Raw genomic sequence first — 56,811 nt, 5'->3', positions numbered from 1 at the left:
ACTCCTTAACTGGTTGATCAAGCAAACACACATGTTGGAATCCGTGTGCTCGGTGCTTCAATTGGCAAGCGCTGTGCCAGCCAGTCAGGAGCTTCAGCCGTTTTTTAGCGCGAACCCGATGGACCGGCTAACGCGTATCAAAACAGAGGCTTACAACGGCGTTTGAGGCTTGCAGGAGCGAACCACGACATCGGTCGATCGATCCGCCGGCTTCGCGCGGGAAACCCGATCCCGCTGCCTCGGGATCGAAAAAGTTCGAGCCGGCAGGAAATGACACTCCGTGTCACACGCTGGAGTAGCCGGGAATTCGCGTCTCGTCGACCTGATCGATCTGATCGGGGTCGAGGAACTGCTGCGCGTACTTCACGTAGACCTTGCTGCGAACGAAGATGTCGAACAGATCCGGGTCGATGTGGCCGTTCAGCTTGAACTTCCCGAGGATGTGCAACGCTTCCGAGAGAGTCTTGCCTTTCTTGTAGGGACGGTCCTTGGCCGTCAGCGCCTCGAAGATGTCGGCGATGCCCATGATGCGGGCCTGCACCGACATCTGTTCGCGCCTCAGGCCCCGCGGATAGCCCTTGCCGTCCATGCGCTCGTGATGCCCGCCTGCGTACTCCGGCACATTGCGCAGGTGGCGCGGCCACGGCAGCGATTCCAGCATCTTGATCGTCACTTCGATGTGGTGATTGATGATCTGGCGTTCCTCGGGAGTCAACGTCCCGGACCGGATCGAAAGGTTCTTGACTTCGTCCGCGGTCAGGAACTCCGCCTCGTTGCCGCTCACGTCGCGCCAGCGATAAGTCCGCGAGATCTGCCGCACTCTTTCCTGGTCCTCTTCGCGCATCGCCTCCGAACCGATGTTGGCGAAGCGCAGGAACTCGCGGTCCTCGTTGATCTGACGCAGCCGCACATGGAACTCCCGCTCGGCCCGCTGCCATTCGCCGTCTGGATTGCCGGGCGCCGCCAGCTTGGCCTTCAACATCGCGATCTCCGCGTCCCGCTTGATGACCTCGAACCGCGTATCGATCAGTGCGATGCGGTCGAATATGGTCTGCAGCTTGGTTGCCTTGTCCACCACGTGAACCGGCGTGGTGACTTTTCCGCAGTCATGCAGCAAACCCGCGATCTTCAGTTCGTAACGGTCATCGTCGCTCATCCGGAAATCGGCGAGCGGGCCCGCAGTGGTCTCGTTCACGGCCTCGGCAAGCATCATCGTGAGTACGGGGACGCGCTGACAATGGCCGCCGGTATAAGGAGACTTGTCGTCGATGGCTGCGTTGATCAGATTGATGAACGACTCGAACAGCTCTTCGAGCTGGTTGATGAGCTGCCGGTTGGTCAGCGCAACCGCGGCCTGGGAGGCGAGCGATTCGGCGAGATGCTGATCGGCCTTCGAAAACGGCACGATCGCGCCGCTGCTGCGATCCTTCGCGTTGATCAGCTGTAGAACACCGATGATCTCGTTCTCATGATTCTTCATCGGAACGGTCAGAAAGGACTTGGACCGGTAGCCGGTCTTCCTGTCGAATCGCTTCGTTCCGCTGAAATCGAATCCCTTCTCGGTGTAAGCATCGGCCACATTGACCGTCTCGTCGTGCAGCACCGAGTACGCCACGACCATGGAATTGTTGGGCTGGCCGTTTTCGTCGTACAGCCGCACCGGATCGAAGGGAATCTGCACTCCGGTGGTCCCGCCCATCGCGATGCCCAGCGAGTCGGTGCGCAGAATCTCGAAGTGCACGCGCTTGCCTTCGCTGTCGACCCGGTAAAGTGTCCCGCCGTCGGCATTGGTGATCTTCTTGGCGGCGACCAGGATCGCCTCGAGCAGGCGAGTGATGTTCTTTTCCCGGGACAGGGAAATCCCGATCCGGTTGAGTTCCTCCAGCCTGCGCAACGGGTCCGCGCTGCCTGGCGCGCCCGACGCAAGATGCTCTTCGCCGTTCACTTTCCCTGCAAGCCCGCTACTTGATACAGACCGCCCGAACCTGGTGAATGTCTGTGATTCCCATCAGTACCTTTTCCACGCCGTCCTGCTTCAAGGTACGCATGCCCTCCGACAGCGCCGTGGCAAGCACCTCGGCGACCCTCGAGTGCTCCTGGATGTGCTTCTTGACCGCATCGGTCCCGACCAGCAGTTCGTGCAGACCGACCCGTCCCTTGTACCCCGTTCCTCCGCAGACCTCGCAGCCCACCGGTGTATAGAGCGTGAACTGTCCCTTCTCGTCAGCAAATGATCTGACCCACTCGCGATAGAGGTTCTCGTAGGCTGCTTTGGGATCGCGTTTCCAGGCCTCCGTATTCTTCAGTTCGACGCAGTACTCTTCCAGCAGCATGCGCAGCTCGTCCTGGGTCGCGATGTGCGGCGTCTTGCACTTCACGCAGAGCCTCCTGGCGAGGCGTTGTGCCAACACGCCTAGCAAGGCGTCCGCGAAGTTGAACGGATCCATCCCCATGTCGAGCAGACGGACGATGGATTCCGGCGCGCTGTTGGTGTGCAGCGTCGCAAGCACGAGGTGACCGGTGAGCGAGGCTTCGATGCCGATGGCGGTGGTTTCCTTGTCGCGCATTTCGCCGACCATGATGATGTCCGGATCGGCCCGGAGGAATGCTCGCATGGCGGTGGCGAATGTCAGGCCGGCCTTTGGATTCATCTGGACCTGGCGCAAGCCCTTCTGCGTAATCTCGACGGGATCTTCGGCGGTCCAGATCTTCGTATCCGGCGTGTTCAGGTAGCCGAGGACCGAATGCAGCGTGGTCGTCTTGCCCGATCCGGTCGGTCCGCAGACGAAGAACAGTCCGTAAGGCTTCGACACCACTTCCTTGAGCGTCTTGAGATTGCGCTCCGAGAGCCCGAGTTTGTCCAGTGGAATCGGTTCGCCGGCGGAAAGAATCCGCATGACGATATCTTCAACGCCCCCGGCCGAAGGGATGGTAGCCACCCGCAGCTCGATGTCGAGAGGCCCGAATTTCTTGAACTTGATCTTTCCATCCTGCGGCTTGCGCTTCTCGGCGATGTCGAGATCGCACATGATCTTGAGCCGTGCGGCAAGTGCGTTGCGATAGCTGGCCGGCACCGAAATGTACGGCTGCAGCGCACCGTCCTTGCGGAACCGGACTTCGGTCTTCGCCTTGCCGGGGTATGGCTCGATGTGTATGTCCGAAGCGCCTTGATGATAAGCGTCGATGATGATCTTGTTGACGAGCTTTACCAGTTCGTTGTCCTGGGCCAGAGAGGCCTCATCGACTCCTCCCCCGCCGCCTTCTTCGTCGCCCTCCTCGTCCATGCTCTGCAAAAGCTCGCCGATGGACGAGGAATCCCCGGTTTCCGCACCGAAGAACTGGTCCAGCGTAGCCGCAAACTCCCGGCGCGTGCACACCTTGTAGACGATCCGGTGCTTGGGAAAGATGTTGTTGACCACCTTCGAGGCACGCACCCGTTCCGGATCGGTCGTCAGGACGATCAATCCTTCCTTGCTGTCCTCGACCGGGACCCAGTGGCTGCTTTCCACGAAGTCCCGCTTCAGATTCTTGAGCAGATCCATCGGCTTGATGCGGTCCGGCCTGAACGGCTCATAGGGCACCGCAAAGAACTTGGACAACGCGGCGCCGATTGCGGAAGGCTTGACCTGGAATTCATCGATCAAGACGTCCTCGATATCGATGTTCTTCCTTCGCGCCGACCGGGTGGCAAGCTCCATCTCCTCGCCCGAAAGCACCGCATCGGTGACCAGAGAATCGTACTTGCCCCGCAGCATCGCCGCCGCGCGGGAGCGCTGCTTGAGAGCAATTGCGAGCGTTTCGGTCAGGTGGGTAATGCCCTCCTCGGCGACATGCGAGAATGGCTGGCCGTTTCTGGTGTTGATGACCTGCACCACGCCGATCATGTCACCCACGCCCGGTTCCAGAACCGGCGCCACGAGCATCTGCTTGGTCCGGTATCCCGTGCGCCGGTCGACCTCTTTCAGGAAACGCAGCTGAGGATGGTGCGCTCTGAGCTCGTTCTCGTCGTACACGTCCCTGATGTTGACGACCTTTTTCGTCAGCGCGACGTAGCCCGCGATACTTTGCTCGTTGACCGGCAGCTTCAGGTCCTTGAAGGACGCAAGACCCGTCTTGACCTTGGAGACGATCGCCGTACGATCGTCCGAAACGACGTAGATCGTGAGGCGCTCGGCGTCGAAGAGGGAACAGATATCCTGCGACAGCTCGAGCATGATCTCGTCGAGATTGCTCGTCGCATGGATCTTGTTGGTTACAGACTGGAGTCTTTTCTGGAACTCCAGTCTGTGTGACATCTCGGCCAGGTTCTGGCCGACCTGTGGTTTGGCATCAAACAGTGTGCTCATCGCGTTTCCCTTCCGACTTCTCGGCGGCCAGCTTCACCGCACGCTTCGCAGCGATGTTGCTCCGCGGCCAGCCGCGCCGAAGCCTAGAAACGAAATACCTGTCCATTGGCCAGCATCCGCGGGTTGAGGTGCGCGAGATCCTCCTCCACCTCGGCCATGGTCTGCGTTCCCGCTCCCGGCTTGAGATGGGTGACAAAGATGCGCGCCGGCCTGCGCAGCTTGACGAGTTCCTCCTTGAGCAGGCTCGGACAAAGGTGCTTGGATTCGATCGCAAGTTCGCGCTCGGCGTTCGGGAATGCGGTCTCGATGATCAGGTAGCGCAGATTCTCGATGTCGTTGACCGCCGCCCACAGCGCGTCGTTCGTCGTCGTATCCCCGGTGAACACGAGGCTCGCCGCACCGCTATCGAGCCAGTATCCGACTGCAGGCACGACATGATTGGCCGGCAACGCCGTGAACCGACGCTGTCCGATCTCGACCGGCTCGCCCACCTCGAGGGGATCCCAGACGAGGTAAGGGTTCTCTTTGCTCGGAATCTGCGTGAAGTCGGGCCACACCTTCCAGTTGAAAATGTGATCGCGCAGGATGCCCATCGTCTCGCGCGTGCAGTGGACGGTGAACGGCTTCTTGCGCATCGGCCCGACGGTATCGACAATCAGGGGAAGCGCCGCGATATGGTCGAGATGCGAATGCGTGACGAACACGTGCTCGATACGCTCGAGCTCGGACAGCGTGAGGTCGGCGACCCCGGTTCCTGCGTCCACCAGCACGTCTTCATCGACCAGCATCGAGGTCGTCCGCAGATTGCCTCCGATTCCTCCGCTGCAACCCAGAATTCGCACTTGCATCGTCATTTGGTCTCGAAACGGTAGGCCCCGTCCCACTGTTCGCCCGGCGGATTCTTGCGAAACACTCCGATCCTGTCGAGAAACACCCGATAGAGCAGGCGCGAAGGATATTCCCTGATCAGGTTGAGGAGCTGCAATTCTGCCATGTCCCAGTTCTGGGAACGGTATAGACGCAAGGCTTGTGCCCACAGCTTCAGCTCGTCCAGAACGGTTGGGTCGAGGGCACCTTGCAGCCCCAGCGGCTCGTAGATCGTGACCGGTTCGTCCTTGCCTTTGACCACGACCCTGTCCAGCTCGCGGAATACGACATCCTGCACCTGAGCACGGGTATTTTCGCCGATGATCAATCCGACGCCGTACTGTTTCGTGATGCCCTCCAGGCGCGAAGCAAGGTTTACGGCATCGCCCATGACGGTGTAGGCAACGCGGAGTTCCGATCCCATGTTGCCTACGCTCATGCGGCCACTGTTGATGCCCACGCCGATCTGAATCTTTGGCCAGCCGCGCCGTTCGAACTCCGGAGCCAGCTCGGCAAGCACCTGGTGCATCTCGAGCCCAGCCAGCACTGCGTTGCGGGCATGCATCGCATCGTGCACCGGCGCGCCCCAGAAGGCCATGACGCAATCGCCCATGTACTTGTCTATCGTGCCCCGGTGTCGATGGATGACCCCCGTCAGAGGAGTCAGGAACTCGTTCATCAGTTTGGACAGCTGCCGTGGGTCGAGCCCCTCGGAAATCGAGGTGAACCCGCGCACGTCGGTGAACAGCACGGACATCTCCCGGCTCTCGCCTTCCATCGTAAAGGCGCCCGGGTTGCGCGACATTTCGTCTACCAGCTCCGGCGGGACATACTGACCGAAAAGCCCGGTGATCTGGCGCTTCGCCCGGGACTCCACGAAGAATCCGTAGGACATGTTCACCGCAAACAGCAGCGCGATCATCAGCATCCCCGAAGCGAGCGGCAGCACCAGATTGCCCTCCGTCCACACCAGCACGTTGGTCGCGAAGACGGCAGCCAGCGCGAAGACGGTGATTAGCGTGGCGCGCAGTGGATTCACCAACGGCAGCATGGCCGCCATCACGACCCCAGATAGCAGAAGCAGCGCCACCTCGGCACCCAGGACATAAGGGGGGCGCTGCTTGATCGTTCCGTCGAGCATGCCGGCAATGAGGTTGGCGTGGATTTCGACACCGGGATAGACCCGATCCACCGGGGTCGCCCGCAAGTCGAACAGGCCTGGTGCGGTCGTGCCGATCAACACGATCCTGTTCTTCAGCATTCCCGCGTCCGCCCTTGCGTGCAAAACGTCGGTGGCCGAGACGTACGGGAAGCTGCCCTTCTTGCCGCGATACGGCACAAGGGCCGTCACCATGTCATCGATCGGGATGCGCACGCTGCCAATGTCCAGCCATTCCAGACCAGGGTAGTTCTCGGTCCACAGCGTTTGTTCGGGAAAGCCCGGAACGATCTGCGGCGAGCCCAGCCCCAGGCGCACAATGGCGAGCGAGAGCGCCTCGTAATACGCGCCTTCATATTCCGCGAGCATCGGCACTCGCCTGGTAATTCCGTCTTCATCGGGCCAGGGATTGAAGTGCCCACCTGCCGCGGCTGCAGTCTGGAATTCGGGCAGGTTTGCTCCATATCCAGACCACCTCGTGAACCGCACCTTTCTGCCTTTGAACGTTCCGGGTGGCAGCACCGGTGGCGGAAGGGCTCCAGCCGTCCGCCCTTGGCCATCTTTCTGGACAACATCCGAGAAGTAGTAGCCAAGAACAACCGGCCGGTTCCTCAATTTCTCGGCAAACGCGCGGTCGTGCTCCAGACGAGGTTCGACCTGCTTGAGAACCGCCTGGTACTTCGGATCGTCCTTGAGTTCGTGTTGCGCCAGTTGCCTCAGCACGCTCAACCCGGAACTCTCGTCGCGTTCGGCAAAGACGATGTCGAATGCGACGAGTCGCGCGCCATAGTGTTCGAACAACCTGTCGAGCAAGGCCGCGAGTTTGTCGCGACGCCACGGCCAGTGTCCTTCAGCAGCCAAGCTCTTTTCGTCGATGTCCACGATGACGATGCGTTCATCGATGCCACCGGGCATGACCAGCCGCAGCCGCGCGTCATAGGCAATGAGCTCGATGCGGTCTATGAGCGGTATCTTGTAGTAGCCTGCCGCGTGACCGATGAAGATGGCGGTGATCAACAGGCCGAGGCCGACGCGCACCAGATGCTTCCTCATTGCGCCCGCCTTTCAGGGTGCTGGCGCATTCGCGCGCGATATGACGGCACGCGGTACGGAAGTAACCGCCCTATGAACGGCAAAGGAGAGGCGGGTCCCCGGCCCGCTCAAGGCTTGAAGAAGAATTCCATCTTTACGCCGGCCAGCTCTATCACGTCGTGATCATTGAGCAGATGGGCCTGCGCATCGAGCGCTTTCCCATTCACGACGGGGAAGGTCGCCCCCTCGACGTGAGTGATGAAAAAACCCTGCGGCCTCTTGGCGATGACCGCGACTTGAACGCCTGGTTTGCCCACGGTCGTGAGCGCTTTTGTCAGCGGCAACTCCTTGCCGGCGTTCGGACCCGAGAGGATCTGGATGGTGCCTTGCCCTGCGCTGGGTGCTGCCGCAGCGGAAGAAGCAGGGCCTGGTGCCGCAGCAGCGCCAGCCGCCATCGCGGGCTGCGCTGCCGGCGGCGCCGCAGGCGGCGCAGCGGGAATGTCTTCCGCACTCGGCGGCTGCAGATTGGTCTGAGTATCCGTCGCGCTCCTGGACTTTATCCCGGCCCCGCCCGAGGGAGTGCGCAGCACCATGGTCTTTTCGAACTCCTGCCGCGTCATCTTGGCTGGCTGATCGTTCACGTACTTGATCCGGTACTTGCCGATCTCGATGACGTCGTTGTTCTGCAAGAAATGCTTCTTGATGGGTTGCCCGTTGACCGCTGTACCGTTCGTGCTCCCGAGGTCCTCAAGAAAAGAATCGTTCAGGATCGTCATGATCATGGCGTGCTCGCCGCTCACGGCCAGGTTGTCGATCTGGATGTCGTTGTGCGGTTTGCGGCCGATGGTCATGCGTTCCTTGTTGATTTCGTGTTCTTTGAGCACTTGGCCATCGAGAGTCACGATCAACTTCGCCATAGCTACATCCTCGCGGTCGTTTATCTGAGCCAGGAGAGGATCTTCGAAAGCCAGCCGCCTTCGGCCGGGAATTCCCTCTTGACCTTGATCAGGATCACCGAGACATTATCGCGCCCGCCGGCATCGTTCGCCATCTGCACGAGCTGTTCCGCCGCCAGCACGAGATTGCCGCCCAACGCGTCGAGCGTGAGCGCAATGTCCTCGTCTTCCACCATGTCATTGAGCCCGTCCGAGCAGATCAGATAGATGTCCCCCGGTCGCACCTCGTAGGTATGAATCTCGGCCTCGACCTCGGGCTCGATACCCAGGGCGCGCGTAACCAAGTTCTTGTTTTGGGAGCGCCTGGCGGCTTCCTTGGTCAGCAATCCGCTGTCGATCTGTTCCTGCAGGAGTGAATGGTCCCGGGTGATCTGCTCGAGCCGACCGTCCCGAAATCGGTAACAGCGCGAGTCGCCGATGTGCGCAACGGTGATCTTGTTATCGCAGCACAGAGTGGCGACCAGAGTCGTGCCCATGCCCGCATACTGCGGCTGGCTGTTCGCCGACTGGTAGATCGACGCGTTGGCCTTCACGATCACATCCCGCAGCAGGGCCGCGGCTGCGACAGTACCCGTGCTCCGGTCGACTGTGTGCGGATCGACCCGCGTCAGCGCTTCCTTGGTCTCGTTGGAAATCAGCGCTGTGGCGATGCCGCTCGCCACCTCTCCGGCGTTGTAGCCACCCATTCCATCGGCCAGCACCGCCAGCCCGATGTCCGGTTCGACTGCAATACTGTCTTCGTTGTGCGAGCGCACCATCCCGGTATGCGTGGCCTTGGCGATCTCCAAGGCGGTGCTCAAACTGATCACGTGGCAGTCCTCACAGTGCGAGGTCCACACTCCCGAATGCTGCGCGCGCGCACTGACGGATCGCTTCAGCCATCTCTTCGCCCGTCCTGAATCGCGCGTTCGGGTCTTTTGCCAACGCCTTGTCGATGATCGCCACCAGCGACCGAGGGATCGCCGGATTGACCGAGACAATGTCCGTCGGCGGCTCATTGGCGATCTTGAACATCAACTGCGTCATTGTCTCCCCCTGGAAAGGCAGGATCCCGCAGACCAACTGATAGAGCGTCACGCCCAGCGAAAACAGATCCGACTGCCCGTCGAGTTTCTTGCCGGCCAATTGTTCCGGAGACATGTAGGACGGCGTGCCCAGGATGATGCCGGTCTTGGTTTTCGAGGAGTCTGTGATTCTCGCAATGCCGAAGTCGGTCACCTTCACCGCGTCCGTGTCGGGGTCCCACATGATGTTCGCGGGCTTGACGTCTCGGTGCACCACGTTCTGACGGTGAGCATAACCCAAGGCCTCGGCGACCCGCCCAACGATTGACAGCACCTTGGGCAGCGGCAGCAGGTTTTCAGACTTCGTGTAGGCGACGAGATCCCGGCCCTTGAGGAACTCCATCGCGATGTATGCAAGATCTTGTTCTTCGCCGGCATCGTAGATCGTCACGATGTTGGGATGATTGAGCCGGCCGGCGGTTTCTGCCTCGCGAAAGAAACGCCGTTTGACTTCTTCCAGCTCCTCGCCGTCGAATTCCTGGGACAGCGCGAGCGTCTTGATCGCCACGGTACGACCGATCTTCGGATCGCGCCCGAAATAAACAACGCCCATCGCGCCTTTGCCGAGTTCGCGTTCGACTTGATAGCGGCCAAGCATCGGCTTTTCGGTTCCGGGCGCCAGCGCCAGCGTGCCGCCAGGATGGCTCGGCGCCGCACCCAGAACTATCGTCTCGGACATCTGCTTGGCACGCGCGAGCTTTTGGCCGAGATCCTTGAATTTCGGATCGTACCCGGCCATGTGCTCGTACACCGCGTGCGCTTTGTTGAATTGTCGCTTGCGCTCGAAATCCAACGCCAGGTTGTAGAGGTTATCCATCAGCTGGTCATCCAGCGGCACTCTTCTGAACTTGTCGAATGCCAGATCCAGCTGGCCCTGTCCCTGGAAAGCCAGCCCCAGCATGCGGTTGGATTCGGCCGACTCCAGATCGGACTTCGCCTTGCCTCGTTCCGTGACGATGAAGCGCTTAGTCACCAGTGCGAGGTGCCCGATGACCAGCAGCGTCACCGCACTCATCGCTTGGAGCCACATCAGCGGCCCCGTCATCAGGGCGAAATGCGTGCCGACCAGCGCTACGAACAACGTCGCCGTGATCGCCGCCCCGGTGCCCGCCCCCAGTCTGGGCAAGAGCAACACGATGTAGAGTGCCACCAGCGCATACGCTCCAAGCTCTGCCCAGCGCGCCCAAGGTGGCCTCACTACAAAATCTTCCTGGAGGAGCGAGGAAACCGAGTGGGCCAAGCTCATGACCGGCGGCATCGCCGGGGAGACCGGCGTCACTTGGTAACTGCCGACTCCGGCTGCAGTGGCGCCGATCAGGACGATCTTGTCGCGATATTTCTCCGCCGGAATCTTGCCGCTCGCGACATCGTAGAACGAGTCGACCGGGAAGGCGCCGCGTCCCTCGACCCCTTTGTAGAAATAGGTGTACATCTGCAAGAAGGGGTCGGTCGCGATCGTCAGTCCGCCAAGTCGCACGCCCTCGCCCAGGCGAACCTCGATGTCCTGCGGTCCGAGGTTCAGGCTTTGCGCTGCCAGCATCGTGGAAAGCGAGGGGAAGTAGTGGTCGTAGTAGCGCACCACCAGCGGTTCGGTGCGCACGCTGCCGTCGATGTCGGGCGCAACGTTCAGATGCCCCAGAGCTGCCGCGCCGGCAGCAAGCTGCTCGAGCGGAACCGCGGCGGCGAGGGAGGGAATTGGATAGAGGTTGGCGCCGGTCGCTCCGACCCGATCCACGACCTTGCTCAACTGATTGTTGAGCACGAACTCGGGGAGCCCGCGGTCCGGATTGCCGCGCGGTTCACCGAACTGAAAGAGCATGGGCAGCACGACGTTGCGCGCCCGGCCGATCGCCAGCGCGAGCTTGCGATCGGTGTTGAGCGCGTCCTCTGCCTCCATCAGCAAGGAGCCGAAGTCGGCCAGCGCAGCCTGCGTGCTTGGCGGGAAGCCCTGATACAGGTCGATCAACCGGTTCAGGTAGCGCAGCCCGGGATCCTCCTGCGGCTCGAAGAAGAAGGAGGCGTAACCGATCACCTTCACCCCGGCGGCAGCCAGCCGCTCGATCATCCGCGCATGGACGTCGCGCGGCCAAGGCCAGCGGCCGATATTTGCAATGCTCTGGTCGTCGATGGCAATGACCGCGATCCGGTCGGAAGGCGTGCGCTCGGAAGCGCGCATGCCAAGGTCGTACGCGCTGCGTTCCAGGCTTTGCAGCAAATCGCTGCTCGATGCAAAGAGCACGAGGATGACAACGAGCAGTCCGAGAAACCAGTCCGCCTTCCAGAAGGCCCTTTTGCTCATTTCGCCCGCCGTGACCCGCCCTGAAGAGCAAATATTATTGCTTTTCTATGGATTTATCTTTAAGTAGAGATAAAGGCTTCGATAATTGCACTAAAAGTATATGATTTTTATGAAAGTGTTTGGGAAGCTGCTGCCAAGCGTCCACCTCGGCAAAAGCATGTTCCGGCCGGTCATCGCCGCCAGGCGCGCTGGCGCGTCAACCGAACAGCGTCAAGCTCCAGACCACCACGACATTGATCAGGGAAATCATCACGGCCGCGCTGCCGATGTCCTTGGCACGCTTCGCGAGGCGGTGATGATCGAGGGAAATGCGGTCCACCGCCGCCTCAATCGCGGAGTTCAACAGTTCGACGATCAGCACCAGCAGTACGCTGGCAATCATTGCTGCCTTCCCCGAGCCGCTCACCGGCACCCACAAGGCCGTCGGCACCAGAACCAGAGCGACCAGAACTTCCTGACGGAACGCGTGCTCGTGCCGGTAGGCTGCCTTCAAGCCGTCCAGCGAATAGAGAAAGGCATTCCACACGCGCCGCAGACCGGTCTTGCCTTTGTGCGGGTTTTCTAGCTCGCTGGAGTCCATCTCACGTCGAGTTCCCTGACCGCCTTGACATCGTCCAGACGACGAACCGGCGTCGTGTGCGGCGCGCTCTTCACCAGTTCAGGCCGCGTGCGCGCTTCCTCCAGGATCTCGACCATGGCGTCGACGAAAGCGTCCAGGGTCTGCTTGGACTCGGTCTCGGTCGGCTCGATCAACAGACATTCGGGAACGAGCAACGGGAAGTATGTCGTCGGGGCGTGAAAGCCCTTGTCCAGCAGACGCTTGGCAAAGTCCATCGCGCTCACCCCGGTCTGTTCCTTCAGGTCCTTGAGCGTGACGATGAATTCGTGGCTGGCGCGGCGCGAGGGATAGGCAACCTTGAACCCTGCCTTGCTCAGCCGTGCCATCAGGTAGTTCGCGTTCAGGGTGGCGAACTCCGCCACGCGCCGCATGCCACGGCGCCCCAGCATGCGCGCATAGACATAGGCCCGCAGCAAGACCCCGGAGTTGCCCGTGAATGCCGACAGCCGCCCGATCGACCGGGGGCGCTCGCGTTCCTCTAGGCGAACGTAGTGCTCGCCCTGTTTCACGATCAGCGGTACCGGCAGATAGGGAATGAGTCGATCCTGAACACCGACTGGCCCTGCGCCGGGGCCGCCACCGCCATGCGGTGTCGAGAAGGTCTTGTGCAGATTGATGTGGATCACATCGAAACCCATGTCGCCGGGCCGCACCTTGCCGAGAATGCCATTGAGGTTCGCGCCGTCGTAGTAGAGCAGCCCGCCTGCGCCGTGCACGATGTCGCGAATCGATTCAATCGTCCGCTCGAACACCCCGAGCGTGGAGGGATTGGTCAACATCAAGCCCGCCGTCTGCGGCCCCACCGCAGCGCGCAGCGCTTCGAGGTCAACGTTGCCTTCCTTGTCGGTCGGAACCTCGCGTACCGTGTAGCCGCACATCGTTGCCGTCGCCGGATTCGTGCCGTGCGCCGCGTCCGGGACGACGATCTCGGTGCGGGCGGCATCACCGCGCGCACGGTGGTAAGCACGAATCATCGCCACGCCGGCAAACTCGCCCTGAGCACCGGCCATCGGCGCCAGGCTCACTGCCGCCATACCCGTCACTTCCTTGAGCAGCTCCTGCAGCTCCCACAGGCAGGCGAGAAAGCCTTGCCCGGTCTGGTCGGGCGCCAGCGGGTGGCGCGAGAGGAACTCGGGAAGCATCGCCAGCTCGTTGCACGCCCGCGGGTTGTACTTCATCGTGCAGGAGCCGAGCGGGTAGAAGTGCGTTTCGATCGAGAAGTTGCGTTGCGACAGGCGCGTGTAGTGCCGCACCGCGTCCAGCTCGGACACCTCGGGCAATGCGGGGAAGTCGGTGCGCAGCAAATGCGCCGGCAGGTCGTGCGCGGCGGACGGCGCTTCCGGCGCTTGGGCCTGGGCTCTGCGGCCGGCGCGTGAAAGTTCGAAAATCAACATGCGCTGGCGGGATTGACCTTGTAGGTGGCGCTCGTCATGCCTCGGCTCTTCTCGATTGCGAATCGATCGACGGTTCAGGCCACCGCACGCAACGATTCATCGAGCGCCTCGGCATAGCGCTCGATGTCTTCGGCCGTCTTGGTTTCAGTCGCGCAGATGAGCAGCGCGTTTCCCAGCTCGGGATAGTCGCGTGCCAGATCATAGCCCCCGAGGATGCCCCTGGCCCGCAACCGTCCCAGGACCGATTCCGCGGCCACGGGCAGGGCGACCACCGCCTCGTGAAACACCGGCGAATCGAAGCGCCGGCTCACGCCAGGCACGCGAAGCAGACGATCCACCAGCGCCGTGGTGTTGGCGTGCGAGGCGGCCGCGACGCCGCGCAAGCCCGCCGGACCGAGCATTGCCAGATAGATCGTGGCAGCGGTCACGGCCAGGCCCTGGTTGGTGCAGATATTGGAAGTTGCCTTGGAGCGGCGGATATGTTGTTCGCGGGCTTGCAGCGTCAAGGCAAATCCGCGCCGTCCCTCCAGATCCACTGTGCGTCCGACGATTCGTCCGGGCATCTGGCGCACGTGCGCCAACTTGCAGCTCATGAATCCGAAGTAGGGCCCGCCACCTGAAAGCGGGACTCCGAGCGGTTGCCCTTCGCCCACGGCGATGTCGGCCCCGCTGCGACCCCACCGGCCGGGCGGCTTCAACAAGGCAAGAGAAGTGGGGTTGACACAGGCAATCGCAAGCGCACCCGCTGCCTTCGCCCGATCGGCCAAGCCATCCACGTCCTCCAGCACGCCGAAAAAATTCGGTTGCGGTATCACCAGCGCCGCGAATCCACCCTTACTTGCGCATTCGATCTCTTCTGGACGCGTCTGCCCGTACTGCGACGAATAGGGCAACTCGACCACCTCGATACCCTGATTGGCGACGATCGTTCGCACCACTGCGCGATAGGCCGGGTGCACCGTGCTCGGCAGCAGCACGCGGCGTGACTCCTTGTGCAGCCGCACCGCCATCAGCACCGCTTCGGCGAGGGCCGAAGCGCCGTCGTAGAGGCTCGCGTTGGTCACCTCCAGACCGGTGAGCGAACACATCATCGACTGATACTCGTAGAGCAGTTGCAGGGTGCCCTGGCTGGCCTCGGCCTGATAGGGCGTATAGGAAGAGTAGAACTCGCCACGGGTAGCGATCTGCCACACGGCCGAGGGGATGTGATGCTCGTAGGCGCCGGCTCCGATGAAATTGAGATACGCGCCGTCCTGACGCGCGCGTTCGCGCATGAGCCGACCCACGGCCATTTCGCTCAAACCCTCGGTGATTCCGCCGAGCTTGACGTCCTTGAGTCCGGCAGGTATCTCGTCGAACAGATCGTCGACGCGCGCCACGCCGATCTGCGCGAGCATCTCGCGCACGTCCTGTTCCGTATGCGGTATGAAGGGCATCTCAGTCTGTCGTGAAGTCCGGCGCTCGGGCGTTCATCGGCTGGCCGGCGGGAAAGGTCTCAATGTGCGGCCGATTCGACCAGCCTGCGATAAGCAGCCGCGTCGAGCAGCGAGGCGAGTTCCTGAGGGTCGGACAGTTTCAACTTGAACATCCAGGCATCGTAGGCGCCCTCGTTGATCTTTTGCGGCGCGCTCTCCAGCGCCGAGTTGACCGCGACGACTTCGCCGGATAGCGGAGCATAAATGTCGGAAGCCGCCTTCACCGACTCGACAACCCCGCATTCCTCGCCTTTCTTCACCTTGCGTCCCAGTTTGGGCATCTCCACGAACACCAGATCGCCCAGCAGATCCTGCGCGTGGTGCGTGATGCCCACCGCCACGGTACCGTCGGCTTCTTGACGCGCCCACTCGTGGGTATCGGTGTACTTCAGGTCGGCCGGAATGGTCATCGGATGTCCTTATGTTTCAGGCAACGGGCAGCTCCACAAGGGGCTTACCATGGCGCACGAACGGACATTTTACCGTCCGCGCCCTGAGCAACCGGTCGCGCGCCTCGACTTGTACCGTCTGGCCCGGACGCACGGCCACCGGCACTCGGGCCAACGCGATCGACACGTTCAGCGTGGGCGAAAAGCCGCCGCTGGTGACCCGACCTTCACCATGCTCGGTCACAACCCGCTGCGCGCTTCGCAAGACGCCGCGATCCATGCAGATCAACCCGATCAACTGCGCGCGTGGCTTCCTCGACTCCAGCGCCCGCCTGCCGATGAATTCCCGCGCCGACGCCAGGTCGACCGTCCAGGCCAGACCCGACTCCAGCGGTGTCACGGTCTCGTCCATGTCCTGTCCGTACAGATTCATGCCCGCCTCCAGACGCAGCGTGTCGCGGGCGCCCAGCCCCGCGGGTCCGATGCCGGCAGCTCTGAGTGACCGCCAGAAGCCGAGCGCCTGGTCCGCCGGAAGCATGACTTCGAATCCGTCTTCCCCGGTATACCCGGTGCGCGCGACCATCCATCCGTCGCATTGGGCGGCACAGAAGGGGGAAAGCGGCTCGCTGCAGGGTTTCAGTTCCGGGCGAGCGCGCCACAGCTTTTCCCGCGCGCTCGGGCCCTGGATCGCCACCATCGCCAGGTCGCGTCGAGGAACGATGCGCACATCGAGCGACAGTCGCTCGCGCTGCGTCTGCAGCCAGCGCAGGTCCTTGTCCGCCGTGGCGGCGTTGACCACCAGCCGGTACTGACGCTCGCTCAGCCAGTAGGCGATCAAGTCGTCAATGATTCCGCCGTCGTCGTTGAGCATGCAGGAATAGAGAGCGCTGCCCGGGCGCTCTAGCCGCTCGATGCTGTTGGCGAGCAGGCGAAGGAGGAAAGGCGCGGACGAGGCCCCGGTCACGTCGATCACGAGCATGTGCGACACGTCGAACATGCCGGCGTCGCGTCGCACCATGTGATGCTCCTCGAGCTGAGAGCCGTAGTGCAGCGGCATCTCCCAGCCCCCGAAGTCGACGAGCTTCGCGCCGAGCGCGCGGTGCTCATCGTTGAGCGGTGTCTTGAGCATCGGTTCTTACGGATAAAAGAAGTAGACCCGGTAACCGGCCGCGGCAATCTTACCCGTATCGAGGTAGAGCCTGATCGGCACTTCGGCTCCCGCTTCGAGGCCGGCTTGCCGGTCCTTCGCCGAGGACAGATACTCTCCGGGGAGAAAGACGCGCCGCGCGATCGCCTGATCCCGGGCATCGGTCAGCGTCAACTCGAAAGCCGGATACTGAACCGCTACCGCCGCGCGATTGCGCAGCAGCACGGTCAACTCCATCTGGTTCGGGCGCGATGGATCGACCACCTGGAGGCTCGTCGAGTCGACGTGCAGGTAATCTGACAGACGAGGCAGGCCGACCTCACAGCCGAACCAGTCGCAGGCCCGCTCATATGCGGGGCGCAGAAGCGGGAGCGAAGCCAGGAGTCGATCGCGAAAGGCGATCGACGCTTGAATGCCGGCAAGCGCCAGCAACAGGATGGAGGCCGACACCCAGAGCGCGGTGCGCCGACGCTGAGGGGGCAGACGGAATTCCCATTCGTACAGGCTGACGGCGGGGTCGGGACGCGCTACTCTCGGCGGGGACGAGGATGCCGCACGAGCCGCGCCCGCGGCCATCGACGCAGGCGCCGTCGCCTGCTCGTCGCCCACGGCTGAAGGGGACTGGACGGCGGTTTGGGCGGGCGCCGGCACGCTCTCCTTGGCGGGTTCCTGCGCGCTCAGGGTGGCGAATGCATCGAACACTTCCTGGCAGTGCCCGCAACGCACGCGTCCATTCGAGGCCTGCAGTTCACGCGTCGTGACGCGGAACACGGTCAGGCAGGCCGGGCAGCGCGTGTAGAGGTTCACTGCCGGAGTGCGGCAACGCCCGCGCGCATGATGCCGTCGAGTCGGACCCACCCTTCCTCGATTGCACCCACGCGCAGATCGAACCAAGGCCGGTAGATTCGGGTCAGGTTCTCAACTTGTGCGGGCAGAATCCCGGACAACACGAGGTGCCCGCCGCTACGGGTGAGCCGTGCCAGAAGCGGCGCCAGCGCAGCAAGCGGAGCCGAAAGGATATTGGCGATGGTCACGTCCGCCGGTGCCGGCGCAGGCGCATCGGCCGTAAGCCATTCGATGGCGACATCGTTGCGCTCGGCGTTGTATCGACTGGTTTGCAGCGCCTGAGGGTCGATGTCGATCCCGACAACGTGCGCCGCACCCAGCCTGGCTGCTGCGATCGCCAGAATGCCCGACCCGCACCCATAATCGATGACGCTTTGCCCCGGCTGCAGGTGCTGATCGAGCCATTGCAGACACAGGCGCGTCGTGGGATGGCTGCCCGTGCCGAAGGCGAGTCCAGGGTCGAGAACGACCGTCAGCGCCGCCGGGTCTGGAACCACGCCCCAACTCGGCGAGATCCACAACCGCTGCGAGATCCGGATCGGAGCGAACTGAGACTGTGTGAGCCTCACCCAGTCCTGCTCCTCCACTCGCCCGATGCCATAGGATGGCAAAGCCAGACCCGCTTCGCCCGCCGCCTCGGTCAGCGCGCGCTGCACGTCGGCGTGCTCGGGGAAGAGCGCAACCAGGCGATGTTCTTGCCACGCCGGGACTGCCTCCGCTCCCGGCTCCGCGAAGATCGGCTGTTCGCCCCCCCTGCCGGCGTGCGCATCGGCGATGTCGACCGATGCCGCGCCGCACCCGAGCAGCGCATCGGTCAGCGACGCGGCCTGCTCGGCATCGACGATCATTTCAACCGCAATCCAGGCGATGGCGAACCTCGAATCGGTGATCGGCGCCGGCGCGCGGCCGGCTACTCGATCTTGGTGTACTTGGCGAGCTTCTCTTCAAGATAGTGGATGCTCGTGCCGCCGCGGATGAACGCGGTATCGACCATCAGTTCCTGGTGCAGGGGCAGATTGGTTTGAATACCCTCCACCACCATTTCCGACAGTGCCACCCGCATGCGCGCCATTGCCTGCTCGCGGGTGTCTCCGTAGGCGATGACTTTGGCGATCAGCGAATCGTAATACGGGGGCACGAAATAGTTCTGATAGACGTGCGAATCGACGCGAATCCCCGGCCCGCCGGGGACATGCCACGCGGTGATGCGTCCGGGCGAGGGCGTGAACTTGTACGGATGCTCGGCGTTGATGCGACATTCGATGGCGTGGCCCCGGAATTGCACGTCCTTCTGGCGGAACGGAAGCCTTTGTCCCGCCGCGATCAGGATCTGGGTCTTGACGATGTCGATGCCGGTAATCATCTCGGTCACGGGATGCTCGACCTGCACCCGCGTATTCATCTCGATGAAGTAGAACTCGCCGTTCTCGTACAGAAACTCGAAAGTCCCGGCGCTGCGGTAGCCGATCTTGCGGCAGGCTTCCGCGCAGCGCTCGCCGATGCGGATGCGCTCCTTGGCCGCAATCAGAGGAGCCGCGGCCTCCTCGATGATCTTCTGGTGGCGGCGTTGCATGGAACAATCACGGTCGCCGAGGTAGACGGCGTTACGGTGCTCGTCGGCAAGTACCTGAATCTCTACGTGGCGCGGGTTTTCCAGGAACTTCTCCATGTATACCATCGGGTTGCCGAACGCGGTCTTGGCTTCCTGCCGCGTCATCGTGACCGCATTGATCAGGGCAGCCTCGGTGTGTACCACACGCATCCCGCGCCCGCCGCCTCCGCCGGCCGCCTTGATGATCACCGGATAGCCGATCTTGCGCGCCACCTTCACGATTTCATCGGGCGCCTCGGGCAGCGCGCCCTCGCTGCCCGGCACGACCGGCACCCCCGCCTTGATCATCGCGGCCTTCGCGCTAACCTTGTCGCCCATCAAGCGGATGGTCTCGGCTCGCGGCCCGATGAAAACGAAACCACTCTTCTCCACGCGCTCGGCGAAGTCGGCGTTCTCCGACAGGAAGCCATAGCCCGGGTGGATGGCCTCCGCGTCGGTGACTTCCGCGGCGCTGATGATGGCCGGGATGTTGAGATAAGAGTCGGCGGAACTCGGCGGGCCGATGCACACCGATTCGTCGGCGAGCCGCACATACTTGGCGTCGGCATCTGCCGTGGAATGAACCGCAACCGTCTTGATACCCAGTTCGCGGCACGCGCGCTGCACGCGCAGCGCAATCTCCCCCCTGTTCGCAATCAGGATCTTCTCGAACATGTGACGGGAACGCTCTAAAGCTTCTGAGCGCCCAATTCAGGCGATGATGAACAACGGCTGGCCATACTCGACCGGCTGGCCGTTCTCGACCAGGATTGCCTTGATGGTACCGCCGACGTCGGCCTCGATCTCGTTGAGCAGCTTCATGGCCTCGATGATGCAGAGGGTGTCCCCGGGGCTGACCGTCTGGCCGACCTCCGCCAACGGCTTGCCTCCCGGCGATGCCGCCCGATAGAACGTGCCCACCATGGGGGACTTCACCACGTGACCTTCGGGTTCGGCGGGCGCTGCAGCCTCGGCTGCGCCCGCGACCGCTGCCCCCGCCGGAACGACCGCCGGCGCGGTCTGCGGTACGGCCATTACGGCCGTCTGCACGCTGGCCCCAGTCCGGCTGATCCGCACCTTCTCTTCGCCTTCCGTGATCTCCAGTTCCGCGATCCCCGACTCCTGCACCAGATCGATCAGCTTCTTGAGCTTCCTCAGGTCCATGGATGAAGCTCCTCGTCAGTCCAGACGCTGCAACGCGAACTCGAGTGCGAAATCGTAGCCGCGCGACCCCAGACCGCAGATCACCCCGACTGCCAGGTCACTGAAATAGGAACGGTGGCGGAAGGGCTCGCGGGCATGCACATTGGAAAGATGCACTTCCACGAAGGGCAGGCCTACGGCCGCCAAGGCGTCTCGAAGGGCCACGCTCGTATGGGTGTAGGCTGCGGGGTTGATGATGATGAAGCCGACCGACCCGGTTCGCGCCTGCTGAATGCGCGAGACGAGCCGCCCTTCGTCGTTGCTTTGGAATGCCTCGAGGCGGACGCCGGAACGGGCGGCTCGCGCCACCAGCCGCCGGTTAATGGCGGCCAACGTCTCCGCCCCGTAGATCTGCGGCTCGCGCGTGCCCAGCAAGTTGAGATTTGGCCCATGCACGACAAGAATGCTGCGCTGTCGAGCCGGCATCCGGGCGGATTTTCGCCGCGATGGCGAGTTCATGGCCGGCGAGTTTGCCGCAGTTCGCGACATTTTGTCCAGATTTGCCGGCAATTTTAAGTAGGCCGCCTGTGCCACTGGGGCGCGCAGCCGAATCTGCAAGGTTCGCCCTCGCTCGACGCTCCAACTTGCCCGCAGTTTGCCGAACTTGGGCGTAGCTTGCGGCCGAAACGAGCCTAGAGATGGGTCAGCAGCAGCCTTTCCAGCTCGGTGGGCTGCACGGCACCGTGGAATCTGCCGAGAAGACGGCCCCTCTGGTCCAGCACCACCGTGTAGGGCAGGCCCCCTTGGAGGTTGCCCGCGGCGCGCGACAGTTCGATGGCGCCCGTTTGGCCTACGAGCAGGGGGTAGTTGATGCCTTTGGCGCGGGCGAACTCGCGCACGCTGGGCGCATCGTCCACCGCGATTCCGACAAATTGCAGCCCGCGGACCCCGAGGCGGGACTGCAGATCGATGAAGATCGGAATCTCTTCCAGGCAGGGCGGACACCAAGTTGCCCAGAAATTGACCACCAGCAGCTTCCCGCGCCAGTCCTGGAGCGTCCGAGGCGCGCCGCTTACGTCGGGAAGCGCCGCAGCCATCAGCGCGCTGGTGTCGACCTTGCCGGATTTCAACTGAGAACTGAGGAAGAAACCGGCCGTCGCCGCCGAGAGCGCCACCGCGAGCAACAAGACGTACTGTGCCGAACGGTTCACGGCTTCTGGCTTTGTTTGCCGCCCGGCCTCGCGGGAAACAGCAAGGCCCGCTGGGTCAGCGGGAGATAACACACTCCGACGTCCGCACAGCCCTGGGACACCGCGATCAAGGTAAAACGCCCCGCGGCCTGCCCGTCCAATGGGATCCGGATCGTCACTTCTCCGCGGTAGATTTCGCTCCTGCCGAAGAACTCGTCTTCGTGCCACTCGCCGGCGGGCAGTTGCGGTGCGCCGAGGCGCACCGCCGGATTGTCGGTGCTGAACGCCAGGCGCGCCTTGTAGAGATAGTAGCCCTCCGCCACGCGGTAACGCACTTCGATCGTCCTCGGGTCAGGCATGCCGGCGCTGAGCCGAAAGGCCTGTTCCGGATCGAGCAGATCGTGCTCCGGCCCGCCCGCAGCGCCGAGCGCGATGGCGCACCACAGAGCGCACGATGCCATGCCCCAGTGCCGCATCCGCTTATCAGCGTTCGGTTTGCGCCGCGATCCAGGCGAGGTACCCGGGCATTCCCGCGGTCACCGGCAGCGCGATGATCTCGGGCAGCTCATACGGGTGATGGTCACGGATGGCTGCCTGCAGATCCGCATAAAGCTCCTGGCGAGTCTTGATCATCACAGGAAATTCGCCTGCGACCTGTACCTCGGACTTCCACCGATACACCGACGTGCAGCCCTCCAGTACGTTCACGCACGCCGCCAGTCGCTGCTCGATCAGATGGGAGGCGAGCGCCAGCGCGCTGTCCCGATCGGGAAAGTTGGTAAACACGACGATTGCATCGGGGGCTTCAGCCATGGTCGAAAAGTGAAGGCGTCGGCGCGCTCAATGTGCCCTCGGCGCCTGTACCGCCGCCGCCACCGACGGGAAGCGCAGGCGGACCCTCAACTCTTTCTTCATTCTGCGGTTCGCCAGGCGACGGGATTCGCGCATGAACGACAGGACGGTCTCTGGAACCGTATTGCGCACCTCGTCCCAGGTGAGCCGCGGCGGCCGCGGAAGGCCGAAGCGGTCGGCGACCAGATCGAAGTACTCGCCCATCTTCAGCGACGAATCATCCGAAGCGTTGTAGGTGCGCCCCGCACGACCGCGCCCGAGCGCGCTGACGATGATGCGCGCCAGGTCCTCGGCGTGAATGTGGTTGGTGTAAGGATCCTGATCGGGCACGAGCGCCGGCGTTCCAGCCCTCAATCTTGCAACCGGGAGGCGTTCGGCGGCGTAGATTCCCGGCACGCGCAGGATGCTCACCTGGACGCCGCTGTGCGCTCCCCAGGCGCGCAGCTGACGCTCGGCGTCCAGCCGCCGTTGCGCGCGTTCGGTCGTCGGCTGTGCCGGCCGGCGCTCGTCGACCAGCCTTCCGCCGCAGTCCCCATACACGCCGCTGGTGCTGATGTAGACCAGTCGCTGTGGTAGACTGCCCGCCCTTGTCAACGCCCGAATCAGATTCGCGGTGCGTGTGTCGCGCGTGCCTGAACCCGGCGGCGGTGCAAGATGCACGATGTCGTGCGCGAGGGAGCCGACACGGTCGAGCGTCTCGACGCGGTCGAGATCCCCGATGATCGGAACGATCCCCCGCTTGCGCAGTTCTTCCGCCCGCTGCTCGGAACGGGCCAGCGCGAACGTGCGCCAGCGACCATTGACGAGCGTCGCCACCCGCTGGCCGATGTCGCCGCAACCGACGATGAGCAATCTACGCATGGCTTCATTCTACGGTAAGCGCCCGCGACCCGCGGGGGTGCGGCGGCACGAGCGAAGGTCCGACTGATGTCCTTTCGAATCACGATCCAGCCGAGCGGTCACGAGCTGACCGTCGAGGAAGGCGAGAGCATCCTGGCCGCCGCGCTTCGCCATGGCCGCACGCTGCCTTACGGATGTCGCAACGGCGCGTGCGGTGCCTGCAAGGGCAGGATCCTCGCAGGTTCGGTGGACTACGGCAACGCGCAACCTTATGTGCTCGCGGAGTTCGAGAAAAAAGCGGGATTGGCGCTGTTCTGCCAGGCCAGGCCGCTCACCGATCTCGTCATCGAGGCGCGGGAGATCAGCGCTGTAGGCGAGATTCCGATCCGCAAGCTGCCCTGCAGGGTCCAGGAAATGCGCCGGGTCGCGCCCGACGTGATGGTGCTGAAGCTGAAGCTTCCCGCCAACGAGCGCCTGCAGTTCCTGGCCGGCCAGTACATCGACATCCTGCTCAAGGAGGGCAAGCGCCGCAGCTATTCGATGGCCAACCCCCCGCACGACGATGAGTACATCGAATTGCACGTGCGCAACATGGCGCATGGCGCCTTCACCGAATACGTCTTCAACCGGATGAAGGAGAAAGACATCCTGCGCTTCGAAGGACCGCTCGGCACGTTCTTCCTGCGCGAGGAGTCGGACAAGCCCATCATCTTCGTGGCGAGCGGGACCGGTTTCGCTCCGATCAAGAGCATCATCGAGCACACTTTTCATGTCGGGAGCCAGCGGCCGATGACCTTGTATTGGGGGGGCAGGCGGCCCGTGGACATCTACCTGGCCGGACTGTGCGGGCAGTGGCAGCAAACCCACGACAACTTCAGCTTCATTCCCGTGATCTCGGATGCCTTGCCGGAGGACAACTGGCAAGGGCGCGGCGGGCTGGTACACCGCGCAGTCATGGAGGACTTTCCGGACATGTCGGCGTACCAGGTCTATGCCTGCGGCGCGCCGGTCATGGTCGAAGCGGCGCACAAGGACTTCACCTCGCTTTGCCAGCTGCCGGAGGAGGAGTTCTATTCCGACGCGTTCACGCCCTCGGTCGATCCCAAGCCCGTGACCTCCTGAGCACCGGCGCCGGTTCAAGCGCCGCCGGCTCTGCGTGCTCGACTCCTAGCCGCTGTTGCGCAGTCCGGCCGCGATACCGTTGATGGTGAGCAGGATCGCGCGCTTGAGCCGGTCGTGTCGTTCGCCCCCCCGGTAGCGGCGCAGCAACTCGACCTGCAGGTGATTGAGCGGGTCGATATACGGCGAGCGGTTGCGCAGGCTTCTCGCCAGCGCCGGATTGCGCTCCAGTAGCTCCTTCTGCCCAGAGATTTCCAGCAACCAGCGCACGGTCCGATGCCACTCATCGTGGATGCGCGAAAAGATCCGCTGCCGCAGCCCGGCGTCTTCCACCAGTTCGGCATAGCGCGATGCGATGCCGATGTCGCTCTTGGCGAGCAGCATGTCCATGTTGGACAGCAGCACCCGGAAGAACGGCCATGCGGCATGCATGTCCTTGAGCAACCGCAAGCCGCGGTCGCCGTGGGTGCCGATCCAGTCCTCGATCGCGGAGCCCACACCGTACCAGCCCGGCAGCATGATGCGCGCTAGCGACCAAGAGAACACCCAGGGGATGGCCCGCAGATCCTCGATGCGGTCCGATTGCCTGCGCGAGGCCGGGCGGCTGCCCACGTGCAGGTCCGCGATCTCCGCGATGGGCGTGGCGGCGCGGAAGAAGTCCACGAATCCCGGGGTCTCGTAGACCAGGGAGCGGTACTCGATACAGGCGCGGCTGCTGAGCCGCTCCATCGCCTCGTGGTATTCGGGTTGCTGCGCGCTGCGGTCTGCCGAGGGCAGGATGCTCGCCTCGAGCGTGGCGGCGACCAGCGTCTCCAGGTTGCGCCGCCCGATCTCCGGATCGGAGTACTTGCTGGCGATGACCTCCCCCTGCTCGGTGATCCGGATCTGCGCGGCCACACTGCCGGGCGGCTGCGCGAGGATCGCCTCGTAGCTCGGCCCGCCTCCCCGGCCCACCGTGCCGCCGCGCCCGTGGAACAACCGCAGCCGCACGTCGTAGCGCCGAAACACGTCGACCAGTGCGACCTCGGCCTTGTACAACTCCCAATTGGCGGTCAGGAAGCCGCCATCCTTGTTGCTGTCCGAATAGCCCAGCATCACTTCTTGCACGTCGTCCCGGCATTGCAGCAGTTGCCGGTAGAAAGGCAGCGAGAAGAGCGCCTCCATGACCGCCCCGCAGCCGCGCAGATCGGCGATGGTCTCGAAAAGGGGAACGATGTTCAGGTCCAGGCGCGGCCCAGTGCCTGGCTGCAGCATTCCCGATTCCTTGAGCAGCAAGGCGGCTTCCAGCAGGTCGCTCACACCGTCGGTCTTGGACACGATGTAGCTGGGCAGCGCGTGGCTGCCGAAGCGCCGCTGCAGTTGCGCAGCCGTGTCGAGGATCGCCAGTTCCGCGGCCGTGGCTTCGCTGTACTCGATATGGGGCGAGCGCAGCGGCCTGGGGATCGCCAGCTCGGCGAGCAGCCATTGCACGCGCTGCGCCTCCGGCAGCTCCTGGTAGCCCGGACGCTGCGCACCGCGGGCGAACAGTTCGCCGACCACTGTCTCGTGCACGCTGGAATGCTGGCGCATGTCCAACGGGGCCAGGTGAAAGCCGAACACCTCCAGCGCGCGCCGCAGATGGCGCAGTCTTCCTCGGGCGACGCGCGCCGCGCCGTTGCTTTCCAGGGACGCGGCGATCACATCGAGATCGCGCCTGAACTCCTCGGCCGATGCGTAGGGGCGCGCGGGACCGACCGGACGGCGGTCCGGCAGATGGTGATCGAGGTTCCTGGAAGTCTGCGCGAGGCGCGAATAGATGCCGATCAGCGCCCGCCGGTAGGGTTCGTCGCGCCGGTGCGCCGAGCTATCCGGGGACGCGGCTGCGAGCGCCTCCAGCTCCGCAGTGACGCCCACTAGGCGCAGCGACTGCGACAGCTCCGCACCGAGGCGATGCACTTCCTCGAAGTAGAAATCCATCGCCGTGGAGGATTGCCGCATCAAGGCGTGGCGCAGGACCTCGTGCGTGACGTAGGGGTTGCCGTCGCGGTCACCCCCGATCCAGCTGCCGATCCGCAGGAAGCTCGCGACTTTCACCGGACCACCGGCGAGCCCGCCGAGTGCATCCTCGATGTCGGCATAGAGCCTGGGCACCTCGCGAAAGAACGTGCAGCGGTAGTAGGAAAGACCGTTCTCGATCTCGTCGTTGACGGTCAGACGCAGTTCGCGCAGCACCCGGGTCTGCCACAAGGTGAGCACCGCGCGCCGCAGGTCGTCCTCGTTGCGCGCCTGCTCCTCGGGCGTCAAGCGCAGCCGGTCGCGCTCCGTGAGCGCCCGCGCGATGTCGGCCTGGCAGTCCAGAATGCTCTTGCGCTGTACTTCCGTGGGATGAGCGGTCAGCACCGGCGAAACCAGAGCCTGCCGGAAGAAATCCTCGATGGCCGCAGGCTCCAGCCCGGCGGCGCGCACCCGTGCAAGCGCAAAGGCGACCGACCCCTGCTGTGGCGGGGAGCCCGCGATCTGGTGGGCGCGGCGCCGGCGATTGTGATGCTGATCCTCGGCGATGTTCGCGAGCAGAGAAAAGAAACTGTAGGCGCGGACCACCGCGATGGCTCGCGCCACGTCAAGCTGGTCGAGCGTCGACTCGAGCGCCCGTCGGGCTTCCGGATCACGGTCGCGGCGGAAGCGGATCGCGTCCTGGCGCGTGCGCTCGATGAGCCCGAAGATTTCCTCGCCTTCCTGCTCCCGGATCGTGTCGCCGAGGATGCGACCGAGCAGCCGGATGTCCTCGCGCAGCGGAGCGTCCTTGTCGACGGGTGATTCGGGCAGCGGGCTGATCATCGGACGCTACAGGCCGCCAGCCGAGCGCCTTGGAGCCGGCAACGCGGCATCGGCTTTGGCGCGGCTAAAGGGCGGGGCGGCGACGGCCGCCGCCGAGCTGCTTCATCTGATCGAGCGTCAGCTCGAGCGCCTGCCGGTACTGGGCCGCCGCCGCTTCCGGCTTGCCGGTACGCTCGAACAACCGCGCCAGTTCCAGGTACGCCGAATGCGTCGGCTCGATCGAAAGACTGGCTTCGAGATAACTCTGGGCCTTGCCCCACAGTTGCTGACGCGCGCACAGCCGTCCCAACACCAGGAGCAGCACCGCGTCGCGCGGATGGGTTTTGAGCCAGCGCTCCGCGCGCTCCAGTTGCTGCGTCACTTCGGCGCCCGGACACTCGGAATAGAGCGCGAGCAGGCTGGAATCCCACTGCGCCTCGAGCGCCTCCTCGATGATGCGCTGCGCTTCGGCGCAGCCGCCCAGCGCAGCGAAGCACTGCGCGGCCGTCGCGGCGATCCGTGGCTCGCGTCTCTGCTCGGCCGGCATTCTGGCCCAGTAGTCGCGCAGCGACTGCGCATCGAGCGCCTTGCGCTTGAGGTTCTCGATATAGGCGTGGCGCCTGATCTGTTCCATGACCGGCGCGTCGAATACCTTGCGCTTCTCCAACTGTGGCAGCAGCTGCAACACCTGGTCCCAGTTCCGGGCCAGCTGCTGCGCGCGCAACTCAAGGCGCAGCGCCGCGGTGTGCTTGCGCGGCAACCGGCGCAGCACGTCCAGCGCATCGTGATACCGACGCTCTTCCAGCAGCATCTCGGCCTGCGCGACCAGGCGCACGTCCTCGCCGTCCGGATCGACTTCGGCGGCGCGGGCCAGATACTCGTCGCGCGCGGCGTAGTTGCGCAGCCCGTGTGCGGCGCGCGCCGCCAGGATGGCCGAGAGCACGGGCTGTTCGCCCAGTTCCAGCGCGGCACGCGCCGCCCGCTCCGCCTTGCCGAGGCGGCCCTCGAAATAGCTGCGCAGGGCTTCCGCGAAGGTCTCCCGTGCCCGCTTCTGCGCGCGGCGCCGCTGAAAGTCGCGCACGCGCGACGGCATGGTGAGCGTGATCGTCACCGCGTGCAGCAGGAAATAGCCGGCCACCACGATGAACGCCACCAGGAGCACCGCGATGTTGAGCGACAGATCGATGCGCCACGGGGGCACGACCAGCAGGACGTAACCCTCGCCCAGGCGCGCGGCGAGCGTCAGCCCCACGGCGGCCGCGGCGAGCAGCAGTAGCCAGATCAACCAGCGCACGGCGGAGTCTCAGCGCATGCTTCGTTCGCGCACGAAACGCAGGTTGCGCGCCGCCTCCAGGCTGGCGTTGATGCTCGGCGGCTCGGCCCCGATGTCGGTACGCGCCAACTGGTCGAGAGTTTCGAGCACCGCGCCGACCTGCCGGGATGCCGGATCGAAGTGGCGCCTGAGCCACCCGATCGCCGCCGAGATATCGGTCCTGAAGCTCGCGCCGTCGCGCGACAGCAGCGCCAAGCGCGCGGTGAGCAGGCGCAGCTTCAGGTTCTCGCGCAGGAAAAAGGCGTGCTCGGGGGAAAGCAGCAGCGTCTGCGGTGCCTCGATGCGCTGGATGCGCACCAGTCCCTTGATGTCTTCCTTCAACTCCGCCAGCAGCCGGCGCCACCTGCTCGCCGGAGCGCCCGCCGCTTCCTCCGCCGAGGCGGGCACCGCGCGTGCTTCGGCGGCGAGCGGCAGCGTATCGATCGCCCCCAGGACTCGTTCCAGCTTCAGGCCCATCCCGGTCACGTCCACGCTGGGCGCCGCCTTGAGGCGTTCGATGTCCGTGCCGATCACGCGGCGCAACTGGGTTAATTGCGGGCGGTCGGCGCGCGCCAGCCGTGCATCCGCCGTCTCCAGGGCGAGCAGCGCGGCCTTCACGTTGCCGGCAAGTTGCAGTTGCTGGCTCGCAAGCAGCAGGATCTGCTCGACTTCCGCCAATACCCATTCGTCTCTGGAACGGGACAGTTCCTGGTAGAGCACCTCCAGCGCGTGGCGCTGGCTCTGGCTCTCGATGAGGCGCGCCTCCATCTGGCCCAGGCGCGCCTCGATATCGCGCAGGCCGCCCCGCGCCTGCTCGGCCTGGGCGCGCGCGTCGCGCGCGGCCGCTTCGATCTCCGAGAGCCTCTTCGCCAGTTCCTGCTCCAGGGCGGCGCGCGTCGCCCGCGCCTCATGCCACTGCCACGCGGAGATCCCGGCGGCGGCCACTGCGATCAGAAGGGCGAGCGCGCCAAGGACGCCACGGCGCGGTGGCGACTCTGTTCGAGGCGTGCCGGCGGGTTCGGCGCCTTGGGAAGCCTGGGCAGGTATTCGTTCGCTCATCTGGCTCTTCAATTCCGATCGTCGCGCAGCCCGAGGCGCCAGGTCTTCAGCCCGGCCACCAGCCCGGCGTCTCCCGGTCCGGTCACGAAGATGCGCTGCACCCCGTGCGCGAAGGCTCGCGCCGCGATTCGCGCATGAGGAACGAATAATACTTTGCTGCGCAACAATGCAGAACCCGTCTCTCCGGCCACCGCAAACAGATTGTCGACGATCTCGCTGCTGGTCGCGGTCCACACCGCCTCGTCGCGATTCCACCGCGCCAGCGCGTCGGCGAACCGCCCCGAAGGTCGTACACGCCGATAGCACTGCGCCAGCACGACGCGCGCTCCGCGTTCGCGAAGCGTGTCGAGCAGATGCTCCCGGCCGCCCTCTCCGCGGAACACGACGATGCACTTGCCCGCGACCGCCTGCAACGCAGGGTGACGGGCGAGCGCTGCGCTGTCGTAACCCTCGTTCGGCATCAGCACCTGGGTCACGCCCTCATCGCTCAACGCCCGCGCAGTGCCCGGTCCCACGGCGGCCACAAGCGCGCGGCGCGGCAGCCCGCCGGCTGACCGGACCAGCGCCATGCCGATTCGGGCCGCGCTGGGGCTGACGAAGACGACCACCTCCGCCCGCTCGATCTCGCGCAGCGCGGACGCGAGCCGCGCGTCTTGCACCGGCTCGATCTCCATGCCCGGGAAGATCACCGGCCCGGCTCCCAGGTCATACAGCGTTTGCGCCAGCGCGTGCGCTTGCGGCAACGGGCGCGTCACCAGCACGGTGAGTCCGGACAGGGGAGGGTTCATTCCCTGGGCAGCGACGTCATCGCCAATACTTCGCGCGCCCCCTTCGCAATGAGTTTGCCGGCCAGCGCCTGGCCCAGCGCCTCGGGCGAGTCGTGTCCCGAGGCACTCGCTTCGTCATAGATCATTCGGCTGCCATCGGCAGCCGCCACGAAGCCGCGCAGCCGTACTTCGGTTCCTTCGAATCGGGCCAGCGCACCCAGCGGAACAGTGCAGCTTCCGGCCAGTGCGCGCGACAACGCCCGCTCGGCTTCCACGCACCAGCGCGACGGCGGGTGGTTCAGCGGTGCAAGCAGTTCGATCAGGTCGACGCGCTCCGCGCGGCATTCGACCCCCAAAGCGCCCTGACCGACCGCCGGCAGGCTCTCCACGGGCTCCAGCAGGCAACTGATCCGCGCTTGCAGGCCGAGCCGCTTCAGGCCCGCAGCCGCCAGCACCACCGCTTCGAACCGGCCTTCGTCGAGCTTGCGCAGGCGCGTGTGCACATTGCCGCGCAGGGGCAATACCTGCAGCCGGGCGTGGCGCGCGCGCAACTGGCTTTCGCGACGCAGGCTGGAAGTGCCGACGCGCGCGCCGGATGGCAGCTCGGAGAGTCGGCGAAACCCGTTCGATACCAGGGCATCGCGCGGGTCCTCGCGCTCGGTGATGGCGGCGATCGCAAATCCCGCGGGCAGATGCATCGGAACGTCCTTCATCGAATGCACCGCGATATCGGCGCGGCCTTCGCTCAGCGCCTGTTCCAGCTCTTTGACGAACAGGCCCTTGCCACCGAGCGTCGCGAGCGAGGTAGCGAGCCGGCGATCGCCCTCGGTCGTCATGCCCAGCAACACGGTCTCCATGCCAGGGTGCAGCATCCGCAGGCGTTCTGCGACATGCTTCGCCTGCCAGAGCGCCAGCGGGCTTTCGCGCGTGGCGATGACGATGCGGTGAGGAAACTTCAATGGGGAGAACGGCGGACGCAGAAGGCTGATAGTCTACCCGATGCGAGCGCTCGCCCGACTACAGATCGCGCATGCCTCCCGCACGCTGCCGTTCGCGTTCGCTCATGTAGACGTCGAAGGCTGCCGGCGCCATGACCGATAACGCGCTTTGCGTGACGCGTTCGTAATACTGTTCGAGCAGCGCGACGCGGCCCTCGAACCGCCAGGTCACCATCAGGTTCGGAAATACGCCGCCCATTCCCGCGCGCAGACGCTCCGTGGACCGGCCGCCCGGTCCCCATCTGGATTCGAGCGCGCTCAGCAGTTCCGCGAACCGCGCTTCATCCACGATCGTGGTCACGCGTTCCAGCCTTCCTCCGCGGTAGGCGAGAATACGTGCCCGCACCGGTACCCCCTCGATCCGCAACCGCGCGGCGTCGCTTACCTGGCACAGCAACAGCTCTTGCGCGGCGAAGCAGCGATGCGCCCCGCGGTCGAGCGCCTCCAGCGGGCTGCCGGGCGCCGGCATCGCTCGGTCCTGAGCCGCCGCGAGGGGCAGCGTCAGGCCGAGCACGACGCCGGGCAGCCTCACAGCCCGCGCCCGAATTCCTTGACGATGTACTGCTGGCGGCGGCTCACCGGCAGCCGCTCCTCCAATCCGCGCATCTTCACCACCCACCTGCCTTCGCCCTCCCCCGCCTCGCGCTCGAAGCCTTCCACATGCGCCCTCGCCACCAAGCAGTTGCGGTGAACGCGCACGAAGCGCTCGCCGAATTCCTGTTCCAGGCGCGCCAGCGATTCCTCGAGCAGGTGCTCGCGCGCGGCCGTGCGAACGGTCACGTACTTCAGCTCCGCGCGCAGAAAGAGAATCTCCTCCACCGGTATCAGAGTCACCTTTCCGCGCTCCTGCACCGAAAGATGCGTGCGCGGCTCCGGGCGGATGCTGTTCAGCACGTCGAGCGAGAGCCGCGTGATCGAGCGCGCGCGCGACAGGGCGTCGTGCAGCCGCCGCAGCCGGATCGGCTTGACCAGGTAGTCGATCGCGTGCAGCTCGAAGGCCTTGAGCGCGTAGTCGTCGTAGGCGGTGGTGAAGATCACGTAGGGCGGATCGTCCATGCGCATCAAGTGCTGTGCCGCCTCCATGCCGTCCATCCCCGGCATGCGAATGTCGAGCAGCACCACGTCGGCAGGCTTCTCGGCGAGCAGCTCGAGCAGCTCGCGTCCGTTCTGCGCTTCTCCGACGATCTCGAGCGGCAGGCTACCCGAGATATCCTCAAGCAGATCCTTCAGACGGCTTCTGGCGGGCGTCTCGTCATCGGTGATGGCCACGCGCAGCCGCTGGCCGGTCTGGTTCACGGCTTCTCCTTCACGTAGGGGAGTGAGATCTCGACTTCGAAGACGCCGTTGCCGGCGCGGGTGGCGAGGTTGGCCTCGGCGTCGAAGTGCAGTTGCAGCCGTTCCCGGATATTGGCGAGCGCCATGCGGTTGCCGCTCTGCTGGCGGCCCTCCCCGCGATAGGGATTGCACAGATTGATGCGCAGATGATCGCCCGAGCGCCGAATCGTGACGGTCACCGTGCCGGGGCCGGCCTCCGGCTCGATGCCGTGGTAGACGGCGTTCTCAAGCACCGGCTGCAGCATCAGCGGCGGCACCATGGCATCGCCGGGCACGCCTTCGGTTCGCCATTCCACGCGCAGGCGATCGCCCAGGCGCAGCTGCTCGATGCCCAGGTACTGCTCGCAGATCTCCAGCTCGCGGCGCAGCGGAATCAGGTCCCGGCCGTCGGTCATCAGCACGCGAAACAGCTCGGCGAGGTCGTGCAGCGCCTCCTCCGCGCGCCTGGGCTCGCTGCGCACCAGCGATAGCACCGCGTTGATGCTGTTGAAGAAGAAATGCGGACGGATGCGCGCCTGAAGCGCCTGCAGCCTCGCCTCGGTGACCGCCGGGGACAAGGCGCGACTGCGCAGGTCGAAGTAACCGAGCAGAACCAGCGTGGCGAGTCCGGCCAGGAACCACTGACGCACGAATCCGCCGCCGCCCGCGTCGAACAGCCCGGCGGCGAACTGCGTCACGAGGGTGGTGACGAGCAGCTCCAGGATCACGATCAGCGCCACGGCCAGCCGGTAATCCAGGACTCTGAGCCAGGGAGTCGCGACGCCGAGCACGACGAGCGAGCAAATGGCGATCGGAGCGACCAGGACCATCATCGTCATCCACGACTCCAGCCAGGACCGCAGCGAATGGGTGCCGAGCGCCGCGGCGGCCAGCGTCATCAGGCTCACGCCGAGCAGCGTGCGCAGGATCACGCCCAGGTTGCGAAAGTCCGGCAGGGCGTTGCGGCCGCGGTTCTGATTTATACTTGCCATCGGCTACGCCGGGCGTATGAAGCAGGCAATCGCGCGCCCATCCTCGTCTCCTTCTCGATCCATTTTGAGTGAGCGCACCGTCCGATGCAAGGAAAGCCGCCGCCCGCGGATGACGCCGGCAAGACCTGGTCGGGGCGCTTCCGCGAACCCGTCGCCGAGCTGGTCAAGCGTTACACCGCATCGGTCGACTTCGATCGGCGCCTCGCCGAGTTCGACATCCAGGCCTCGCTCGCGCACGCTCGCATGCTGCACGCGGTCGGCGTGCTGGGTCAAAAAGACCTCGCCGACATAGAGCGTGGCATGGCGCAGATTCTCGCGGAGATTCGCGCGGGACGCTTCCAGTGGTCGCTCGACCTGGAAGACGTGCATATGAACATCGAGAAACGGCTGACCGACCTCGCGGGCGACGCCGGCAAGCGCCTGCACACGGGGCGCTCGCGCAATGACCAGGTGGCGACCGCCGTGCGGCTGTATCTGCGCTGGGCCACCGACGAGATCCTCCGCGGCATCCGCGCCTTCCAGGAGAGCCTGCTCGATCTGGCGCAAGACCACGTTGAAACGCTCATGCCCGGTTTCACCCATTTGCAGGTCGCGCAACCGCTTTCCTTCGCACACCACCTGCTCGCCTACTACGAGATGACGCGGCGCGACGCGGAGCGCTTCGCGGACTGCCGCAAGCGCATCAACCGGCTCCCGCTCGGAGCTGCGGCGCTCGCGGGAACCACCTACCCGATCGACCGCGACCGGGTGGCAGCCGAACTCGGCTTCGAGGGGCTGTGCGAGAACTCGGTGGACGCCGTTTCCGACCGCGACTTCGCCATCGAGTTCTGCGCCTGCGCGGCGCTGCTGATGACGCACCTGTCGCGGCTGTCGGAGGAGATCATTTTGTGGATGAGCCCTGGCTTCGGCTTCATCCGCCTCGCCGACCGCTTCTGCACCGGTTCCTCGATCATGCCGCAGAAAAAGAATCCCGACGTTGCCGAACTGGTGCGCGGCAAGACCGGACGCATCAACGGGCACGTGGTGGCGCTGCTCACGCTGATGAAGGGCCAGCCGCTCGCCTACAACAAGGACAACCAGGAGGACAAGGAGCCGCTGTTCGATACCGTCGACACGCTGCTGTCCACGCTCGCGGTCTATGCCGACATGATGCGCGGCATCGAGGTCGACAAGCAGGCCATGCGCGCCGGGGCGGCGCGCGGGTTCGCTACTGCGACCGACCTGGCCGACTACCTGGCAAAAAAGGGCGTGCCGTTCCGCGAGGCGCACGAAGCAGTGGCGCGCGCGGTGCGCTACGCGGCGGACAAGGGCCTGGACCTCGCGCAGCTTTCGCTGCAGGAGCTGCAGCGCTTCTGCGTGCTGATCGGACCCGATGCCCTGCAAACGCTCACTCTCGAAGGGTCGATCGCTGCGCGCGACCACGTGGGCGGCACGGCCCCGCGCCAGGTCAGGCAGGCGATCGCGCGCGCGCGCCAGGCGCTCAAGAACGCTCCAAGCTGACGGGCGCGGACCCCGAGGGCCGACGGGAGCTGCTTTCCGCCGATGCCATCTGCCGAGCGCGCCGGACAGTTCTCATCCATCGCGGAGCAGATCTCACGCATCCTCGGCGTGTCCTTCGCGCTGACGCGCGCACAGCGCGCGGGTGGCGGGTGCATCAACGAGGCGTGGATACTGAGTGGGACGCAGGGGCGTTTCTTCGTCAAGATCAATGCGTCCGACCGGCGCGAGATGTTCGAGGCCGAGCTGGACGGCTTGCACGCACTGGCGCGTGCCGGCGCGGTGCGCGTTCCCCAGCCGGTGTGCGTGGGCAGCGACGGGCTAAGCAGTTGGCTGGTAGTCGAGTACATCGAGTTCGCCCGGCACCGTGACGCCGCCGACTGGCGGCGCCTGGGCACCCTACTCGCCGCCCAGCACCGGCGACTCGGAGAGCGATTTGGCTGGCGGCGCGACAACACCATCGGTTCGACACCGCAGCCCAACCGCTGGAACACCGACTGGGTCGAATTCCTGCGCGAGCAACGGCTCGGGCATCAGCTCGGGCTCGCCGCCCGCAACGGTTACGCCTCCGCGCTCGCCGAGCGCGGCGCGCGGCTTCTGGAATCGCTGCCCGCGTTCTTCGGCGGTCATCGTCCACAGCCCTCCCTGCTGCACGGGGATCTGTGGTCCGGCAACGTCGCTTTCACGCCGGCGGGAGAGCCCGTCGTGTTCGATCCGGCGGTGTACTACGGCGATCGCGAAGCGGATCTCGCGATGACCGAGCTCTTCGGGGGTTTCGCCGCGCCGTTCTACTCGGCCTACCGGGAGGCTTGGCCGCTCGACGCGGGATATGAGCTGCGCCGAAGGCTCTACAATCTGTATCACCTGCTCAATCATCTGAACCTGTTCGGACCGGCTTATCTCGACCAGTGTCGGGCCGGGATCGATTGGCTGCTGGCACAGGCTTGAGGTTGCGCCTGGGCGCGCGGGGTCGGTTGATGAACGCGGGAATGACTGTAAAATTCCCGACCATCCAAGCCCATCCAGCGCGCGGTGCGAAGCGCGCTGGATTATTTTTTGGAGCGCTCCCAGGAAACACGCGCGAAAGGAGAAAGAACATGAAGTCCGATCATAGGCTGCGCATTCTCGCGCTCGCGTTGAGCTGTGTGGCGGCTTTTCTGTTCGCGGTCGCGGCGCATGCGCAGGGCAAGCCCATTCGCATCGGCCTGGTGACCTTCCTGTCCGGCCCGGCAGCCGGACCCTTCGGCGTGCCGGCGAAGATCGCTGCCGAAGCCATCGTGGATTCGCTCAACGCCGGCAAGGCGCCCGCGCCTTACAACGTCGAGGGCTTCGGCGGCGCGCCGCTCGAACTCGTGATCGTCGACGAAGCCGGCGGCGCCACCAAGCAGGTCACCGAACTGCGCAACCTGGTCGAGCGCCAGAACGTGGACTTCGTGATCGGCTACATCTCGAGCGGGGACTGCCTGGCGGTCGCGCCGGTGGCCGAGGAGCTGAAGAAGATCACCGTGCTGTTCGATTGCGGCACGCCGCGCGTGTTCGAGGAAGCGAGCTACAAATATGTGTTTCGCACCCGCTCGCACGCCACCATGGATGCCGTGGCCGGCGCCTTGTACCTGCTGGAGATGCGTCCGAACGTGAAAAGCTATGGCGGCATCAACCAGAACTACGCCTGGGGCCAGGATTCGTGGGCGGATTTCACCGCGGTGATGGGCGTGCTCAAGCCGGACGCGGTGATCACGACCTCGCAGATGCCGAAGTTCGGGGCCGGACAGTACGGGCCCGAAATCACCGCTCTGCTGCAGAGCAATTCCGAAGTCATCCATTCCAGCCTGTGGGGCGGTGATCTCGAGGCCTTCATGCTGCAGGCGATGCCGCGCGGCCTGTTCGCCCGCAGCCAGCTGCTGCTGGTGGCGGGCGAACCCTATCTGCACCGGCTGGCGGGCAACATTCCCGACGGCACCATCGTAGGAGCGCGCGGGCCGAACGGCGTGTTCGCGCCGAAGAGCGCGTTGAACGACTGGTTGCGCGCGATCTACCGGGAGCGCGCCGGGGTGGAACCGAACTATCCCGCCTACAGCGCGGCGCTGGCCTTCCTCGGGCTGAAGGCCGCCTATGAGAAAGCGCGCATGACGGCCATCCAGGCCGCGGTCCCGATGGGCGCCGCGAAGGACGTGAAGGAGCAGATGGAAAAGGCCTACGGGCGCCCTTCGGACGAGGAAGTCATCAAGGCCTTTGAGTACCTGACCTTCGAGTCTCCTGCCGGCAAAGTGACGATGAAGCTGGGCAAGGGCCACCAGGCCGTCACCGGCACCGCGTACGGCACCACGCGCAGCCTCGGGGGACGAATCGCGATCGAGAACATCAAGTATTACCCACTGGAGCGCGTGCAGCCGCCTGAGGGCGTTAAGAGCATCGACTGGATCAAGAGCGGCATGAAGCCCGGCAAGTGGTGATCGGGTTCACGTCTTCATGAACCAGCTGCTCGCTGTTCTCATCGACGGGCTGAACTACTCCTCGTGGCTGTTCATCATCGCCGTGGGGCTCACCCTGATCTACGGCGTGATGAAGATCCTGAACATCGCGCACGGCAGTCTGTACGCGCTCGGCGCCTACAGCGCGGCTTCGCTGGCCGGCTCCTGGCTCAACCAGGGGTACGTGCCCGCGGGCTCCTACGCGATGATGCTTGCCGCGGCGCTGCTGGTGGGCCTGACCGCTGGCCCCCTGATCGAGCGCGGGCTGCTGCGTTTCATGTACGGCAAGCACGAGATCGTGCTGGTGCTCGTGACGTACGCCGTGTTCCTGATCCTGGAAGACTTCATCAAGCTCGTCTGGGGCGTGGATCCGTACCTTCTCTATCAGCCCTACGGGCTGCTCGGCAGCTTCGATGTCGGCAATCTCACCTATCCGGTCTACAACCTGGTGCTGCTCTTCGTGGCCATAGCGGTGGGAGTGGCACTCGCCTGGTTTCTGAACCGGACCCGCCACGGCAAGATGCTGATCGCGGTGATCCACGACCGCGAGATGGCGGCGGCGCAGGGCATCAACGTGACCCTGGTGTACTTCATCACCTTCACCGCCGGTGCCGTGCTCGGCGCGCTGGGCGGAGCGCTGACGGCGCCGATGATCTCGGTGCAGCCCGGGATTGGCGCCGAAACCATCGTGCTCGCCTTCGCCGTGGTCGTGATCGGCGGGCTGGGCAGCCTGCCCGGCGCGGCGCTGGCCGCGCTGCTGGTCGGACTGGTGCGCTCGGCGGCCGTGCACTACCGGCCCGAACTGGATCTGTTCAGCATCTACCTGGTGATGGCCGTCGTGCTGATCGCGCGTCCCAAAGGCCTGTTCAGCGCGCAGGAGGCGCGCAAGATTTGAAGCGCGACCGCACGCTGAGCGCGCTGCTGGCGGTGGCGGTGATGCTGCTGCTGACCGGGCCTTTCCTGCCGCGCTGGGCGATGTTCCTGACCACCGTCTCCTTGTGCTACGGCATCGTCGTGCTGGGCATGATGCTGCTCATGCGCACAGGGCTGGTGTCGTTCGGGCACGGGCTGTACTACTGCCTGGGCGCCTACGCAGCGGGCACCCTGGAACCGTTCTTCGGCGTGAGCGAGATCAGCTACATGCTGGGTGCCGCGGTGCTGGTGACCGCGGTCACCTCCGCGGTTCTCGCCCTGCTGCTGCGCAAGTATCGCGACATCTTTTTCGCCATGCTGTCGCTCGCCTTTTCGATGATCCTGTACGGCCTGCTGGTCAAGACCTCCGCGCTGGGCAGCTCCGACGGCTTCAACGTCTCGGCCCGGACTTTTCTCGGTGTCACCATCGCCGGCGCGCCGTACGAGCGCTACGTGATCTTCGCGCTCACGGTGACCTGCGCGCTCGTCGCGGCGGTGCTGATGCAGCTTTACCTGCGCTCGCACCGCGGACGCCTCGCGGAGGCCATCCGCGACAACGAGCTGCGCGTGGAGTACATGGGGGCGTCCGTGGCCAACACCATCCACGTCAACTACGTCGCCTCCGCGGTCCTCGCCGGACTGGGCGGCGCGCTGGCCGGTGTCAGCGTGGGCCACATCGACCCGGAGATGGCCTACTGGACCACTTCCGGCGAATTCGTGTTCGTCGCCATCCTTTCCGGGACCGGCAGCGTGGCGGCGCCGTTCATCGGCGCGGCGATCTTCGAGACCATCCGCAGCTTCGCCTACGAGTACTCTCCCAACACCTGGCAGATGGCGCTCGGCATCACGATGCTGCTCGTGATCATGTTCCTGCCCGGGGGGCTGTGGTCCCTGTTCGGAACCTTGCGCAGGACCTGACATGGCGCAGCTGCTCGAGGCCAAGGGTCTGAACAAGAGTTTCGGCGCCGTGACCGCCGCAGCCGACATCAATGTGTCGATCGAGCGCGATACGGTGGTGGGGCTGATCGGCAGCAACGGCGCCGGCAAGACGACCTTCCTCAACATGGTCACCGGTTACCTCAAGCCGAGCAGCGGCCAGATCTTGTTCGAGGGCCGGGACATCACCGCGCTCACCCCCCGGCGCATCACCCGGCTGGGGGTATGCCGCTCCTTCCAGATCCCGCAGCTGTTCGATTCGCTGTCGGTGCACGACAATCTGCTGATCGGCGTGGGCATCGTCGCCTCGGCCGGCAGTCAGTGGACGGAGGCCGCCGCGCATGCCGGCACGCCGGAGGAAGCTGTCGAAGCGAGCCTGCAGCGCTTCCGGCTCGGCGCCTATCGCGACAAGCTGGCGGGGCAGCTTCCGGAAGGCGTGCGCAAGCTCCTCGACATTGCGATGGCAATGGTGGTCAAGCCGAGGATGCTGCTGCTCGACGAACCCACCTCGGGCGTTTCGGCCGACGAGAAATTCGAGCTGATGGACATGGTGATGGAAGCCGTGCGCGCGCAGGGCGTCACGGTGCTGTTCGTCGAGCACGACATGGAGATCGTCAAGCGCTACACGCACCGGGTGCTCGCCTTCTACGAAGGGCGCATCATCGCCGATGGCGAGCCCGCCGTGGTCCTGGAGGATTCGGAAGTGCGCAAGTACGTGATCGGCGAACGCCTGCACATCGGAGCCGGCCGTGCTGCGCATTAGCCATCTCGATGTCGCGATCGAGTCGGTTGGAGTCCTGCGCGACGTCAGCCTCGAGGTGCCCACCGGCCGCTTCGTCGGGCTGATCGGGCGCAATGGCGCCGGCAAGACCACGCTGATCCGCTCGGTGATGGGGTTGCTCGCACCGCGCTCGGGCAGCATCGAGTACGACGGCAGGCCGCTGGAACGGATCCCGACCCACATCCGCGCGCGCAGCGGCATCGGCTACATGCCGGAGGACCGCAGGCTGGTGCCCGATCTGAGCGTCGAGGACAACATCCTCATTCCGGCATGGTCGTCCCGGATCGACGATCCCGATACGCGGCTGCTGGAGATCTATCGAATGATCCCCGAGGTCGAACAGTTCGCGCAGCGCAAGGCGCTGCTGCTCTCTGGCGGGCAGCAAAAACTGGTCGCGCTGGCGCGCGCGCTGATGTGCGGGTCCAGACTACTGCTGCTGGACGAACCCTTCGAGGGCGTGGCGCCGGTGCTGGCGCGGCGACTCGCCGAAGTCATCTCCGGCCTCAAGCAAAAGGGGTTATCGATGATCCTGGCCGAGTCGGATCTGTCGCATTCGGGCGAGATACTCGATCAGGTCTATACGATCGATCGCGGCGAAGTGGCCCTGGCCTGCTGAGCCCGCCTCGGAGAACTATCGTAGTGCTGCGGCGCGATGCGGAGAATTCCATGGTGACCGGCAGCGTGCTCGATCTGATCGGCAACACACCGCTGCTGGAATGCCGGCGCCTTGACACCGGCGCCTGCCGCCTGTACCTGAAACTGGAGAGCCACAATCCGGGCGGCTCGATCAAGGACCGCATCGGTCTGTCGATGATCAGCGCCGCCGAGCGCGATGGAAGGCTCAAGCCTGGCGGCACGCTGGTGGAAGCCACCGCGGGCAATACCGGCCTGGGGCTGGCGTTGGTCGCCTCGCAGAAAGGCTATCGCCTGATCCTCGTGGTGCCAGACAAGATGAGCCGGGAGAAGATCTTCCACCTCAAGGCGATGGGCGCCGAGGTGATCCTCACGCGCTCGGACGTGGGCAAGGGTCACCCGGACTACTATCAGGACATGGCGGAACGCATCGCGCGCGAGACTGGTGCACTCTATGTCAACCAGTTCGGCAATCCCGCGAATCCGCAGGCGCACGAGACGACCACCGGGCCGGAAATCTGGCGGCAGATGGAGCACCAGGTCGACGCCATCGTATGCGGCGTGGGTTCCGGCGGAACCATCACCGGGCTGACGCGCTACTTCGCGAAGGTTTCGCCGAGAACCGAAATGGTGCTGGCCGATCCGGAGGGCTCGGTGCTGGCCGACTACGTGCGAACCGGGAAGTACGGGCAGGCCGGCAGCTGGGTGGTGGAGGGCATCGGCGAGGACTTCATCCCGCCCATCGCAGACCTGTCGCGGGTCAAGCACGCCTATTCGATCAGCGACGAGGAGTCGTGCAACACGGCGCGCGAACTATTGGTGAAAGAGGGCGTGCTCGCCGGTTCGTCTTCCGGCACCCTGGTCGCCGCGGCGCTGCGCTACTGCCGGGAGCAGAAACAGGCCAAGCGGGTCGTGACTTTCGTCTGCGACAGCGGCAACAAGTACCTGTCGAAGGTCTTCAACGACTACTGGATGATGGACCAGGGGTTCGTGCGGCGCGAACGCTACGGCGACCTGCGCGATCTGATCTCGCGGCGGCACGAAGAGCGCGGCGTCGTGACGATCGCGCCGGAGGACAAGCTCATGACCGCCTATGCGCGCATGAAGCTCTACGACGTCTCCCAGCTTCCGGTGCTCGACGAGGAAGGACGGGTGGCGGGCATCATCGACGAGTGGGACCTGCTGACCGCAGTGCAGGACGATCCGGACCGGTTCCGCGAGCCCGTGAGTTCCGCGATGTCGCGCCGTGTGGAGACGGTGGACGTGAGTGCTCCGCTTGCCGCGCTCACCGCCACCTTCGACAAGGGCCACGTCGCGGTGGTCGTTCACGAGGGCCGATTCTACGGACTGATCACGCGCATCGACGTACTCAATTACCTGCGCAACAAAGTGCGCTGAGACGCCACGCTTACCGGTAAAGGCACGGAAGGCGATTAAGCCGCCAGGGCACCGAGGCACGACACGGTGAAAAGCGAATGAATGATCGGTTCTCTTGGTGCGGCGCCTTGGTGGTGAGCGTCAGGATCAAGGTAAGATTCGGCCATGGCTGACGAAAACCAGAAGCCGGGGTTCGCGACCCGCGCCATCCACGCCGGGCAGGAACCCGATCCGGCCACCGGCGCGGTGATGACGCCGATTTTCGCGACCTCCACGTTCAGACAGCGCTCCCCGGGCGTGCACACCGGCTACGAGTACGCGCGCACCCAGAACCCGACCCGGCACGCTTTCGAGCGCTGCATCGCCGACCTGGAAGGCGGTGGCCGTGCCTTCGCCTTTGCTTCCGGTTTGGCGGCGAGCGCGACCGTGCTGGAACTGCTGGAGGCCGGGAGCCACATCGTGGCGGTGGACGACATGTACGGCGGTTCGTGGCGTCTGTTCGAACGGGTGCGCAAGCGCTCGATGGGGTTGCGCGTGTCCTACGCCGATCCCAACGTTGCCAGCGCGATCGAAAAAGCGCTGGAGAAGAAAACGCGCCTCATCTGGGTGGAGAGTCCGACCAACCCGTTGCTCAAGGTGACCGACCTCGCACAGGTGGGCAAGCTGGGCCAGCAGCGCGGCATCATTACCGTGGTCGACAACACCTTCTGTTCGCCCTACGTGCAGCGGCCGCTGGAGCTGGGCTGCGATCTCGTCGTGCACTCGGTGACCAAGTACATCAACGGCCATTCCGACATGGTCGGCGGCATCGTCGTCGTGCGGCAGGGCCGCGAAGATCTCGCGGAGAAACTGGAGTTCATGCAGAACGCGATCGGCTCGATTCTCGATCCGTTCTCGAGTTTCCTGGCGCTGCGCGGCGTGAAGACGCTGCCGTTGCGCATGAAGCAGCACAACGGCAACGCGATGCATCTGGCGAGCTGGCTGCAATCGCACCCGAAGGTCGAGCGCGTCATCTATCCGGGGCTCGCCACCCACCCTCAGCACCTGCTCGCGGCCAAGCAGATGAACGGCTTCGGCGCGATGATCGGCGTCTATCTCAAGACGGACATGGCGGGCGTGCGCCGGGCGCTGGAAGCCTGCCGCGTCTTCACGCTGGCCGAGTCACTCGGCGGCGTGGAAAGCCTGATCGGGCATCCGGTCACGATGAGCCACGGCTCGCTTCCGCCCGAGCGGCGCGCCCAGCTTGGCATCACCGACAACCTGGTTCGGGTCTCGGTCGGGATCGAGGATGTGGCCGACCTTACCGCCGACCTGGATCAGGCACTGGCAAGGATCTGATGCCGCAGCCGCGCCTGATCTTCCTCGGCATCTTCGCCGTCTGCACCGGCCTGATTGCATTCGCGCTGTACCTGCAGCATGCGCAGGGCCTGGAGCCCTGCCCCATGTGCATCCTGCAGCGCTACGCTTTCATCCTGACCGGCGCGATCGCGCTCGCCGCCGCGATTCACGCTCCGCGGCGCACCGGGAGCTGGATCTACAGCCTGGCCATCCTGCTCAGCGCCGGCAGCGGCGCGGGCGTGGCCGCGCGGCACGCATGGCTGGAGCGCAATCCGCCGAGGATCTTCGATTGCGGCGCGGATCTCGGCTACATGATGGAGTCGCTCCCGCTCGCCGAGGTGCTGCCGATGATCTTCCGCGGCACCGGCGACTGCTCGAAAGTGCTGTGGCGCTTTGCAGGTCTGTCGATCGCCGAATGGGCGCTCGTCTGGTTCCTGATCTTCATCGCCGCCGCTCTGGCCGCCGCGTTGATTCGTCCCCGCGAGGCAGGGCGATAAATCGTCACCACAGGGATTCGCGCCCCCGCGACGGATCAACGCGCCGGCGCTTGCGCCAGTTCGCTCCATTGCCGCGGCAGAAGGCGCGCCACCAGCACGTAACCGCCTTTGCCGTCGGGACGATAGATCGCAGCCTCGCCCTGGGTGCCGAGATGGAAGCCTTCGGTGTCCCAGAGATTGAATCCGTGCGAAATCAGCACCGTGTTCCTGCCGGGCGCCGGCGACGTGGCGAGCATCTTGCCAAGCGCCGCGACCCCTTGCTGCCGTCTCGGCACGGCCTCCGCCGAGCGGCTCGCGCCGGTGAGCATCGGGTCGATCTCGAAGCCTCCGAAAGCGATCTGCGCGGTTTCCTTGCAGCGGCAGAACTCGCTCGAGCGCACCTGCCCGACCGGAATCCTCAGTTGTCTGAACGCCGCGCCGATCAGGCGCGCCTGTTCCCGGCCGTTGTCGTTCAGGTTGCGCTGGGTTTCGCAGCGCGCCAGATCGACGCCCTGCTCGCCGTAGGCGGGACCGGTATCGGCATGACGGAAATAGATGACATGGCCGCCTGCGCGCAGCGCATCGACGAGTGCCCGGCCCGCCAACGCGTGTTGCGGATCGGGCGTGCCCTGTGCAACCGCAGTGCCTGCAAACAGCAAGGACCAGAAGAGCGATTTGATCGGGTTCATCGTCATCGGGCGCAAGGCCAAAGCGCACGCGCGCAGGACGGGCGCTACGCCGCCTGCATCACGGCAGACAGTTCACGCCAGAACTCCAGCGCGGTCTGAATGCGCCACTCCACGTGCCGGCGCAAGGCTTTGGCAACCACCGGCGCGAATTTCGAGTCGTGGTTCTGCGCCAGCGCTTGCGGGATACCGCCGACGATCTCTTCCTTGGTGAAGAAGGGGATCTCCTTGAGCATCATGGCGAGCAGCAGCAGGCCGGTCTGGTAGATGTCGACGTGGCGTCCCACGGCCCCGAATTTGTCAGGATCGATGGCCTCGGGGGGCAGCATCCAGTCGGCGAGCAGGGTCTGGAAAACGCGGATATCGGACTCCAATCGGGTCAGGCCCAGGTCGCCGACCTTGAAGGACCACACCACCTGCTTGAGCTTGAAGAGGCTGGAAGGCTGGCGCAACTCGGTGACGAAGATGTTTCCCGGATGCAGGTCCTTGTGGACGTAGCCCTGGGAGTGGATGTAGTCGAGCGCCTGCAACACGTCGCGCGCGAGATAGGGAATCCAGCGGTCGGCCTCCATGCCGATGCTGGTGATGACCTTGAGCAGCGGGAAGGTGCAGCGTTCGATGATCAGGTAGAACGTGTCCTGGTACTCGAACGCGTCGTGCACGTAGGTGATGTTGGGATGGCGCAGTTCCAGCAGCTTCGCCGTCTCTTCCAGCCAGCTTTCGCGCACTTCGGAGTAGCGCCGCTCGTGCGGCAGCAGCACCTTCGCAACCAGGGCGTTGCCCCAGTCGTCGGCGCACTCGTAGACCACGCCGAAGCCCCCCTGGCCGAGGCGCTCGCCGATGTAGTAGCGGCGTTCGCGGTTCTGGATTACCTCGCCCTTCTCCGGCATTCGGAAACGCCGCGGCTGGCGGATCTGGACGTTGCGCAGCAGAACGGAGACGCTCTTCTGCAGGCGGGGGGTTCTCATGGCTGAATCTTCGGTTGCGGCATCCGGGGCGCCTGGCCGCGCTTATAGACCATGAACGTGCGCTTGAAGGTGATCACCACCGTGCCATCCTGGTTGTAGCCGGTGGTGCGCACCGTGACGATTCCGACATTGGATCGCGATTTCGATTCGCGCTTTTCCAGCACCTCGGACTGGGAATAGATCGTATCGCCCTCGAACACCGGGTTGGGCAACCGGATCTCGTCCCAACCGAGGTTGGCGAACACGTTCTGCGAAATATCGGTCACGCTCTGGCCGGTGACCAGTGCGACGGTAAACGTCGAATCGACCAGCGGGCGCTTGAATTCGGTTTGCGCGGCATAGTGCGCGTCGAAGTGAATCGGCGCGGTATTCTGGGTGAGCAGCGTGAACCAGATGTTGTCGACCTGCGTGACGGTGCGCCCCAGCGGGTGACGGTAGACGTCGCCCACCTCGAAGTCCTCGTAGAACCTGCCCTGCCATCCTTGCTTTTCGGCCATATCGCCATTCGCTGCCAGTTCACTTCGATTCGGGTTATCTCTGCGTGGTCAATCAGACCTTCGATGACTTGCGCTTCGCGCGAGGATGCGCAACGTCATATACCCTGGCCAGATGCTGCCAATCCAGATGGGTGTAGACCTGGGTGGTCGAAATGCTGGCGTGGCCGAGCATCTCCTGCACCGCGCGCAGATCGCCGCTGGATTGCAGGATGTGCGAGGCGAAGGAATGGCGCAGCATGTGGGGATGCACGCCGCTCGAGAGTCCCTGTTTGATCGCCCACGCGCGCACGCGCTCCTCGACGCCCCGTGCCCCGAGGCGCTTGCCGCGCTGGTTGACGAACAAGGCCTGCTCCTCCGGCACCGCCAGGGTGACTCGCGCCGCCAGCCAGTTCTTCAGCGCTTCAAGCGCAAAGCGGCCCACCGGCACGATGCGGGTCTTGCCGCCCTTGCCGAGCACGCGAACGGTGGCCTGCGCGAAATCCACGTCGCCGAGGCACAGCGACGTCAGCTCCGACAGGCGCAGGCCGGACGAATAGAACAGCTCCAGAATGGCGCGGTCACGCACCGACAGCGGTCCGCGCTCCGGCAGTTCGACCAGCCGCGCCGCCTCCTCCGGCGAGAGCGCCGCCGGCAAACGCTTCTCGGCCCTGGGCGCACGTACCCCGCCGCAGGGATTGAGCCGGAAACCATGGTCGCGTGCCAGGTAGCGGAAGAAAGCGCGCCAGGCGGACAGCAGGCGCGCGAGCGAACGGCCGTGCAGTCCCTGCGCGTGCAACCTGGCGACGAAGCGCCGGACGTGATGCGTGCGGATGTCCTCCAGCGGGGTGTGTTCCGCCAGCTCGAGCAGTCGCTGAACGTCGCGCGCGTAGTTCTTGACGGTGTGGGCCGAAAGCCGTCGCTCCTTCTCCAGGTACGCCAGAAATCCGCTCAGCCGCCGGTCGGCCGCTCGAGCACCGGGCTCGTCCGGTATGCGCGGTGCGTTCATGCGTAGCGCGATACCGCCGCGGCGACGATCTCGCCAAGACGCTGCAGATACAACGTTCCCATCTCCGGATAAAAGCGCTGCGGGTCTTCGGCTGCCAGCGCCAGCAACCCGAAGCTGCCGTCTTCCCGCAGCGAGACGTAGGCGAAAGAGCGCAGCGCGGCAGCCGACTCGCCGAACCAACCCGCCGATTCGAACATCGGCTTGTGGGAGCAGTAGGGACGCACCAGGCTTTCCGCAAACGCCTTGACTTCGTCGCTGACCGCGGAGAACTCCGGCCGATCGCCCGGGATGCCGCCCCAGAGCCGCAGCGCGACGTGCGGGATCGCGAAGTCCTCCCGCAGGTGAAAGTACACCCGTTGCAGCAACTCGTCGAGGTTCGATGCCCGGATGAAGGCAGTCGTGGCGTGGTGCAAGCGCGAACCGATGCGGTCGTTTTCCTCGCCGAAGGCGACCAGCTCGCGCAGTTTGGCCTCGAGCACCCGGTTGCGCTCGCGCAACTGCACGAGCTGGCGCTCGGCGAGCGGAATGGCGCGATCGTCGTGCGGATGGCGCACTTCGATCGTGGCCAGCAGTTCGGCATGCTCGTCGAAGAACTCCGGATGCTCTCTCAGATACTGCGCGATGTCGTCCCCTGTCATCTTTCGGTCCCAACCTCGATTTCACCTTCGAACACGCGGCGCGCCGGTCCGGTCATGAACACCGGCTCGCCCTCCCCCGCCCAGGCGACCCTGAGCATGCCCCCGCGCATGTGCACCTCGACTGGCGAGTCCAGCAGGCCGCGCGCGATTCCGCTCACGGCCGCCGCGCAGGCCCCCGTCCCGCAGGCGAGCGTCTCGCCCGCGCCGCGCTCCCATACTCGCAGCTCGATGTGCCTGCGGTCCACCACCTGCATGTAGCCGGCGTTCACGCGCTGAGGAAAGCGCGGATGATGCTCGATCTTGGGGCCTTCGGTTGCGACCGGCGCGGCCGCGACGTCGGGCACGACCTGCACCGCGTGCGGATTGCCCATCGACAGGGCCGCGATCTCCACTTCGCGGCCGTCGAGTTGCAGACGGTAGGTGAGCGAGCGCGCCGCTGCCACGAAGGGGATGCGCGCTGGGTCGAACTGCGGCACGCCCATGTCGACCGTGACCTGTCCGTCCGCTTCCAGCCGTGGCTCGATGATGCCGGAAGCCGTCTCGACCCGAATGGCGCGCTTGGAGGCCAGGCCCTTGTCGTGCACGTAACGCACCAAACAGCGCGCGCCGTTGCCGCATTGCGCGACTTCTCCGCCGTCGGCGTTGAAGATGCGGTAGTAGAAATCCGTGCCGGCCGTGCGCGGCGGCTCGACCACCAGCAGTTGGTCAAAACCCACGCCGAAGTGCCGGTCGGCCAGCATCGCGATCTGGACCGGTTCGAGCCTGAACGGCTGGGCGGTGGCGTCGACGACCATGAAGTCGTTGCCGGCACCTTCCATCTTGGTGAACTTCAGGCGCACTCGTTACGCTTCCCCCGTCATTGCTCGCCCGTCAGGGCCTTTTCCATCACGTAGTCGTCCATGAAGAACCCGCCGCCGATGTCGACCTTCACCGCCCGGCTGATCGCGAAACCGTTACGCAAATAGCCGTTGATCGCGCCGCTGCTGTACTTGTTGACCTGCAGGTAGATTTCGCCGCAACGCCGGGCCCGGGCCGCCTGTTCGACGTGGCGGATGAGGGCCGAGCCATAACCCTTTCCGCGATGGCGCGGGTGGACATGGAGCTTGTCGAGCTTGATCGACCCGGGCGCGCACCCGGCTCGCAGGCCGCGAACCCGACAAGCGCCTCCGGCACGTGAATCTTGATCCATCAGGCCTGGCCGGCGGCGAGCTGGCTGTGAATGACGCTGGGGCGGCAGCGCCGGTCGAGCATGTAGTCGATCTGCGCGACGGTGACGATGCCGGGATAGTACTGGTACCAGATCTCGCGAGCCAACGCGCCGATCGCGGGCAGCTCGTGCCCCGACACCGGGCACAGGCACCCTGCTGTCGCGCGGCTCATGGGTCTTCGTCGCCGGACAGCGATCTGCAGATTCCGTTGTAGTCGCGCCAGATGCAGCGGTCCATGACCACGCGCAGGCCGGCGTCGCGCGCGCGTTCCGCCGCGGGTTCGTTGACGATGCCTTCCTGGATCCAGAGGCGCTTGATGCCCAGATGAATGCAATCGTCGACGATGCCGTCGACGAACCGGGAAGCGCGAAAGACGTTGACGAGATCGACCGGCTCGGGCAGGTCCTGCAACCTGGAGTAGGCCTGCTCTCCGAGCACCTTGGGCACCAGCGGGCGGATCGGAATGATTCTGTAACCCGCCCCTTGGAGCGCACGCGCGATGCGGTAGCTTGGACGGGTGGCAAGCGGGGAGAGCCCGACGATGGCGATCGTCTTCACTTCGCGGAGCATGGCGCAGATCTCTCCGATGTCGGGATTCTGAAACATCAGTAGAACCTCTCCTCGCCCGGCGGACGGGTCTTGAACCGCTTGTGCAGCCAATAGTACTGCTCGGGGCAGGCGCGGACATGCTCCTCGATGAACTGGTTCATGCGGCGCGAGTCCTGCAGCGGATCGCCCCCCGGGTAGCCGGTCCAGGCCGGGAAGAACCGGATGGCATAGCCCTCGTCCGGCGCCCCTTGGGTCACGACGACGGGCACTACCCGTGCGCCGGTCAAGGCGGCGAGCCGGGGCAGGGCGTCCACCGTGGCCGCGGGCACGCCGAAGAAGGGCACGAAAACGGCGTCACGCGGGCCGAAGTCCATGTCCGGCAAAAAGAAAAAGGGCAACCCCGCGCGCAGCGCACGTACCACCGGCTTGATGCCATCCTGGCGGGAAGCGAGCCGGATCGGCCGGAACCGGGTGCGCCTGGAGACGAGAAAGCGGTCGAACAGCGGATCCTTCTGGCGGCTGTACATCGAGATGGCGTCGTGCTCGAGGGAGAGCCGGATCGCCAGGATGTCCACGCCGACGAAGTGCGGCGCGAGCACGATGGTCGGCCCGCGCTCCAGCGCCTGGCGCAGATGCTCGTGGCCTTCGATGCGCGCCAGCGCCTGCACGTGTGCGGCCGGAGACCACCAGGCGATCGTCGTTTCCGCGAGCGCGCGGCCGGCCGCCATGAAATGCCGCCGTGCGAGGCGCGCGCGCTTTCGCCCGTCCAGTTCGGGAAAGCATAGCCGCAGATTGCTGCGCACCACGTTGCGCCGCTCGGCACCGAAGGCCATCAGGGCCAGACCGATTGCCTGGCCGAGACGGGCGAGCCAGGTCCGCGGCAAGAAGTGCAGCAACCACAGTACGGCGAGTGCGACGCGGGTCAGCATGAGGATCGAGGCGCGAGGAGCAAGGGGCGAGAAGCGAGGCGACAAGCCCGAGGCGCGAGTCGGGCCCATGCAGCAGCCGGGGAACAACACCCCTGTGTGCGCTCGCCGCCCGATACTCCAGCACTGCATTCGTCTGCTCCCTCAGCCTTCACGCCGTTCGTCTCACGCTTGCCCCTTGTAGCGGTTGTAGGACCACAAGTATTGTTCCGGATATCGGCGGATCAGATTCTCCAGGGCGCGGTTGAGGTGGCGTGCCGCCGATTCGCCGGGCTGTCGCGCGGGCAAGGGCTCGAATGCAAGCTCGTAGCCGGCACCGCGCGGCAGGCGCCTCGCATGGGTGAGGAACGACGCCGCGCCAGTGCGCTGCGCGAGTTTCGACGCGAGCGTCATCGTGTACGCCGGGCGGCCGAAGAACTCCGCCCACTCGCCTTCACCGGCGCCGGGCACCTGGTCCGGCAGGATGCCGACCGCCTCCCCGCGCTTGAGCGCCTTGAGCAGCGCGCGCACTCCGCCCAGATCGGTGCTCGCCGCATGCAGCTGCGGCCGGCTGCGCCCCTCGCGCATGGCGGCTTCGAGCAGCCGATAGCGCGGTGGGCGATAGAGCACGGTCAGGGGAAACCTGAGCGCGAGGTACTGCGCGATCACCTCGAAGCAGCCCAGGTGCGGCGTGAGCAGCACCAGCCCGCGCCCATCCCGGTGCGCTCGCTCCACGGCTTCCCAGCCGTGAACGGCGCGCACCCAGGAAGCCGTCTCCTGTTGCGGCCGGAACCAGATCGCCGCGACTTCGGCGGCGGCACGGCCGCTCTCCGCGATATTGGCGCGCAGCAGGCGTTCGTAATCGCGCTCGTCGGCCCAGAGACCGCTCTGCAGGAGGTTTTCGCGCAGCCTGGATGCGTAGTTGTGTGACGAGAGATACACCAGCCAGCCGAGCGCGGCGCCGGCCGCGTGCAGGAAGGAGAGCGGGAGCCGGCCGAGCAGCCGCAACAACCCGGTCAGCATGTATGATTTGCTTTATCTGGACGCGGGCTGTTTGCTATCCTGCCAAGTCTTCCCGAGCGATGCGTGGGCGAACGAATGAGCGAGTTCCTCTTTACTTCCGAATCGGTTTCCGAAGGGCACCCGGACAAGGTCGCTGACCAGATCTCCGATGCCGTCCTCGACGCAATCTTAGCGCAGGACAAGTACGCCCGAGTAGCGGCCGAGACGCTGGTGAACACCGGGTTGGTGGTGATGGCAGGCGAGATCACCACCACCGCGATGGTCGATTTCCAGCAGATCGCGCGCGAGACGGTCAAGCGCATCGGCTACGACAACACCGAGTACGGCATCGACTACAAGGGCTGCGCCGTGCTGGTCGCCTACGACAAGCAGTCGCCCGACATCGCGCAGGGCGTGGACGGCCGGGGGCTCGATCCGGACCAGGGCGCGGGTGACCAGGGGTTGATGTTCGGCTATGCCTGCGACGAGACCCCCACCTACATGCCGCTGGCCATTCACCTCGCGCATCGCCTGGTGGAGCGCCAGTCGGAGCTGCGCCGTGACGGGCGCCTGCCATGGCTGCGTCCCGACGCCAAGTCGCAGGTCACCATCCGCTACGCGAACGGCCGGCCGGAAGCGATCGACACCGTGGTGCTTTCCACGCAGCACGCTCCGGAGATGCAGCACAAGCAGATCGAGGAAGCCGTGGTCGAGAGCATCATCAAGCCGGTGCTGCCCAGGAACCTCGTCAAGGGCAACGTGCGCTATCTGGTCAATCCGACCGGGCGCTTCGTGGTCGGCGGCCCGCACGGCGATTGCGGACTGACCGGCCGCAAGATCATCGTCGACACCTATGGCGGCGCGGCCCATCACGGCGGCGGCGCGTTCTCGGGCAAGGACCCGTCCAAAGTCGACCGCTCGGCCGCCTACGCCGCGCGCTACGTCGCCAAGAACATCGTCGCCGCAGGGCTCGCGAAGAAGTGCGAGATCCAGGTCTCGTATGCCATCGGGGTCGCGAAGCCGACCAGCGTCATGGTCACCACGTTCGGCACCGGCGCGATTCCCGACGAGAAGATCGCGCAACTCGTCGCCAAGCATTTCGACCTGCGCCCGCGCGGCATCATCCAGATGCTCGACCTGCTGCGCCCGATCTACTCCAAGACCGCAGCCTACGGGCACTTCGGCCGCGACGAACCGGAATTCACCTGGGAGAACCTGGACAAGGTCGAGGCGCTCAGGGCCGACGCCGGCTTGAAGCAGACCGCGGCCGCCTGACGGCGCAAGCGCGGCCTGACGGCCGCACAAACCCTCACCGCGCAGGGCGCCATGGGCGCAGCGGGAGAATTGCAAAGAAGAACTCTGCCCGCACCGCGGTTCTCGACCAACCCACTGGCATCTCGCCCCTCGAGAAGCGGATCCACTCTACGTTGAAGCACTTGGCCGCAAGCACTCGATCGCGGTCTTACCCCAATCTGCGCTTTGCGCTCCTCTGCGAGCCCCGCGCCGCGGGCGTGTGGCGGCCGTAGCGCGGGTTTTCAAGAAAGGCCAACTGGCCTATACTTTCCCTCGCTGAGGAGCGTTGCGACCTGACCACCAAAGGGACCGTAGCCTCTGTGGGATAAGGTTGAGACAGTAAAGTCCCTTTGGTGGTCGGGCCAGGCTCAGCAAAGGAAATAACGGCGCTCACGAACCCTGAAACGGTTTGGAGCGCCGTTGTCTTTTCGGCGCTCCGCTTCAATACAAGGAGAGTGTCGATGTCCGCTGTTCTCAATCCCAAACAAGCCCTTGACTGTCACGTGGCTGACCTGTCGCTCGCCGACTGGGGCCGCAAGGAAATCCGCATCGCCGAGACCGAGATGCCGGGCCTCATGGCGATTCGCGAGGAGTACGCCTCGAGCCGGCCGCTACGCGGCGCGCGCATCAGCGGTTCGCTGCACATGACGATCCAGACCGCAGTGCTGATCGAGACCTTGCAGGCATTGGGTGCCCAAGTGCGCTGGGCATCGTGCAACATCTTCTCCACACAGGATCACGCCGCGGCGGCGATTGCCGCAGCCGGCACGCCGGTGTTCGCCTACAAGGGCGAATCGCTCGCCGAGTACTGGGAATTCACCCACCGCATCTTCGAGTGGCCCGACGGCGGCTATTCCAACATGATCCTGGACGACGGCGGCGACGCCACGCTGCTGCTGCATCTGGGCACGAGCGCCGAAGCGGATGTCTCGGTGCTCGATCACCCCTCGAGCGAAGAGGAAACCGCGCTGTTTGCCGCGATCAAGGCGAGGCTCGCCCGGGACCCGAAGTGGTATTCGACCCGCATCGCCGCGGTGCGCGGGGTCACGGAAGAAACCACGACCGGTGTCAAGCGCCTCTACCAGATGGCAAAGGAAGGCCAGCTCAGGTTTCCCGCGATCAACGTCAACGACTCGGTCACCAAGAGCAAGTTCGACAACCTCTACGGCTGCCGCGAATCGCTGGTCGACGGTATCAAACGCGCCACCGACGTCATGATCGCCGGCAAGGTCGCGGTGGTCTGCGGCTACGGCGACGTCGGCAAGGGTTCGGCGCAAGCGCTGCGCGCGTTAAGCGCCCAGGTGTGGGTCACCGAGATCGATCCGATCTGCGCGTTGCAGGCGGCGATGGAAGGTTATCGCGTGGTGACGATGGACTACGCCTGCGACAAGGCCGACATCTTCGTCACGGCGACCGGCAACTTCCACGTGATCACGCATGATCACATGCGCAAGATGAAGGACCAGGCCATCGTGTGCAACATCGGCCATTTCGATAACGAGATCGACGTCGCCTCACTGAAGCAGTACCGCTGGGAGAACATCAAACCGCAGGTGGACCATGTCATCTTCCCCGACGGCAAGCGCATCATCCTGCTGGCCGAGGGGCGGCTGGTGAACCTAGGCTGCGCGACCGGGCATCCGAGCTACGTGATGTCCAGCTCGTTTTCCAACCAGGTGATCGCGCAGATCGAGCTTTTCACGCACCCCGAAGAATATCCGGTCGGCGTGTACGTGCTACCCAAGCACCTGGACGAGAAGGTGGCGCGGCTGCAACTGAAGAAGCTCGGCGCGCAGCTGACCGAGCTGACCGACGCCCAGGCGCGCTACATCGGCGTCAACAAGGAGGGTCCGTACAAGCCGGAGCACTATCGCTACTGAGAGGCGCCCACCAGCGGGTGCGACTGACGGGTGATGAGAAAAAGCCGTTGGAGCTGAACGGCCACCGCGACATTCTTGAGAACACCCCAGATCCTGTGCGCTCAATTTCCGCGCTCGTCAGCCAGTGAGAACGCTGTGTTTGCATGTCACTCCTTACCCGTCCCTCGTCGCTGGTCCTGAGTTTCGAGCTCTTCCCGCCCCAGACGCCGGAGGGCGTGGACAAGCTGCGGGTGACCCGCAGGCAGCTCGCCGAGCTGCGCCCGGACTATTTTTCGGTGACCTTCGGCGCGGGCGGGTCCACCCGCGATCGCACCGAGGCCATCGTGCTCGAGATCCAGAGGGAAGGGCATCGGGTCGCGCCGCACATCTCCTGCATCGCTTCGACGCGCGAGAGCATCCGCGCGATGCTCGACAGCTACAAGGCGCACGGCATCCGCCGCGTGGTCGCTCTGCGCGGCGACCTGCCGTCGGGCATGGCGCAGGCCGGGGAGTTCCGTTACGCCGCGGACTTGGTCGCGTTCATCCGCAGCCAGTACGGGGACACTTTCCACATCGAGGTGGCGGCCTACCCCGAATACCATCCCCAGGCGCGCTCGGCGCAGGAGGATCTGCTCAACTTCAAGCGCAAGATCGAAGCCGGCGCGGACTCGGCGATCACGCAGTATTTCTTCAACCCCGATGCGTACTACCACTTCCGGGACGAGTGCGCGGCCATGGGCATCGACGTGCCGATCGTCCCCGGCATCATGCCCATCAATCGCTTTGCCCAGCTTGCCCGGTTTTCCGACGCCTGCGGCGCGGAGATCCCGCGCTGGATCCGGCGCAAGCTGGAGGGCTACGGTGACGACAGCGACTCCATCAAGGCTTTCGGGCTGGACGTCGTCACACAGCTCTGCGAGCGCCTGCTGCGTCACGGCGCCCCGGGTCTGCATTTCTACACCCTGAACCAGGCCGGCCCAACGAGCATCATCTGGCAGCGCCTCGGCCTGGACAAACAGGGGTGAACCACGCAGAACGCGGAAGAAAAACTAAAGCGACAAAGAGGCAGAACGGGTCATGGACGGGGGGCCGGGTGCTGCGATTGATGGTTGCCGGGCTCTTCTCCCGTAAGGTTGTTTCTCGTCCTCTTCTCGCTGCGTGTCCTGCGTGGTGCAAGCTCTTGCGTCGTCACGAGTCGAGCGCTCCGGATCGATCGTGCAATCCGGATTTCACGTTCGATCGACTTTTCAAGTTCTCGGTGTCCGTGGTAGTTCGCAGCTCTCGATCGTCAGGCGAGGGCGCGTGCAGCGGATGCACGCAGCGGATGGGCAGCGTAGGCGTGGTAGGCGGCCGCCTCCGCCGCCCCCGGCTCGACAGCCGCACCCATGTCGGCGAACAGCGCCTCCAGCGCGCAGATGGCCAGCATCACGTTTTCCATCTTGCACGAGTAGCCCATGATGCCGAAGCGCCAGATCCTGCCCGCCAGATCGCCCAGGCCGGCGCCGATCTCCAGGTTGAACTCGAGCAGCAGGCGCCGGCGGACCTCCTTTTCGTCCAGTCCCGGTTTGACGTAGACCGCGTTCATCTGCGGCAGGCGGTGCGGCTCTTCGACGAGGTAGGCGAGCCCCAGGGTTTCCAGGCCCGCCTTCAGCGCACGGTAATTGCGCTGATGCCTCGCCCAGGCGTTTTCCAGTCCTTCTTCCTTCAGCATCAGCAGCGCTTCGTGCAGCGCGTAGAGCGAATTGGTCGGCGCCGTGTGGTGGTAGGTGCGGGTGGTCGCACTCCAGTAACCGAGTAACAGGTTCAGGTCCATGAACCAGCTCTGCCCCTTGCGGCTGCGTGATCTCACCCGCTCGACCACGCGATCGCTGAAGGTGACCGGCGACAGGCCGGGCGTGCAGGACAGGCACTTCTGACTGGCCGAATACACCGCGTCCAGCCCCCATTCGTCCACCAGCACCGGCGTGCCGCCCAGCGAAGTGACCGCGTCCACGATCGTCCAGGCCCCGTGCTGGCGGGCGATGGCCGCCAGAGTCTTCGCGTCCGAGGCCACCCCCGTCGAGGTCTCGGCGTGCACGAACGCCAGGATCCTTGCATCCGGATGCTTCCTGAACGCGTCTGCCACCTTGCCGGGATCCACCGGCTTGCCCCACTGGTCGTCCACCACGATCGGCACGCCCCCGATCCGCTGCACGTTCTCGATCATGCGTGCGCCGAAGACACCGTTGCGGCAG

The 56,811-nt window shown here is 64.9% G+C and carries 55 protein-coding genes and 1 riboswitch (1 of these 56 only partly in view); of the genes, 14 read left to right on the top strand and 41 right to left on the bottom strand.

From position 1 onward, the window contains the following. Positions 1-283 precede the first annotated feature (283 nt). The 21 genes from VNM24_05940 to VNM24_05840 all read right to left on the bottom strand — a co-directional run bounded on the left by VNM24_05940 (position 284) and on the right by VNM24_05840 (position 23,230). Positions 284-1,945 (bottom strand): HD domain-containing phosphohydrolase, encoded by a 1,662-nt coding sequence (locus VNM24_05940; protein ID HWQ38145.1) that lies wholly within the window; start codon positions 1,943-1,945, stop codon positions 284-286. A gap of 16 nt (positions 1,946-1,961) precedes the next feature. Further along, a complete protein-coding gene (locus VNM24_05935) occupies positions 1,962-4,346 on the bottom strand; it encodes an ATPase, T2SS/T4P/T4SS family (protein ID HWQ38144.1) in 2,385 nt (794 codons plus the stop codon). 83 nt (positions 4,347-4,429) lie between these two features. After that, positions 4,430-5,194: a 3',5'-cyclic-nucleotide phosphodiesterase gene (locus VNM24_05930; GenBank protein HWQ38143.1), complete on the bottom strand. Its 765-nt coding sequence runs from the start codon at positions 5,192-5,194 to the stop codon at positions 4,430-4,432. 2 nt (positions 5,195-5,196) lie between these two features. Continuing rightward, a complete protein-coding gene (locus VNM24_05925) occupies positions 5,197-7,425 on the bottom strand; it encodes an adenylate/guanylate cyclase domain-containing protein (protein ID HWQ38142.1) in 2,229 nt (742 codons plus the stop codon). Positions 7,426-7,532: 107 nt separating this feature from the next. Then, positions 7,533-8,321, bottom strand: coding sequence for an FHA domain-containing protein (locus tag VNM24_05920; protein HWQ38141.1), 789 nt, complete (start codon positions 8,319-8,321; stop codon positions 7,533-7,535). 20 nt (positions 8,322-8,341) lie between these two features. Continuing rightward, a complete protein-coding gene (locus tag VNM24_05915; GenBank protein ID HWQ38140.1) occupies positions 8,342-9,169 on the bottom strand; it encodes a Stp1/IreP family PP2C-type Ser/Thr phosphatase in 828 nt (275 codons plus the stop codon). A 10-nt stretch (positions 9,170-9,179) separates the two neighbouring features. Further along, the gene (locus VNM24_05910; protein ID HWQ38139.1) at positions 9,180-11,723 is read right to left on the bottom strand and encodes a serine/threonine-protein kinase; all 2,544 of its coding nucleotides are present in this window, start codon (positions 11,721-11,723) and stop codon (positions 9,180-9,182) included. A gap of 196 nt (positions 11,724-11,919) precedes the next feature. Beyond that, complete coding sequence (locus VNM24_05905; GenBank protein HWQ38138.1) at positions 11,920-12,303, bottom strand: diacylglycerol kinase; 384 nt, start codon at positions 12,301-12,303, stop codon at positions 11,920-11,922. Then, positions 12,285-13,736: an aminomethyl-transferring glycine dehydrogenase subunit GcvPB gene (gene gcvPB, locus VNM24_05900; GenBank protein ID HWQ38137.1), complete on the bottom strand. Its 1,452-nt coding sequence runs from the start codon at positions 13,734-13,736 to the stop codon at positions 12,285-12,287. The genes VNM24_05905 and gcvPB overlap by 19 nt, the downstream gene beginning before the upstream one ends. 74 nt (positions 13,737-13,810) lie before the next feature. Further along, on the bottom strand, positions 13,811-15,172 hold the full coding sequence (gene gcvPA, locus VNM24_05895; protein HWQ38136.1) for an aminomethyl-transferring glycine dehydrogenase subunit GcvPA: 1,362 nt from the start codon (positions 15,170-15,172) through the stop codon (positions 13,811-13,813). Positions 15,173-15,231: 59 nt separating this feature from the next. Beyond that, entirely contained in the window at positions 15,232-15,621 is a 390-nt protein-coding gene (gene gcvH, locus VNM24_05890) for a glycine cleavage system protein GcvH (protein HWQ38135.1), read from the bottom strand. A 16-nt stretch (positions 15,622-15,637) separates the two neighbouring features. After that, the gene (gene gcvT / locus VNM24_05885; protein ID HWQ38134.1) at positions 15,638-16,729 is read right to left on the bottom strand and encodes a glycine cleavage system aminomethyltransferase GcvT; all 1,092 of its coding nucleotides are present in this window, start codon (positions 16,727-16,729) and stop codon (positions 15,638-15,640) included. 6 nt (positions 16,730-16,735) lie between these two features. Beyond that, positions 16,736-17,554, bottom strand: a complete 819-nt coding sequence (locus VNM24_05880; protein HWQ38133.1) for a zinc-ribbon and DUF3426 domain-containing protein — start codon at positions 17,552-17,554, stop codon at positions 16,736-16,738. Next, positions 17,551-18,453 carry a 50S ribosomal protein L11 methyltransferase gene (prmA, locus tag VNM24_05875; GenBank protein HWQ38132.1) on the bottom strand — a complete coding sequence of 301 codons (903 nt, stop codon included), beginning with the start codon at positions 18,451-18,453 and terminating at the stop codon, positions 17,551-17,553. The genes VNM24_05880 and prmA overlap by 4 nt, the downstream gene beginning before the upstream one ends. A 50-nt stretch (positions 18,454-18,503) precedes the next feature. Then, a complete protein-coding gene (accC, locus tag VNM24_05870) occupies positions 18,504-19,859 on the bottom strand; it encodes an acetyl-CoA carboxylase biotin carboxylase subunit (protein HWQ38131.1) in 1,356 nt (451 codons plus the stop codon). Between the two features lie 36 nt (positions 19,860-19,895). Further along, on the bottom strand, positions 19,896-20,348 hold the full coding sequence (accB, locus tag VNM24_05865) for an acetyl-CoA carboxylase biotin carboxyl carrier protein (GenBank protein ID HWQ38130.1): 453 nt from the start codon (positions 20,346-20,348) through the stop codon (positions 19,896-19,898). Positions 20,349-20,363: 15 nt separating this feature from the next. After that, on the bottom strand, positions 20,364-20,813 hold the full coding sequence (aroQ, locus tag VNM24_05860) for a type II 3-dehydroquinate dehydratase (protein HWQ38129.1): 450 nt from the start codon (positions 20,811-20,813) through the stop codon (positions 20,364-20,366). A gap of 206 nt (positions 20,814-21,019) precedes the next feature. After that, the gene (locus VNM24_05855; protein ID HWQ38128.1) at positions 21,020-21,538 is read right to left on the bottom strand and encodes a TlpA disulfide reductase family protein; all 519 of its coding nucleotides are present in this window, start codon (positions 21,536-21,538) and stop codon (positions 21,020-21,022) included. Then, complete coding sequence (locus VNM24_05850; protein HWQ38127.1) at positions 21,535-21,978, bottom strand: protein-disulfide reductase DsbD N-terminal domain-containing protein; 444 nt, start codon at positions 21,976-21,978, stop codon at positions 21,535-21,537. Before VNM24_05850 ends, VNM24_05855 begins: the two co-directional genes overlap by 4 nt. Before the next feature lie 22 nt (positions 21,979-22,000). Further along, the gene (cutA, locus tag VNM24_05845; protein ID HWQ38126.1) at positions 22,001-22,330 is read right to left on the bottom strand and encodes a divalent-cation tolerance protein CutA; all 330 of its coding nucleotides are present in this window, start codon (positions 22,328-22,330) and stop codon (positions 22,001-22,003) included. A gap of 27 nt (positions 22,331-22,357) precedes the next feature. Beyond that, the gene (locus VNM24_05840) at positions 22,358-23,230 is read right to left on the bottom strand and encodes an SDR family oxidoreductase (GenBank protein HWQ38125.1); all 873 of its coding nucleotides are present in this window, start codon (positions 23,228-23,230) and stop codon (positions 22,358-22,360) included. Between the two features lie 66 nt (positions 23,231-23,296). On the opposite strand from VNM24_05840, the gene VNM24_05835 reads away from it, so the two are divergent. Next, on the top strand, positions 23,297-24,331 hold the full coding sequence (locus VNM24_05835) for a CDP-6-deoxy-delta-3,4-glucoseen reductase (protein ID HWQ38124.1): 1,035 nt from the start codon (positions 23,297-23,299) through the stop codon (positions 24,329-24,331). 45 nt (positions 24,332-24,376) lie between these two features. Here VNM24_05835 and ppc read toward each other — a convergent pair whose 3' ends face one another. From ppc to VNM24_05795, 8 genes are all read right to left on the bottom strand, one after another. Then, the gene (ppc, locus tag VNM24_05830; GenBank protein HWQ38123.1) at positions 24,377-27,145 is read right to left on the bottom strand and encodes a phosphoenolpyruvate carboxylase; all 2,769 of its coding nucleotides are present in this window, start codon (positions 27,143-27,145) and stop codon (positions 24,377-24,379) included. Between the two features lie 64 nt (positions 27,146-27,209). Further along, positions 27,210-28,418: a heme biosynthesis protein HemY gene (locus VNM24_05825; GenBank protein ID HWQ38122.1), complete on the bottom strand. Its 1,209-nt coding sequence runs from the start codon at positions 28,416-28,418 to the stop codon at positions 27,210-27,212. 9 nt (positions 28,419-28,427) lie between these two features. After that, positions 28,428-29,495, bottom strand: coding sequence for a uroporphyrinogen-III C-methyltransferase (locus VNM24_05820; protein ID HWQ38121.1), 1,068 nt, complete (start codon positions 29,493-29,495; stop codon positions 28,428-28,430). Between the two features lie 8 nt (positions 29,496-29,503). Further along, entirely contained in the window at positions 29,504-30,283 is a 780-nt protein-coding gene (locus VNM24_05815; protein ID HWQ38120.1) for a uroporphyrinogen-III synthase, read from the bottom strand. Beyond that, positions 30,280-31,221 carry a hydroxymethylbilane synthase gene (gene hemC / locus VNM24_05810; protein ID HWQ38119.1) on the bottom strand — a complete coding sequence of 314 codons (942 nt, stop codon included), beginning with the start codon at positions 31,219-31,221 and terminating at the stop codon, positions 30,280-30,282. The genes VNM24_05815 and hemC overlap by 4 nt, the downstream gene beginning before the upstream one ends. Positions 31,222-31,279: 58 nt before the next feature. Next, entirely contained in the window at positions 31,280-31,792 is a 513-nt protein-coding gene (locus VNM24_05805; GenBank protein HWQ38118.1) for a hypothetical protein, read from the bottom strand. After that, positions 31,789-32,556 (bottom strand): LytTR family DNA-binding domain-containing protein, encoded by a 768-nt coding sequence (locus VNM24_05800; protein ID HWQ38117.1) that lies wholly within the window; start codon positions 32,554-32,556, stop codon positions 31,789-31,791. Before VNM24_05800 ends, VNM24_05805 begins: the two co-directional genes overlap by 4 nt. Further along, complete coding sequence (locus VNM24_05795) at positions 32,553-33,566, bottom strand: histidine kinase (GenBank protein HWQ38116.1); 1,014 nt, start codon at positions 33,564-33,566, stop codon at positions 32,553-32,555. The genes VNM24_05800 and VNM24_05795 overlap by 4 nt, the downstream gene beginning before the upstream one ends. Before the next feature lie 84 nt (positions 33,567-33,650). Here VNM24_05795 and argH point away from each other — a divergent pair, with 84 nt between their 5' ends. The 10 genes from argH to VNM24_05745 all read left to right on the top strand — a co-directional run bounded on the left by argH (position 33,651) and on the right by VNM24_05745 (position 44,008). Beyond that, positions 33,651-35,066 (top strand): argininosuccinate lyase, encoded by a 1,416-nt coding sequence (argH, locus tag VNM24_05790; protein HWQ38115.1) that lies wholly within the window; start codon positions 33,651-33,653, stop codon positions 35,064-35,066. Between the two features lie 42 nt (positions 35,067-35,108). Beyond that, positions 35,109-36,011, top strand: a complete 903-nt coding sequence (locus tag VNM24_05785) for a fructosamine kinase family protein (protein HWQ38114.1) — start codon at positions 35,109-35,111, stop codon at positions 36,009-36,011. 149 nt (positions 36,012-36,160) lie between these two features. Beyond that, the gene (locus VNM24_05780; protein HWQ38113.1) at positions 36,161-37,516 is read left to right on the top strand and encodes an ABC transporter substrate-binding protein; all 1,356 of its coding nucleotides are present in this window, start codon (positions 36,161-36,163) and stop codon (positions 37,514-37,516) included. Between the two features lie 16 nt (positions 37,517-37,532). Then, positions 37,533-38,429: a branched-chain amino acid ABC transporter permease gene (locus VNM24_05775; GenBank protein HWQ38112.1), complete on the top strand. Its 897-nt coding sequence runs from the start codon at positions 37,533-37,535 to the stop codon at positions 38,427-38,429. Continuing rightward, a complete protein-coding gene (locus VNM24_05770; protein HWQ38111.1) occupies positions 38,426-39,364 on the top strand; it encodes a branched-chain amino acid ABC transporter permease in 939 nt (312 codons plus the stop codon). Before VNM24_05775 ends, VNM24_05770 begins: the two co-directional genes overlap by 4 nt. 1 nt (position 39,365) lies before the next feature. Beyond that, positions 39,366-40,145 carry an ABC transporter ATP-binding protein gene (locus VNM24_05765; GenBank protein HWQ38110.1) on the top strand — a complete coding sequence of 260 codons (780 nt, stop codon included), beginning with the start codon at positions 39,366-39,368 and terminating at the stop codon, positions 40,143-40,145. Continuing rightward, positions 40,132-40,779 (top strand): ATP-binding cassette domain-containing protein, encoded by a 648-nt coding sequence (locus tag VNM24_05760; protein ID HWQ38109.1) that lies wholly within the window; start codon positions 40,132-40,134, stop codon positions 40,777-40,779. Before VNM24_05765 ends, VNM24_05760 begins: the two co-directional genes overlap by 14 nt. Before the next feature lie 50 nt (positions 40,780-40,829). Beyond that, on the top strand, positions 40,830-42,194 hold the full coding sequence (locus VNM24_05755) for a pyridoxal-phosphate dependent enzyme (GenBank protein HWQ38108.1): 1,365 nt from the start codon (positions 40,830-40,832) through the stop codon (positions 42,192-42,194). Positions 42,195-42,338: 144 nt separating this feature from the next. Continuing rightward, positions 42,339-43,511 carry a PLP-dependent aspartate aminotransferase family protein gene (locus VNM24_05750; protein ID HWQ38107.1) on the top strand — a complete coding sequence of 391 codons (1,173 nt, stop codon included), beginning with the start codon at positions 42,339-42,341 and terminating at the stop codon, positions 43,509-43,511. Further along, positions 43,511-44,008, top strand: coding sequence for a disulfide bond formation protein B (locus VNM24_05745; GenBank protein HWQ38106.1), 498 nt, complete (start codon positions 43,511-43,513; stop codon positions 44,006-44,008). The genes VNM24_05750 and VNM24_05745 overlap by 1 nt, the downstream gene beginning before the upstream one ends. A gap of 35 nt (positions 44,009-44,043) precedes the next feature. On the opposite strand, the gene VNM24_05740 is transcribed toward VNM24_05745, so the two are convergent. The 11 genes from VNM24_05740 to VNM24_05690 form a co-directional block, all read right to left on the bottom strand. Continuing rightward, the gene (locus VNM24_05740) at positions 44,044-44,676 is read right to left on the bottom strand and encodes a histidine phosphatase family protein (GenBank protein ID HWQ38105.1); all 633 of its coding nucleotides are present in this window, start codon (positions 44,674-44,676) and stop codon (positions 44,044-44,046) included. A 44-nt stretch (positions 44,677-44,720) separates the two neighbouring features. Next, positions 44,721-45,641 carry a protein kinase gene (locus VNM24_05735; GenBank protein ID HWQ38104.1) on the bottom strand — a complete coding sequence of 307 codons (921 nt, stop codon included), beginning with the start codon at positions 45,639-45,641 and terminating at the stop codon, positions 44,721-44,723. Next, positions 45,638-46,138, bottom strand: coding sequence for a MaoC family dehydratase (locus tag VNM24_05730; protein HWQ38103.1), 501 nt, complete (start codon positions 46,136-46,138; stop codon positions 45,638-45,640). The genes VNM24_05735 and VNM24_05730 overlap by 4 nt, the downstream gene beginning before the upstream one ends. Positions 46,139-46,190: 52 nt before the next feature. Then, complete coding sequence (gene xerC / locus VNM24_05725; GenBank protein HWQ38102.1) at positions 46,191-47,123, bottom strand: tyrosine recombinase XerC; 933 nt, start codon at positions 47,121-47,123, stop codon at positions 46,191-46,193. Then, positions 47,120-47,761, bottom strand: coding sequence for a DUF484 family protein (locus tag VNM24_05720; GenBank protein HWQ38101.1), 642 nt, complete (start codon positions 47,759-47,761; stop codon positions 47,120-47,122). The genes xerC and VNM24_05720 overlap by 4 nt, the downstream gene beginning before the upstream one ends. Continuing rightward, complete coding sequence (gene dapF, locus VNM24_05715) at positions 47,758-48,600, bottom strand: diaminopimelate epimerase (protein ID HWQ38100.1); 843 nt, start codon at positions 48,598-48,600, stop codon at positions 47,758-47,760. The genes VNM24_05720 and dapF overlap by 4 nt, the downstream gene beginning before the upstream one ends. Before the next feature lie 17 nt (positions 48,601-48,617). Next, entirely contained in the window at positions 48,618-48,950 is a 333-nt protein-coding gene (locus VNM24_05710; protein ID HWQ38099.1) for a GNAT family N-acetyltransferase, read from the bottom strand. Beyond that, positions 48,950-49,141 carry a hypothetical protein gene (locus VNM24_05705; protein HWQ38098.1) on the bottom strand — a complete coding sequence of 64 codons (192 nt, stop codon included), beginning with the start codon at positions 49,139-49,141 and terminating at the stop codon, positions 48,950-48,952. Before VNM24_05705 ends, VNM24_05710 begins: the two co-directional genes overlap by 1 nt. Continuing rightward, positions 49,138-49,575: a CoA-binding protein gene (locus VNM24_05700; GenBank protein HWQ38097.1), complete on the bottom strand. Its 438-nt coding sequence runs from the start codon at positions 49,573-49,575 to the stop codon at positions 49,138-49,140. The genes VNM24_05705 and VNM24_05700 overlap by 4 nt, the downstream gene beginning before the upstream one ends. Next, positions 49,575-50,447 (bottom strand): lipid A biosynthesis acyltransferase, encoded by an 873-nt coding sequence (locus VNM24_05695; protein HWQ38096.1) that lies wholly within the window; start codon positions 50,445-50,447, stop codon positions 49,575-49,577. Before VNM24_05695 ends, VNM24_05700 begins: the two co-directional genes overlap by 1 nt. Positions 50,448-50,609: 162 nt before the next feature. Continuing rightward, the gene (locus VNM24_05690; protein HWQ38095.1) at positions 50,610-51,446 is read right to left on the bottom strand and encodes a lysophospholipid acyltransferase family protein; all 837 of its coding nucleotides are present in this window, start codon (positions 51,444-51,446) and stop codon (positions 50,610-50,612) included. Between the two features lie 75 nt (positions 51,447-51,521). On the opposite strand from VNM24_05690, the gene metK reads away from it, so the two are divergent. From metK to metF, 3 genes are all read left to right on the top strand, one after another. Then, on the top strand, positions 51,522-52,700 hold the full coding sequence (metK, locus tag VNM24_05685; GenBank protein ID HWQ38094.1) for a methionine adenosyltransferase: 1,179 nt from the start codon (positions 51,522-51,524) through the stop codon (positions 52,698-52,700). A gap of 290 nt (positions 52,701-52,990) precedes the next feature. After that, a riboswitch (S-adenosyl-L-homocysteine riboswitch) is annotated at positions 52,991-53,117 on the top strand. Between the two features lie 62 nt (positions 53,118-53,179). Further along, complete coding sequence (gene ahcY, locus VNM24_05680; protein ID HWQ38093.1) at positions 53,180-54,598, top strand: adenosylhomocysteinase; 1,419 nt, start codon at positions 53,180-53,182, stop codon at positions 54,596-54,598. Between the two features lie 143 nt (positions 54,599-54,741). Next, positions 54,742-55,602 carry a methylenetetrahydrofolate reductase [NAD(P)H] gene (gene metF, locus VNM24_05675; GenBank protein HWQ38092.1) on the top strand — a complete coding sequence of 287 codons (861 nt, stop codon included), beginning with the start codon at positions 54,742-54,744 and terminating at the stop codon, positions 55,600-55,602. 263 nt (positions 55,603-55,865) lie between these two features. Here the strand turns inward: metF and VNM24_05670 are convergent, their stop codons facing one another. Continuing rightward, positions 55,866-56,811: the 3' portion of an alanine--glyoxylate aminotransferase family protein gene (locus VNM24_05670; protein ID HWQ38091.1), read on the bottom strand. The gene runs 287 nt beyond the window's last position; only the last 946 of its 1,233 coding nucleotides appear in the window; the start codon falls outside the window, past its right edge — the gene reads right to left on this strand; its stop codon occupies positions 55,866-55,868.

This window comes from Burkholderiales bacterium (genome assembly GCA_035560005.1).
Classification (GTDB): domain Bacteria; phylum Pseudomonadota; class Gammaproteobacteria; order Burkholderiales; family Eutrophovitaceae; genus DASRFY01.
This window is presented reverse-complemented; position numbering and strand designations above follow the sequence as displayed.

What these genes read in the sequence shown, in the direction of transcription:
- xerC (HWQ38102.1), bottom strand. Translation starts at nt 47,123, where the DNA reads ATGAACGCACCGCGCATACCGGACGAGCCCGGTGCTCGAGCGGCCGAC.
- VNM24_05695 (HWQ38096.1), bottom strand. Translation starts at nt 50,447, where the DNA reads ATGCTGACCCGCGTCGCACTCGCCGTACTGTGGTTGCTGCACTTCTTG.
- VNM24_05765 (HWQ38110.1), top strand. Translation starts at nt 39,366, where the DNA reads ATGGCGCAGCTGCTCGAGGCCAAGGGTCTGAACAAGAGTTTCGGCGCC.
- VNM24_05840 (HWQ38125.1), bottom strand. Translation starts at nt 23,230, where the DNA reads ATGCGTAGATTGCTCATCGTCGGTTGCGGCGACATCGGCCAGCGGGTG.
- argH (HWQ38115.1), top strand. Translation starts at nt 33,651, where the DNA reads ATGCAAGGAAAGCCGCCGCCCGCGGATGACGCCGGCAAGACCTGGTCG.
- VNM24_05905 (HWQ38138.1), bottom strand. Translation starts at nt 12,303, where the DNA reads ATGGACTCCAGCGAGCTAGAAAACCCGCACAAAGGCAAGACCGGTCTG.
- VNM24_05785 (HWQ38114.1), top strand. Translation starts at nt 35,109, where the DNA reads ATGCCATCTGCCGAGCGCGCCGGACAGTTCTCATCCATCGCGGAGCAG.
- ahcY (HWQ38093.1), top strand. Translation starts at nt 53,180, where the DNA reads ATGTCCGCTGTTCTCAATCCCAAACAAGCCCTTGACTGTCACGTGGCT.
- VNM24_05735 (HWQ38104.1), bottom strand. Translation starts at nt 45,641, where the DNA reads ATGAGAACCCCCCGCCTGCAGAAGAGCGTCTCCGTTCTGCTGCGCAAC.
- VNM24_05690 (HWQ38095.1), bottom strand. Translation starts at nt 51,446, where the DNA reads ATGCTGACCGGGTTGTTGCGGCTGCTCGGCCGGCTCCCGCTCTCCTTC.
- VNM24_05910 (HWQ38139.1), bottom strand. Translation starts at nt 11,723, where the DNA reads ATGAGCAAAAGGGCCTTCTGGAAGGCGGACTGGTTTCTCGGACTGCTC.
- VNM24_05755 (HWQ38108.1), top strand. Translation starts at nt 40,830, where the DNA reads ATGGTGACCGGCAGCGTGCTCGATCTGATCGGCAACACACCGCTGCTG.
- VNM24_05775 (HWQ38112.1), top strand. Translation starts at nt 37,533, where the DNA reads ATGAACCAGCTGCTCGCTGTTCTCATCGACGGGCTGAACTACTCCTCG.
- VNM24_05745 (HWQ38106.1), top strand. Translation starts at nt 43,511, where the DNA reads ATGCCGCAGCCGCGCCTGATCTTCCTCGGCATCTTCGCCGTCTGCACC.
- VNM24_05920 (HWQ38141.1), bottom strand. Translation starts at nt 8,321, where the DNA reads ATGGCGAAGTTGATCGTGACTCTCGATGGCCAAGTGCTCAAAGAACAC.
- ppc (HWQ38123.1), bottom strand. Translation starts at nt 27,145, where the DNA reads ATGATCAGCCCGCTGCCCGAATCACCCGTCGACAAGGACGCTCCGCTG.
- VNM24_05705 (HWQ38098.1), bottom strand. Translation starts at nt 49,141, where the DNA reads ATGAGCCGCGCGACAGCAGGGTGCCTGTGCCCGGTGTCGGGGCACGAG.
- VNM24_05750 (HWQ38107.1), top strand. Translation starts at nt 42,339, where the DNA reads ATGGCTGACGAAAACCAGAAGCCGGGGTTCGCGACCCGCGCCATCCAC.
- VNM24_05815 (HWQ38120.1), bottom strand. Translation starts at nt 30,283, where the DNA reads ATGAACCCTCCCCTGTCCGGACTCACCGTGCTGGTGACGCGCCCGTTG.
- VNM24_05730 (HWQ38103.1), bottom strand. Translation starts at nt 46,138, where the DNA reads ATGGCCGAAAAGCAAGGATGGCAGGGCAGGTTCTACGAGGACTTCGAG.
- VNM24_05935 (HWQ38144.1), bottom strand. Translation starts at nt 4,346, where the DNA reads ATGAGCACACTGTTTGATGCCAAACCACAGGTCGGCCAGAACCTGGCC.
- VNM24_05700 (HWQ38097.1), bottom strand. Translation starts at nt 49,575, where the DNA reads ATGTTTCAGAATCCCGACATCGGAGAGATCTGCGCCATGCTCCGCGAA.
- VNM24_05710 (HWQ38099.1), bottom strand. Translation starts at nt 48,950, where the DNA reads ATGGATCAAGATTCACGTGCCGGAGGCGCTTGTCGGGTTCGCGGCCTG.
- VNM24_05720 (HWQ38101.1), bottom strand. Translation starts at nt 47,761, where the DNA reads ATGACAGGGGACGACATCGCGCAGTATCTGAGAGAGCATCCGGAGTTC.
- cutA (HWQ38126.1), bottom strand. Translation starts at nt 22,330, where the DNA reads ATGGCTGAAGCCCCCGATGCAATCGTCGTGTTTACCAACTTTCCCGAT.
- accB (HWQ38130.1), bottom strand. Translation starts at nt 20,348, where the DNA reads ATGGACCTGAGGAAGCTCAAGAAGCTGATCGATCTGGTGCAGGAGTCG.
- VNM24_05795 (HWQ38116.1), bottom strand. Translation starts at nt 33,566, where the DNA reads ATGGCAAGTATAAATCAGAACCGCGGCCGCAACGCCCTGCCGGACTTT.
- gcvPA (HWQ38136.1), bottom strand. Translation starts at nt 15,172, where the DNA reads ATGCCCTTCATACCGCATACGGAACAGGACGTGCGCGAGATGCTCGCG.
- VNM24_05820 (HWQ38121.1), bottom strand. Translation starts at nt 29,495, where the DNA reads ATGAGCGAACGAATACCTGCCCAGGCTTCCCAAGGCGCCGAACCCGCC.
- aroQ (HWQ38129.1), bottom strand. Translation starts at nt 20,813, where the DNA reads ATGCCGGCTCGACAGCGCAGCATTCTTGTCGTGCATGGGCCAAATCTC.
- VNM24_05780 (HWQ38113.1), top strand. Translation starts at nt 36,161, where the DNA reads ATGAAGTCCGATCATAGGCTGCGCATTCTCGCGCTCGCGTTGAGCTGT.
- accC (HWQ38131.1), bottom strand. Translation starts at nt 19,859, where the DNA reads ATGTTCGAGAAGATCCTGATTGCGAACAGGGGGGAGATTGCGCTGCGC.
- VNM24_05835 (HWQ38124.1), top strand. Translation starts at nt 23,297, where the DNA reads ATGTCCTTTCGAATCACGATCCAGCCGAGCGGTCACGAGCTGACCGTC.
- VNM24_05740 (HWQ38105.1), bottom strand. Translation starts at nt 44,676, where the DNA reads ATGAACCCGATCAAATCGCTCTTCTGGTCCTTGCTGTTTGCAGGCACT.
- VNM24_05925 (HWQ38142.1), bottom strand. Translation starts at nt 7,425, where the DNA reads ATGAGGAAGCATCTGGTGCGCGTCGGCCTCGGCCTGTTGATCACCGCC.
- metK (HWQ38094.1), top strand. Translation starts at nt 51,522, where the DNA reads ATGAGCGAGTTCCTCTTTACTTCCGAATCGGTTTCCGAAGGGCACCCG.
- VNM24_05850 (HWQ38127.1), bottom strand. Translation starts at nt 21,978, where the DNA reads ATGGCATCGTGCGCTCTGTGGTGCGCCATCGCGCTCGGCGCTGCGGGC.
- gcvPB (HWQ38137.1), bottom strand. Translation starts at nt 13,736, where the DNA reads ATGTTGATTTTCGAACTTTCACGCGCCGGCCGCAGAGCCCAGGCCCAA.
- gcvT (HWQ38134.1), bottom strand. Translation starts at nt 16,729, where the DNA reads ATGCTCAAGACACCGCTCAACGATGAGCACCGCGCGCTCGGCGCGAAG.
- gcvH (HWQ38135.1), bottom strand. Translation starts at nt 15,621, where the DNA reads ATGACCATTCCGGCCGACCTGAAGTACACCGATACCCACGAGTGGGCG.
- VNM24_05930 (HWQ38143.1), bottom strand. Translation starts at nt 5,194, where the DNA reads ATGCAAGTGCGAATTCTGGGTTGCAGCGGAGGAATCGGAGGCAATCTG.
- metF (HWQ38092.1), top strand. Translation starts at nt 54,742, where the DNA reads ATGTCACTCCTTACCCGTCCCTCGTCGCTGGTCCTGAGTTTCGAGCTC.